Raw genomic sequence first — 57,671 nt, forward strand, 5'->3', positions numbered from 1 at the left:
ATCGACCCCGGCGGTGGCCCAGGAGGCGATGCGGGCCAGCGGCGCGACGCCGCGGCGGGCGGCCTCGGCCGCGGTCATCAGCACCAGGGCGGCGGCGCCGTCGTTGAGGCCCGAGGCGTTGCCGGCGGTCACCGTGCCGTCCTTGGCGAAGGCCGGCCGCAGCCTGGCCAGGGTTTCCACCGTGGTGCCGGGCTTGGGGTACTCGTCGGTGTCGACCACCGTGTCGCCCTTGCGGCCCTTGATGGTGACCGGGACGATCTCGTCGGCGAAGCGGCCCGCCTTCTGCGCCGCCTCGGCCTTCTGCTGGGAGGCCGCGGCGAAGGCGTCCTGCTCGTCGCGGGTCAGGCCCCACCGGCGCGCCACGTTCTCAGCGGTGACGCCCATGTGGTAGCCGTGGAAGGCCTCCCACAGACCGTCCGTGATCATGGTGTCGAGCATCTCCGCGGCGCCCATCTTGACGCCGCCGCGCAGGTGCAGGGCGTGGGGCGAGCGGCTCATGCTCTCCTGGCCGCCGACCACCATCACCGTGGCGTCGCCGGCGGCGATCGCCTGGGCGCCCAGCGCCACGGCGCGCAGGCCCGAGCCGCAGACCTGGTTGATGCCGAAGGCCGTGGCGGTCACCGGCACACCGGCCGCCACCGCCGCCTGGCGGGCCGGGTTCTGGCCCTGGCCGGCGCCCAGCACCTGGCCCAGGATGACCTCGCTCACCTCGGCCGCCTCGGTGGCGGCGCGCTCCAGCGCCGCGCGGATCACCGTGGCGCCGAGCTCGTGGGCCGCCAGCCCCGACAGGCTGCCGTTGAACGCTCCGATCGGCGTGCGGGCCGCCGATGCGATGACGATGTCGGACATGCTCGATCTCCTGTTCAGGCCGCCGTCTCGCGGGCCGGGCCGACGCCCGTCGCCACGGCGGCGACCTCGCCCGGTTCGCGCAGATGGATGCGGTTGACCACGTTGAAGGCGAGGATCTGGTTGCGGCTCACATGCGCGAACTGTTCGGCGGCGTGGGCGGCGATGGCCGAGGCGGTCGCCCCGGCGCGTTCGGCCGCGGCGGCGGACACCGCGACGGTCATCTCGAAGGTGACCGGAACGGTCACCCGGACGAGGGTGGATTCTTCGGGGACGGACATGGCGGATCTCCCGCTGCGGAAGGCGGCCGGGGCACCGGGCCCCGGCCGCGGGGGGGCTTGCTCAAGGCGCGACGGGCATGGCGGGGACGCCGGCGGCGGGGATGATCAGCGCCGCCTCGGTCGCCTGCACCACCTGCTCCACGGTGACGCCGGGCGCCGTCTCCTTCAGCACCAGCCCGGCGGCGGTGGGTTCGATCACCGCCAGCTCGGTCACCACCAGATCGACCCGGCGCACCGAGGTCAGGGGCAGCGAGCACCGCCGGACGATCTTCGGCGCACCCTTGGCGGTGTGGGTCATGGCGACGATCACGCGGCGGGCGCCGGAGACCAGGTCCATGGCACCGCCCATGCCGGGAACCATCTTGCCCGGCACCATCCAGTTGGCGAGCTGCCCGGCCTCGTCGACCTGGAGCCCGCCGAGCACGGTCACGTCGAGGTGGCCGCCGCGGATGAAGCCGAAGGACTGGGCGCTGTCGAACGCCGCCGCCCCGGGGACGGCGCCGATCGGGCTGCCCCCGGCGTCGGTCAGGTCGTGCCAGGCGAAGCCTTCCTCCGGCAGCGCCGACATGCCGATGATGCCGTTCTCCGACTGGAAGAACACGTCGATGCCCGGCGGCAGATGGCGTGCCACCAGCGTCGGCAGGCCGATGCCCAGGTTCGCCAGGTCACCGTCCCTCAGCTCCAGCGCAACGCGCTTGGCGATCAGTGTCTTGTCATCCATGGGAACCATCCTTGCCGACGAGGTGGTCGACCAGCACACCCGGCACGCCGACGGCGTCGGGCGGGATGACGCCGACGGGCACGATGTCCTCGGCCTCGGCGATCACCAGGCCGGCGGCCATGGCCATCAACGGGTTGAAGTTGCGCGATGTCAGCGCGAACTCCAGGTTGCCCCGGTAGTCCGCGCGCTTGGCGTTGATCAGGGCGATGTCGGCCTTGAGCGGCGTCTCCAGAAGGAACGTGCCGCCGTCGACCTCCAAGGTCCGCTTGCCCTCGGCCACCACGGTGCCGACGCCGGTGGGGGTCAGCACCCCGCCCAGGCCGAAACCGGCGGCGCGGATGCGTTCGGCCAGCGTGCCCTGGGGCACCAGCTCGACGTCCAGCGTGCCGGCGATCATCCGGCGCTGGGTCTCCGGGTTCGTGCCGATGTGGCTGGCGACGACCCGGCGCACCAGGCCGGCGTCCACCAGCTTGCCGATGCCGACGCCGGGGCGGGCGGTGTCGTTGGCGATGATGGTGAGGTCGCGCTTGCCCTGGCGGACCAGTTCGTCGATGAGGCGGGGCGGCGTGCCGGCCCCCATGAACCCACCGACCATCAGGACCGCGCCGTCGGGAATCGCCGCGACGGCATCGCTCAGGGTGATGACTTTCTTCATGGTCGATCCTTGCTGCGGGGCGCGGTGCGGGGGCCGGGCGTCGTCACCGCGCCCGGCCCCCGGCGCGCTCAAGCCGCGCGGTCGGGGATGTCGCGATCGGGCATGTCGCGATCGGGCATGTCGAGGTCGAGCAGGGCCGACGCCAGGCTCTTGCCGTGGGCGTCGAGGGCCAGCGACCGGGTGACTCCGCCGCCCAGGGCCTGCTGCATGACGAAGTTGAGGGCACCGAGGCCGGGCAGCGTGTAGCGCACCACCGCGCCGTGGACGATGCCGGCACCGGCGAACAGCGCCTTGACTCGCTCGGCGGTGAGGTGCCGCTCCAGCAGGGGATAGTCGGCCTCGTCGTGGGCGATGACCGAGATGTTGGAGATGTCGCCCTTGTCGCCGGTCCGCGAGTGGGCAATGTCGCGCAGTTTCATGGCTCAGGCCTCCACATAGTCGACGGCCGGCGTCACCTGGGCGCGCGGCAGCAGGGCCGACAGCATGGCCACGATCTCGCGGGCGGACTTGGTGGCGCCGCCGCCGCTGGCCGGGCCGTTGGTGTACAGGGTCTCCACCTCGTTGCCGATGCGCACCGCCTCCGCCAGGGTGTCGGTGCGGCCGGCCACGCGGACGCGGACCTCGTAGGGCTCGTGGCTCCCGGCGGTGCCCAGCCGGTCGCCGTGGAGCGAGTCGACGCCGATGAGGTCGCAGCGCAGCTCGGTGGTGGCGACGCCGGTCGACCGCAGCCGCTCGCGCACGATGTCCAGGGCGAGGCGTCCGCGGGCGACGGCGCCGGGGCCGGCGTAGGAGATCTGGCCCTCGCCGACGTAGCTGTCGATGCAGCCGACCGACACCTTCAAGGTGTCCGGCCGCGCCCGGCCGGTGCCGCCGCTGACCCGCACCCGGTCGGGGCCGATCGCCTCGAAGCGCACCTGGGAGAAGTCGGCGACCACGTCCGGCGTGAAATAGCGGGCGGGATCGTGGATCTCGTACAGCAACTGCTCCTTGCAGGTCGCCGTGGTGACCCGCCCGCCGGACCCCTCGACCTTGGTGATCACGGCGCTGCCGTCCTCCTCGACCTCGGCCAGGGGGAAGCCCAGGCGGGCCAGCCCGGCGACGTCCTTGACGCCGGGATCGGCGAAATAGCCCCCGGTCACCTGGCCCGCGCATTCCAGCAGGTGCCCGACGACCGTCCCCTTGCCGAGCCGGTCCCAGTCGTCCATGGCCCAGCCGAATTCGTGGATCTGGGGCGCCAGGAACAGCGACGGGTCGGCGACGCGGCCGGTGACGACGACATCGGCACCGTCGCGCAACGCCTCGACGATGGGCAGGGCGCCGAGATAGGCGTTGGCCGACACCAGCGTGCCGGCCATGTCGGCCGCCGGCACGCCGGTCTCCTCGATGCGGTGCGGGCCGGCGGTCAGGGTGGCGAGCACATCGTCCCCCGTCACCGCGGCGATCCGCAGCCGTCCCAGCCCGAGGCCGTTGGCCACCTCCTTGATCTTCGCGGCGGCGGCCAGCGGGTTCGCCGCCCCCATGTTGGTGATGATCTTGATGCCCTTGGCCCGGCACACCGGCAGCACGGCCTGCATGCGGGCGACCAGGAGCGGGTCGTAGCCCTGGCTCGGGTCCCTGCGCTTCGCGCCCTGGGCGATCGCGATCGTGCGCTCGGCCAGGCATTCGAAGACGAGGTACTGGATGTTGCCCTTCTCGGCCAGCTCGACCGCCGGCTCGATGCGGTCGCCGGAGTAGCCGGCGCCCGATCCGATGCGAATGGTTTTCATGGTAGTCTCCACGCCATGGGGCGCAACCGCGGTTACAGTGAGAAGACACCGAACACGACGCAGGCGATCGTCATGACGATCGACGTGGCCCACAGGAACAGGAAGGTGAACTTCTGGTGCTCGGCCAGGTCGATGCCGCACAGGCCGACCAGCAGGAAGGTGGCGGGGGTGAGCGGGCTGACCGGGAACCCCGTGGTCATCTGGCCGAGGATGGCGGCCTGGCCCATCTCGATCGGCGCCACGCCCATGGCGTTGCCCGCCTCCGCCAGCACGGGCAGGATGCCGAAGTAGAAGGAGTCCGGGTCGAACAGCATGCTCATGGGCATCGCCAGGACGCCCAGCACCACCGGCATGTGGCCGGCGTACTCGGTCGGCAGATGGGCGGCCACATAGGCGGCCATCTCCGACAGCATCTTGGTCTCCTTCATGACGCCGGTGAACACGCCGGCCGCCAGCAGGATCGACGCCATCATCAACGCCGCCTTGGCATGGGCGTCGATGCGGTCGCGCTGCATCTTCATGTCGGGGTAGTTGATGAGCAGGGCGACGATGGTCCCGATCATGAAGCACAGCACCGGGGCCGCGACCTGGGCGATCATGGCGCCCAGCACCACCAGGACCAGGGCCACGTTGACCAGGAACAGGTGGGGGCGCGCCAGGGCCTGCTCCGCCTCGGTGAGCGCCGGGCGGGTGTACTCCAGCGACGCCGCGCCGCCGGACGCTCCCAGGTCCAGCCGTTTCTCCTCGCGGTGCCCGAGGTACCAGGCGCACGCCAGCACGAAGACGATGCCGACGATCTGCGCCGGCATCACCGGCAGATAGAGATCGCCGATCGGCACCTGCAGGGCGGTGGCGGCGCGCAAGGTCGGCCCGCCCCACGGCAGCATGTTCGCCGTGCCCGCCGCCATCGCCACCACGCAGGCGAGGATGCGCTTGTCCATCTTCAGCCGCTCGAACAGCGGCAGCATCGCCGGCACGGTCACCAGGAAGGTCACCGCCCCCGACCCGTCGAGATGGACGATCGCCGCCAGCACGGCGGCGCCGAGCGCGATGCGGGACGGCCGGACGCCCACCACCTTGAGGATGCCGTTGATGATCGGGTCCAGCGTGCCGGCGTCCTTGACGATGCCGAAGAACAGGATCGCGAAGACGAACATGCCGACGACCGGCGCGATCGCCTTGACGCCGTTCACCGCGAACTTCCCGGTGTCGGCGACGGGGAAGCCGGCGAGCAGCGCGGCGACCAGGGGAACGAGAATCAGCGCCGCCATCGGCGACAGCTTCTTGCTGAGAATGCCCGCCAGGACGACGACGATCGTCAGCAGGCCGAACAACGCAATCATTGGCGCCTCCAAGCTTCTTTCTTTCGGCCGGTGGCCGTCCAGCGCCCAGCGCGACCGGCCCGCAGCCGTCACTTGCGGCGGCACCGACACGCGCGGCGATGGACGGAAGCCTCGGACGGACGCCCGCCGGCCCAAGGGCGCTACGGAATGGCGGATGCACGGAGCATTCGTACGCCGTTCTGTTTGGCCCTTTCCTATTGACATAGTGCTTCCGAGCGCCGAAATAACGGAAATGAATTTATCTGATCACTGCAATCAGGTTCCGTTATGATTCAGGAGCTGCGGCATGCCCGCGCGTTCCTCGCGGTGGCCCGCACCGGGAACTTCACCCGGGCGGCCGGCGATTTGAACATTTCTCAGCCGGCCCTCACCGTTCAGATCCGGCAACTTGAAGAGATGTTTGGTGTCCGGTTGTTCGATCGCAACAAACGCCAGGTGAGTCTGACCAGCGCCGGCCACGATGTGTTTCCAAACCTGCAGCGAATTGTCGAGGAATTCGATTCCGTTGTCGCCTCCGTCAACGAAATCACCAGTTTGAAACGAGGCAGCGTGAGGGTCGCGGCCTTGCCGTCGGTGGCCGCCAACCTGCTGCCCCGCGCCATCCAGAGTTTCGCGCGCCAGCATCCCGGCATCGTCGTCACCGTGTCCGATGTGGTTGCCGAGACGATCGAGGATCTCGTCAAATCGGGTATCGTCGATTTCGGCATCGGCCCGCGACTGAGGATGGACAAAGACATACAGACGTCGGATTTCATCCGCGACTCGATGCATGTCTTCTTTCCGATCCATCACCCGCTGAAGAACACGGCGACGACGACGCTGGCCGACATCGTCCGTTATCCGCTGATCCTGACGGCGCGGAACAGCAGCGTCCGAACTCTGGTGGAGCGGGCCCTGGAGCGCGAAGGACTCGCGATCAACCTCGCCTGTGAAGCCAACTACATGTCGACGGCCATGGGCATGGTGCGGGCGGGTGTCGGCCTGTCGATCTTGCCGGAATCCGCCATCGACGCCGCGGCTTCGGGAGGGATTGCTCACAGGGTGATCAAAACCGCAGGGCTGACCCGGAAAATCCATGTCATGCAGAAGACCGGCCGGTCGCTGTCTCCCGCAGCCGCGGTTTTTCTTGACCTTCTCCAAAGCACCGCGCGACGGACCGCGGCCGCCGGCGACGCGCTCGACGGGGACTCAGCCGTCGAGGGGAGCGCCGGAGCGGCGCGATAGCACCGCGAGCCCGGCGCCGGCCGCGCCGCTGCCCGCCCCTGCTGCGTCGGTTCGCCGCAGCGCCGTCACCCCCGGCTCCCCAGCCCGAGCAGCATGCCGACCAGGCCGGCGTCGCTGATGGCCATCGCCGCCTGGCCGGGTGTCATCCACTGGCGTTGCCGCTGCGCCCGCTCGGGCCAGTCGTCGGCCTCCTCGGTCACCAGCAACAGGAAGACGGTCACCGCGCAGGGCACCGCCTTGCGTGGCGACAGGCGTTTTTCGTAGTGGTAGGTGCCGAGCGGGCGTTTCTTCACCTTGCCCCGCACGCCGGCCTCCTCGAAGGCCTCCTGGCCCGCCAGGTCGCGGGGCGGCACGCCCTTCTCGGCCCAGCCCTTGGGCACGATCCAGCGCCGGGTCTCGCGGGAGGTCACCAGCAGAACCTCCGGCCGTCCCGCCATGAAGCGGACCGGAATGGCGGCGTATTGGGTGCGGGGCGCGCGCTTGGTCATGCCCCCCCTAAACCGCCGGCGGAAGGGCGGCCACGGCGCGCCTGTACGGCGCGAGGAGCGGAACCGGACGCAACTTGGTGACTCTCCGGACAATCGATCGTTGCTGTCGGGATATCATAAAACCGTAACATTGTCTTCCGGCAATTGCCGCCCACCTCTGCGGCACGTCCGTCCGCATGCCCTAGGCCCGCAACGCCGCCGGCCAGGAGGCCGCGGTGCCGCGCTGACCGCACCGCGTCACAGGCGGCCGATGAAGGTTTCGACCCGGGCCAGCTCGCGGCCGGCGCGGACCACCAGGTCCTCCACCCCGTCGAGGCGGTTGTCGATCACCGCCATCTCGATGGCGTCGCCCACCGCCGCCAGGTCGCGCGCGCCGACCGTGCGCGAGGACCCTGCCAGCTTGTGCGCGGCCTGGCGCACCTCGTCCCAGACGCGGCCCTCCATCGCCGTCAGCAACCGCTCCTGGGTGGCCTTGTTGGAGGACAGGAACTCCCGCAGCAGCTCGCGGACGAAGTGGGTGTCGTTGTCGAACAGGCTGGCCAGCGCCTGGGGGTCGAGCGGCTCCTCCGCCGCGGCGCCCGCGCCGACCGGGGTGGCGCCCTCGGCGACGGCCCGGACCGCGGCGCGGCCGGCCTGCTCGGCGCCGGCCGGATGGGGCAGGAAGCGCTCGAGGATGCGCCGGAGGTGGCCGATCTCGACCGGCTTGGACACGCTGTCGTCCATGCCCGCGGCCAGGCATTTCTGCGCCTCGCCCTCCATGGCGTTGGCGGTGATGGCGACGATGGGCAGGCGGCGGCCCGTCCCGTCCTCGGCCTCGCGGATCGCCCGGGTCAGCTCGAACCCGTCCAGTTCCGGCATCTGGCAGTCGGTCAGCAGCAGCGCGTAGCGGCCGCTGCGCCAGCGCTCCAGCGCCTCGCGCCCGTCGCCGGCCAGCTCCGCGGCGTAGCCGAGCAGCGCCAGCTGGCGCTGGATCACCTGCCGGTTGGTCGGGTGGTCCTCGGCGACCAGGACCAGCCGGCCGGCGGCCAGCGCCGCCGCCACCGTCGGCGCCCGGCCGGGAACCGCCGCGGTGCCCGCCGCCGCGTCATCCTCGGGATCCCCGGCGCGCCGGCCCGCGGCGACCAGGACGCCGCGCACGAGATGGCCGCGGCGCACCGGCCGCGGCACCAGCGCCGGGCCGCCGGGCACCCCGGTGCGCACCTGCCGGGTCAGCTCGACCCAGCCACCCACCGCCAGCGCCGGGTCGCCGTGCAGCGACGCCGGCACCGATTCCTCGGCGATCACCGCCACGTCGACCGGGCCGTCCCGCAACGCCGCGCGCGCCGCCGCCGCGTCCGCCGCCTCCCGCACCGACGCCCCTTCGGCCGCGAGGTAGCGGGCGAGGTAGCGGCGCTCGTCCCCCTCGCCGTCCACCAGCAGCAGGGAGAGGCCGGCCAGCGGCGGCGGCGGCGCCTCGCCCTCGGGCGGCGCCACCTCGGCGGTGAAGGTGAACCAGAAGGTCGCGCCCTTGCCGGGCTCGCTCTCGACGCCGATCTCGCCGCCCATCAGTTCGGCGATGCGGCGGCAGATGGACAGGCCCAGCCCGGTGCCGCCGAAGCGCCGGGTGGTCGACGCCTCGGCCTGGGTGAAGGGGCGGAACAGGCGGGCCTGGACGTCGCGGGCGATGCCGATGCCGGTGTCGATCACCGTGATGCCCACGGTGGCCTGGCCATCGCGCAGGGCGATCAGCTCGGCGCGCAGCTTGACCGACCCGGTGTCGGTGAACTTCACGGCGTTGCCGGCGATGTTGAACAGCACCTGGCGCAGGCGCACCGGGTCGCCCAGCACCGCGTCGGGCAGTTCGGGGTCGACGTAGGCGATGACCGCCAGGTCCTTCTTGCGCGCCCCCGGGGCCAGGGTGTCCGCCACCCCCTCGACCACCGCCGACAGCGAGACCGGCACCCGTTCCAGGTCCAGACGCCCGGCCTCGATCTTGGAGAAGTCGAGGATGTCGTTGATGATGGTCAGCAGCGACCCCGCGCTGTCGCGCACCACCGCCACCAGCTCGTGCTGCTCGGGCGTGAGCGGGGTGTACTCCAGCAGCTCCAGCATGCCCTGCACGCCGTTCATGGGCGTCCGGATCTCGTGGCTCATGGTGGCGAGGAACAGCGACTTGGCCTGGTTGGCCGCCTCCGCCTCGGCGCGCGCCGCCTCGGCCGCCTCGGTGGCGGCGACCAGGGCGCGGGTGCGTTCCTGCACCTGGCTCTCCAGGCTGCGGTTGAACTCGCTCAACTCCTCGTAGAGGTGGACGTTGTCGAGCCCGACCGCGACCTTCGAGCCGAACACCTCCAGAAGGCGGCGCTCGTCCTCGGTCAGGGGCCGGGGGTGGCGCAGGTACAAGGCGGTGCCGAGGTGGCGCGCGGTGGAGCGGAAGACCAGCACGGAGCGGTCGCGCTCGTAGTGGTGGCGCGCCGCATCGAGGGCCGCGGCGATCGCCCCGGCCGCGCCCTCGCCCAGCGCCGCGGCGGGCCGGCCGGCCAGGGCCGCCAGGGGGCCGTGCCCGCCCAGCAGCACGGCGTCGCCACCGCCGGCGGCGCGGCTGGCCAGGGCGGCGCCGGTGCAGCCCGGCACCACCTCGTCGATCCGCCGCATGGCGCCGTCGACGAAGTCGGCGACCGTGCGCTTGTCCTGGAGCGCCGAGGACGCGTTGAGGATGCGCTCCAGCCCCAGCCGGTGCTGCTCGATGGCGGAGATGTCCTGGTAGCCGCGCAACGCCGCGACCACCGAGGTGAACAGCTTCTGCGCCGTCAGTTCGGTCTTCGACTTGTAGTCGTTGATGTCGTAGTTGAGGATGACGTCGCGTTCCGGCGCCTGGCCGGGCTGGCCGGTGCGCAGGATGATGCGGACCCGGCGGTTGTTCATGCCGTTGCGGATGTGGCGCACCAGCCGCAGCCCGGCGTCGTCGGACTCCATCACCACGTCGAGCAGAACGACGGCGATGCCCGGCGTCGCGTCGAGTATGGCGCACGCCTCGCCCGCGGTGGCGGCGGACAGGAACTGGGCGGGACGGCCTTCGAAGGTGAAGCCGCGCAGCACCATCTTGGTGGTGGCGTGGATGGCCGGGTCGTCGTCGACGATGAGGATCAGCCACGGCTCCGCCGGCTCCACCGGCACGCCCGCCGCCGCCGGATCGCTCTCCGTGCCCGGCTCCTCGTCGGCGAACAGAAACTCGTCGCTCATCCGGTCCTCCGCCGGCGGTCCGGCCTCGCCACGGCCAGTGTCGCCGTCGCTTGCGATCCGGGCTGCGGCCGTCAGCCCGACCGCCGGACGATAACATAAGTTCACCGCCTGAACAGCACCGCGCCATCCGCCGGCGGGGCCGCCCGCCGCCCCGCGGGGCGCGGAAGGCTGGGCAAGACCGGCATCGGTGTGGCGCCGCGGGATGTGGTGGAGGTACTCACCTTCCCCGCCTACCGGGGGCCGCGACCCGCGGCTATCTGTCCGACGGCCGGCCCGCGACGGGCGGCGCACAGCCTGGGACGAAGCGCATGAACATCGCCATCGTGTCCGACTACGGCGACGTGGACGGGGCGTCGACGAAGATCGCCATTCTCAGCGCCCGGGCGCTGGCCGACCGCGGACACGATGTCGCCTACATCCACGCGGTCGGCGTCACCAGCCCGCTGCTCGACCACCCGCGCATCCGCGTCCACGCCATGGGCCTGCGCGACGTGTGGAGCGACCGCAACCCGCTGCGCGCGGCGGCGAGCGGGGTGTGGAACGCCGGCGCGGCCGGGCGCCTGGCGGCGCTGCTGGCGACGCTGCCGCCGCGCACGGTGGTGCACCTGCACCATTACACCCGCTGCCTCAGCCCGGCGGTGCTGAAGGTGGCCGGGCGCAGCGGCCTGCCCTGGGCGTTCACCCTGCACGACTACTTCATCGCCTGCCCCAACGGGCTCTACTACGACCATGGCACCGCCACCGCCTGCACCCGCACGCCGCTGTCCCTGGCCTGCGCCACCGCCGTGTGCGACCACCAGGGGACGGCCCGCAAGCTGGTCCGCGTCGCCCGCCAGGCCGCCACCCGCCACGCCCTCGCCGCCCGCCTCCGGCCGATGACCCTGATCTGCCCGTCGGCGTTCTCCCGCGACGCCGTGCGGCCCATGCTGCCGGCCGACACCCGCACCGCCGTGGTGCCCAACCCCGTCGACATCGAGCGCGCCGCGCCGGCGCCGGTCGCCTCCAACCGGCGGTTCCTGTTCATGGGGCTGCTGGCGCGCGAGAAGGGCGTCGGCGTGCTGGCCGCGGCGGCCCGCGAGGCCGGCGTCGAGCTGGCCTTCGTCGGCGCCGGCCCGTACGCGTCGGAGCTGCGCCGCATCAACCCGGACGCCGCCTTCCTGCCCTGGCCGAAGACCCGGGCCGAGGTGCTGGCGCACATGGACCGTGCCCGCGCCATCGCCTTCCCCTCCCTGTGGTACGAGCCGTTCGGGCTGTCGGCGATGGAGGCGCTGGCCCGCGGCATCCCGCTGGTGACGACGCGGACCACGGCGCTGGCCGACGTCATCGACGACGGCGTCGACGGCTTCCTGACCCGGGCCGGCGACGCCGGTTCGCTGGCGGCGGCGCTGGCCGCGCTGCGCGACGACGCGGTGGCGGAGCGGGTCGGCGCGGCCGCCTGGCAGCGATACTGGCGCGACCCCTCGACCCCGGCGCGCCACGCCGACCGCCTGCTGGGCGTCTACCGGACCATGCTGGCCGCCCCCGAACCCGGGATGGAAACCGCCCCCGCCTTCGACGACGACACCGAAGCCGACACCGCAGCGATCTGACGGGCGGCCCGCCGACGGGCGGCCCACCAACGGACGGCCCACCAACGGACGGCCCACCAACAGACGGCCCACCAACAGACGGCCCACCAACAGACGGCCAGCGGCGAGAGGCCCCGAGTCAGGCGCCCGCCTCGCCCTCCTCGTCGGCGTGGCAGAAGCGGCGCAGGGCGTCCAGATCGTCCACCGACACGGTGGCGCCATGGGTCTCGACGCCGATCGCCCGCAGCTTGGCCAGCGCCCGCGAGAAGGTTTCCGGCTGCATGCCCAGGCGGCGGGCGATCAGCGCCTTGTCGAAGGGCAGCGGAAACACCGCCGATCCCGACCCGTCCGGGCAGAAGCGCAGCAGGAAGCCGCCGACCCGCTGCGGCGTCGGCTGCACCTGGAGCTGCTCGATCTGCGTCACCAGGTGGCGCAGGCGCAGGGAGAGCGAACCCAGCATGGCGAAGGCAATCTGGTCGTCCTCGCGCAGGCAGCGGGCGAACGCCTCCGCCGTCAGGGTCATCACCCGGGACTCGGCCACCGCCTCGGCGCACACGGGGAAGCGGCCGCTGGCGAACATGGCGGCTTCGGCGAAGGTTTCCCCCGCCGCCACCACGTTGACCACCGCCTCCGCCCCGTCGCGGGTCAGCCGGTAGAGCTTCACCCAGCCCTGCAGCAGCACATAGAAGCGGTCGGCCGGCTCGTCCTGGACGAACAGCGTGGTGCCGCGCGCCACCGCCCGCACCTGGGCCGAGCCCACCAGCAAGGCCAGGGCGCGGTCGGGCAGGCGCTGGAACAGCGGGCTGGTGCGTACGGTCTCGGCGTCCTGCGGCCGCAGGCCGGGTATCTCGGCTGCCATGTCCCCTCCCCCGATGCGGGCCTGTCCGCCGGTCTGGCCGCCGATCCAACACCGGCCGGGCGCGAGGGGTCAAGCGCGGCGGATCACGCGCCGGCGGGCAGGGCCGCGGGCTTGCGCACCAGGCGGGCGAGCATGACGGCGTTGAGCGCCATGCCGACCACGTCGGAGATCATGCCGGGGAGGGACCCGACCAGAAGGTTGTGGCCGAACCAGCAGGGCAGCGCCACCACCATGATGATCCGGAAGCGGAAGACGTCGGTCTGGTACCGGCTGAGCGACACCAGGGCGAGGCCGACCGCGGCGAAGGCCGAGGGAAGCCCCTGCCAGGTCGCCGCCAGCCCGCCGGCGATCACCGGCAACACCGCCAGGTAGACCACCCGGAACCCGGGCCGGGTGCCCAGAGGAATCGCCGCCCCGACCTGGGCCGCCGACAGGCCGTTCATCAGGGCCCCGGTGGCGGCGCCGAGCAGGGCCAGGTGGACCATGAAGAACAGGTTGGTGGCGAGCTGCGCCAGCAGCATGCCGGTGCGCGTGCGGAACGCCGGCCAGGCCATTCCGAAGAGGGTGCCGAGCAGCCCGATGCCCTGGGCCAGTGGTGCGGCGAGAAGAGCGTCGATCATGGCTCATCGGATGGGAGGCGGGCGACGCGCCACCATAGCCGGCCCCGCGCCACCGGCAAGGGCGTTTTCGCGCCGCCGCATCGCTCCCCCCTCATCCTCCTCACGCGGTCGTCACCCCCTTCAGGCGGTGGTCGAGCACCCCGATCACCCCGTCGGCCACCGTCAGGTGCGGCATGTGACCGCCGCCCGGCAGCAGTTCCAGGGTCGCATGGGGCCACAGCCCGTGCAGCCGCCGCGCCGCCGCCGCCGGCACCAGGGGGTTGTCCGTCCCGTGGACCAGCACCGCCGGCACCGCCATGGCGTCGATCCAGCCGCGCAGGTCGGCCTGAAACAGGGTCGCCGCCTGGGCCGCGGCGACCTCCGGACGCATCGCGGCAAGGCTGGCCGCCACCTCGCCGACGGCCGGGCTGTCGGCCGGCTCCCCCACCACCAGCACCGCGTACTCGCGGATCCAGCGGGCGAAGTTGACGGACATCAGGCCGAGCGCGCTGCGCACCGCCATCGGGTCGATGCCCGAGCGGTTGGCACGGCGGCGCACCAGGCAGGCGCCGGCGGACAGCAGCACCAGCCGCTCGAACCGCTCCGGCGCCTTCAGCGCGGCCAGCATCCCGGCCATCGCGCCGAGGTCGTGGCCGACATACACGCACCGCTCCACCCCCGCGGCGTCGAGCACGGCCAGCAGGTCGTCGGCGAATCCGTCGGGCGTGGCGTAGCGCACCGGGTCGTACCCGGCACCCGCCGCGGCGCCGGCGCCGGCCATGTCGAAGGCCAGCGTGCGGAAGCGCCGGTCGGCCCAGGTGCGCACCCGGCGCCACACCCGCTGGTCACTGCCGAAGCCATGGCCGAACACCAGCACCGGCCCCGTGTGCCCGCCGGGCGTCACCCCGTGGCGGTGCAGCACGGCGCGCCGCCGGGCCTCCTCCGCATCGTCTCCGGCTCCACCCATGCCCCTCGCTCCCCTTCGTCACGGCCTCGCCCTGCGGCAGGCCGATTGAAAAGGAGCAACATCACGCCTCGCCCGCCGTTCCTGTGGTGCGCGGGATAGGGGCAAGGGATTCCGGACAGCCGCGGACCGCTAGCCCGGTACGGCCGGATTACCGTGCACGCGAAGGATTTGTGACGGCCCTACCCGTACGCGCGCGCTGCCGGTCAGCCCGCACCCGGCAGCGTGGCGACCTTGGCCGCCATGATGAAGTCGTTCTCGTGCAGGCCGCCGATCTTGTGCGTCCAGAACTTGACCGTGCAGTAGCCCCATCCGTGCACGATCTCGGCGTGGTGCCCCTCCGCCTCGCACAGGTCGCCGACCCGCACGGCAAAGGCCTGGGCGGCCCGGAAGTCACCGAACCTGAACGTGCGCACGACATGGTCGGGTCCGTCGCCGATGCTCCAGCCCGGCACCCGCGTCAGGTAGCGTTCGGCGGCGGCGCGCTCCATCGGCGGTATGCCGCCGCGGCAGGGCTCGCAGGTGCCCGCCGCCAGATCGTCCATCGCGCCCGCCCCATCCTGATCACCGCCCATGCCCCCGTCCCTCCCCGCAATCGTTGGCTTGGCAGAAAGCCTAGGCCCCCCGCCCCGTCCGGCAAGCCCCGCCGCGCCCGCCACCCCCGTTTGCCACCCCTCCCTTTGCGCCCCGTCCTTTGCGCCGCCCCGGGGCGGCGGCCCGGGGCGGCGGCCCCGGGTGCGGCTGTTGAGTGCCGTCGCCACCTTGGCTATACCGGCGGTCGCCCCTGCCACCAGCGGACACCCGCGACATGATCGACTGGCCCATCGTCGAATACCAGCACCCGGCCGCGCCGCCCGCCGGCCGCCGCCTCGCCATCGTCGGCGAGGCGCCGGGCAACGAGGAGGTGCGCCAGGGCATGCCCTTCGCCGGGCGCAGCGGCACGCTGCTCAACCAGGCCCTGCTGGCCGCCGGGATCTCCCGCGACCGCTGCCTGGTCGCCAACGTCTTCCGCCACCAGCCGCCCGGCAACAAGGTCGGCCATTTCTTCGCCTCGCGCGGGCGGGCGCGCCGGGAGGGGTTCGGGATCGACGAGCGCTGGGGGCCGTTCGGCGCCTCGGACTGGGTGATCGACCGCTTCGTCCCCGACCTCGAGATCCTCCGCCGCACGCTCCAGGCGTACGCCCCGTCCGTGCTGGTGGCGCTGGGGCGCACGCCGCTGTGGGCGCTGACCGGCGAGAACGGCATCACCCGGCTGCGCGGCCAGGTGCTGCCCTGCCGGCTGGTGCCGGGCGCCGAGGTGGTGGCGACCTACCATCCCAGCTTCATCCTGCGCGGTCAGGCGCGGGAGCTGCCGACGGTGATCGCCGACCTCACGGCCGCGGCGGCCCGGCTCGACCGCTAGGGCGGCGGGCCGGCCACGACGGCGCGGCGGGGTCAGTGCGACAGCGCCTCGGCGAGGCCCAGGAAGGCCGGCAGCGGGTGGGTGATGACGTAGGTGGGGATGGGGGCGAGGAAGGCGTTCATGCGCCCCTTGGCGACGAACCGCTCGCGAAAGCGCGAGCGCGCGAAGAGCGGGCCGAGACGGGGCACGATGCCGCCGGCGATGTACACGCCGCCCCGCGCCCCCAGGGTCAGCGCCAGGTTGCCGGCGACCCCGCCCAGCATGGCGCAGAACATCTCCATCGCCTCCCGGGCGTGGTGGTCGTGGGCGGCGTCCCCGGGGGCGGCCAGCGCCGCCGCCGTCACCTCGGCCGGCGTGCGCACCGGCGGGTCGCGGCCGTCGACCCGGCAGAGCGCCTCGCAGAGGTTGACCAGGCCGGGCCCGGACAGCACGCGTTCCGCCGAGACGTGGTCGAAGCGCTGGCGCAGCGCCGCCAGCGCCGCCGCCTCGCGGTCGTCGCCCGCGGCCATGGTGACATGGCCGCCCTCCCCCGACAGGGCGGTCCAGACGCCGCCCGGCCCCGGCACCAGCCCGGACACGCCAAGACCGCTGCCAGGCCCCAGCACGCCGATCACGGCGTCGCGCTGCGGGCTCCCGCCGCCCACCTGCTGGCGGTCGGCCGCGCCGAGGCGGCGGGCCGACAGGGCCACCGCGGTGAAGTCGTTGATCACCTCCAGCCGCTCCAGCGCCAGCGCCTCCCGGGTGGCCGCGACGGAGAACGACCAGGGCAGGTTGGTCATCGCGATGCGGTCGCCGGTGACCGGCCCGGCGACGCAGAAGGCGGCGAAGCGCGGCCGCCGCGCGCCGGTGGTCCCCAGGGCCGCCAGGTACGCCTCGGCCGCCGCCGCCGGCGAGGGGTGGTCGGCACAGCGCAGCACGCGGGAATCGTGCACCGTGTTGCCGTCCATCAGACCGAACCGGGCGTTCGTGCCGCCGATGTCGGCGACCAGGGACAGCCCCGTGCCGGCCGCGTCGCTCATGGATAGGGCGCCCGTGTCAGCGCGTCGACGTAGGTCTCGCGCCAGCGCGTGATGTCGTTGCGCCGCAGCGTCTGCATCATCGCCGCGTGGCGCTCGCGCCGCTCCTCCAGGGGCATGGTCAGGGCGCGCTGCAGCTCGTCGGCGACGCCCTCGCTGTCGAACGGGTTGACCAGCAGGGCCTCCTTCATCTCGCGCGCCGCCCCGGCGAACTGGGAGAGCACCAGCACCCCGGGATCGTCGGGATTCTGGCAGGCCACATACTCCTTGGCCACCAGATTCATGCCGTCGCGCAGCGGCGTCACCAGACCGACATGGGCCTGGCGGTAGAAGCCGGCGAGGACGCGCGGCCCGAAGCTCTTGTTGAGGTAGCGGATCGGCATCCAGTCGAACTCGGCGTACTGGCCGTTGATGCGGCCCGACAGCTCCGACAGCTCGCGGCGGATGGCGATGTACTCGGGCACGTCCTCGCGGCTCGGCGGCGCGATCTGCAGGAAGGAGACGCGGTTGCGGTGCTCGGGATAGGTCTCGAGCAGCTGCTGGAACGCCTCGAAGCGGTGGGGCAGGCCCTTGGAGTAGTCGAGGCGATCGACGCCGATGATCAGCCGGCGCCCCACCAGGCTCTCGCGCAGCCGCTCGGAATGGCGGGTGCGGGCATTGGTCTCCGCCAGGGAGACCAGGTGGGCGGTGTCGATGGAGATGGGAAAGGCGCGGGCCAGCACGGTGCGGCCGAAGGCGCGGATCAGGCAGCCCTCCTCGGGGCCGCGGTCCTCCACCTCGCCATGGGCCTCGAAGCGGATGTAGTTGACGAAGCAGCGCAGGTCGACCTCGGTGTGGAATCCCACCAGGTCGTAGGCGCAGAGCTCGCGCACCAGCTCGCGGTGGTTGGGCAGAACGCTGAAGACCTCCGGCGCCGGGAAGGGCGTGTGCAGGAAGAATCCGATGCGCTGCCGCAGGCCCTTCTGCCGGAGCCGCTCGCCGAAGGGGATGAGATGGTAGTCGTGCACCCAGACCATGTCGTCGGGCTGCAGCAGCGGCGCCAGGCGGTCGGCGAACAGGCTGTTCACCCGCTTGTACGCGTCGCGGGTGTTGCGGTTCACCGAGAACAGGCCGATGCGGTAGTGGAACAGCGGCCACAAGGTCTGGTTGGCGAACCCGTTGTAGTACTCTTCGAAATCCTTGCGCCCGAGGTCGACGGTGGCGTAGGTGAGGCGCCCCACGTCGGTGCGCCGCGGCTCCCCCTGGGAGTCCCCCTCGACCACGGTTCCGCTCCACCCGAACCAGATCCCCCCCGTCTTCTTCAGGGCGGCCAACACGGCCACGGCCAAGCCCCCGGCCGCCTGTTTGCCCTCGTCGATGGGCGCGACACGGTTGGACACGACGACCAGTCTGCTCACAGCGCGATCTCCCCCGATTCCGGCGGGCCGCGAGGCCGCGACCACGGCGGGGTCGGCAGCGCAGCGCGGCCGGCACTATGCACAAACGGCGAACTTCAGGTCCGGTTCCCTATCATCCGGGTCCGGTGATGGCAACCCTTGTTGATGCCGAAATGTCACAACTCGCCAGAGCCATGCCGACTCGCCAAGGACGGATTCGGTCGAAAGGCCACCCCCGTTCGGACTATATCTTCCACAATACCACAGCGGATTGGTCAGGATCGTTCGTTGTGCAGCGCAGCGCACGGTTATGACACCTGGAAGCATTCCACATGACCGCCACTGGCCAACCCCTTGCGATTCCATCCCTTCTCATTTTCCCCTTGATCCCGGGTCCGGGCATCTTCATATTGTGCATTGCGACATCGGTCGCGTCCGCGATGCGGGCGGTGTCGTAACGCACTTCTTGGGCGTTTCCTCCCTAGACTCGGGCCGGAGCTTATGCTCCGGCCTTTTTTTTCGGTCGGGACGGCAAGGGCGCGCCGCGCCGGTGGCCGGGGCCCCCGGGGATCGCGCGCCGGGGATGCAGAGCGGGTCGGCGGCGTGCGGTCAGCGGCTGCGCAGGGTCGCGGCGTCGAGGCGGCCCAGCGCGGCCACCAGTTCGCCCATGTGCAGGGCCAGCACGGACAGGAAGGGCATGCGCTCCAGCGCCGCCTCGTCCATGTAGAGGTCGCGGTTGATCTCGATCTGCAGGGCGTGGACGCCGCGCCGCGGCCGGCCGTAGTGGCGGGTGGTGAAGCCGCCCGCGTAAGGGGTGTTGCGGGCGACGCTGTAGCCCTTGGCGCGCAGCAGCCGCTCCGCCGTGTCGGTGACGGCGCCGGCGCAGGCGCTGCCGAAGCAGTCGCCCAGCACCATGTCGATCCGCCGTCCCTCGCGTTCGGTCTCGCTGCCGGCGGTCGAGCCCGCCGACGGCATGGAGTGGCAGTCCAGCAGCACGCAGCAGCCGAACCGCTCCACGGTGGCGTCGACCAGGCGGCGCAGCGCCTCGTGGTAGGGGGTGTAGAAGCGCTGCACCCGCTCCACCGCGTCGGCGAAGCTCAGCTTGTCGCGGTAGATCTCCTCGCCGTTGGCGACGATCCGGGCGATGGTGCCGAGGCCGGCGGCGACCCGCGGCGAGCGGGTGTTGACGTAGCGCGGCAGGCTGTCGGCGAACATGGCCGGGTCGAGCTCGTAGGCCTCGCGGTTGGCGTCCAGGAAGGCGCGCGGGAAGAGGGCGCGGAGCAGCGGCGCGCCGAGCTCGGGCGCCGCGGCGAAGATCTCGTCGACGAAGGCGTCTTCGGACTTGCGCAGGGTGCGGTCGTCGAGCCGTGCCGCCGCCAGGAACGCGGCGGAGTAGTCGCGCCCGCTGTGCGGCGAGGCGACCACCAGCGGCAGGGTGTGCTCGGCCGGCTCCCTGAGATCGAAGGCCCGGTCCAAACCGGCGGGGGCGTCGAAATGCGCGTCCATGCTTCAGTGATGTAGTCCACCCGGCGCGCCCTGTCACGCGGCACCGTCACACGGGCTCCGGATGGGTCCGGACAACGGGACGGCGCGGCGCCCGGGAAAAAAATCGGAGCGGGGTGAAAACAGTGGGTTGCGTGGGTCCCCGGTTGGTGCTACATCCCACGCCCACGCCGGACGGGCCGCCACCAAGGCCTCGACGGACGGGCGCGTAGCTCAGCGGGAGAGCACTACGTTGACATCGTAGGGGTCACAGGTTCAATCCCTGTCGCGCCCACCATGAAGGCCAGCAAGTTCAAGAACTTGCTGGCCTTCGCCCGTTCTGGGGCAGGCACGTGGTGCCGGCATGATACGCACATGATGCGCAGCGCCCCCGAGCCCATCATCGCCTCACCCTCCGCTCACGCCGCGGCGCGGGGTCCAGGGAGCGACGGCCGGCGCGTGAGTTGCTGTTCCACACACTCAGCAAGCTGTACGCCCAGACCTCGGTTCTGATCACCACCAACCTGAGCGCTGCCGGATGGCCGCCGGTATTCGGCGGCGCCGCCAAGATGACCCCCGCCCTGCCCGACCGGCTCACCCATCACTGCGACATCCTGGAAACCGGCAACAAGAGCTGGCGGTTCAGGAATCGCACCTGAGCGTTGCCCAGGGGAGCCCACCGGCCCCTCCCGTGGACTCCCTGGACAACGGTTTCTGCAACCGGAAACGTGGCTGGAAATTGCACGCCGATGCCGGTTGGACATTGGAAGCCGATTGACACACCTGATTCCGGGACGGACTCCCGCCCGGCCAACCGGCTGAACTGGAACGGCCAATAACACAGTGGTAGGATCATCTATGGTGTGCTAATTCCGGTGCAATCAGCGGATGAATGCCCCGCTTGAGGCGAGATGACGAGCAGAACGTCTATATTACATTTTGATGAATGAGCCGACACTCGTGCGGCACGGTCGGTGAGCCGTCGCGTGTACTGTTCGGCAGGAGCCGTGTCGATGATTCCGTTTCCCGACCGGGGCTCTCGTCTGAAGGAATTCAGCAGGCCCAGGGCGAGCGTCACATGATCCGTGGTTCCGGACCCGAGGGTGCGGGCCTGCTGGCCGTCGTGCGGCCCGGCAACGGCCCCGTCGCGCCGGTTGCCGAAGATGGACTGCTCCATCACGACCAGTATGTGACGTTCGTCGCGGCGGAGCAGGCGCTCGCGCAGGCCGAAGAGGAGGCCGCGGCCATCCGGAGCCGGGCGGTCGACGCGTACGAAGCGGAGAAGCGGCGCGGCTACGAGGACGGCGCGGCGGAGGGGCGTGCCGCCCTGTTCGCGATGATGACGCGCTACCAGGACAGCCTGCGCGCGGCGGTGAACGATCAGGTGGACGCGCTGATCGCGCTGGTCTCCGCCACCGTGGAACGGGCGGTCGGCGCGCTTCCGGCGTCCGACTTCGTCGCCGATCTGGTGGAGCGCACGGTGCGGGACTTCAACGATTCCCATCGCATCGACATCCACGGCTGCGCCGAGACGATCCGCGACCTCTCCCAGCGGCTGGCCGCCCTGGACGGCGGGCAATGGGAGGCGGCGCGCCTGCGCCTGCACAGCGACCCCACCATGGACGCCGACGCCTTCCGGGTGGTGACGGCCGAGCTGTCGATCTCCTATTCGCGCGCCCGCATGCTCGACCTGATCGCCGACGCCCTGCGGGCACCGGGCGGGACCGCCCCGCCGGCCGCGCCGGGCGCACCCCCCGGCCCCCCCGACTGACACGCCGTCCCGGGCGCCGACACCGTTGCGCCCCGTCGCCTTGCCTTTGCGAACCGCTGATCTGGAATTCACCGATGCTCCCGCGCGCCGTCCGACCCGCCGCAGCCGCCCAGCGGCACGACGCCGCCGCCCCGCCGAGCCGCCGCCGCCGGGCGGGGGAGGCGGCCGCGCGGTGGGCGTTGACGACGGCGGTGCTGCTCGCCGCCGCCGCCGGGGGCTGCGCCCCGACGTCACCGCTGAAGGATTCGGTCAGCGATGGGTTCGGCGGGCTGCTGGGCATCGGCGCCGCATCCTCCGCGGCGCCCTCGCTGGTGCCGGCGATCGCGCCGACGGCACCGGACGCCCCGCCCGGGGGGCGCGGCGCCGCGCCCCCGGGGGGATCGTTCGCGCTGATCACGCAGGGGCAGGCCATGGAGACGAGCTATTCGCAGATCGGCGATCGCATCGTTCCCTCCGGCGCCCGATTCATCGACACCGAGGTCAACGAGTTCCTGCGCGTGGTGTTCGAGGAGATCCTCTTCGCGCCGTTCGTCGCGGTGGGGCGGCTGGAGGGCCGCGTCGACCTGCAGCTTGCCGAGGGTCTGCCGCTCAGCACCTGGATCAACGCTGTCGACGCCCAGCTTCAGAAGATCGGCGCGGCGCTGCGCTTCGAGCGCGGGGTGTACGCGGCGGTGAAGGAGGGGGAGACCCTGTTCGAATCCTCCGTCAACCTCGGCTTCCTTCCGCTGACCTACGCCGATCCCCAGGACATCGCGCGGATCCTGCGCGAGGTGTTCCCCGACATCAAGGCGATCCCCGCGGAAAGCGCCAACGCCATCGTCGTGCTGGAGTTCGAGCGCCTGGCCCTGTTCCTGGAGATCTCCGAGTTCGCGCGCACCCTCGATCGCGGCGCGCTGCAGGGCAAGACGCTGTTCATCCACCGCCTCGCCCAGGCCAACGCGGCGGAGGTGGTGCGCGAGCTGACCGAGATCACCCGTCTCAACGACGACACCCGAAGCGATTTCCGCTCCGCCCGCTTCGTGCCCATCGACCGGCTGAACGCCGTGCTCGGCGTGGTCACCCCCGGCACCGATCTTGGAGATCTGCGCGGCCTGCTGGACACACTCGACAGCGTCGACAACCCCCGCCTGGCCCAGGGGGTGCGGATGGTGGCCTTGCGCAACTCCCGCGTCGCCGATGTGCTGCCCTATCTGCAGACCCTCGTCGGCGCCGGCACCACCCGGTCGAACGCCGCGGCGGGAGCGCCCCAGCCCCCGGTCGCCGCGGCGGGAACCACGGCGCGCCGCACCGGTCCGTTCCCCCGCCGCCCGGCGGACGCCGGCGGGGATGCCCTGGCCGCCCCAATGGCCACCCCAAGGGCCGCCCAGATGGCCGACGCGGTGGCGGACGGCGGCCCGGCCGACGGCGGCATGGCGGCGCTGGCGCTCCCGGCGCCGGCGACGGCCGACGCGCGGTCCTCCACCAACGTCGACAACGGCCCGGGCGTACGCATCAGCGCCGATCCGTCCCGCAACGTCATTCTGATGTCCGGGGAACCCGAACTGCTCGACTCGCTGGAGACGCTGATCCGGGACATGGACAGCAGCGAGGTCAAGCAGGTGTTCATCGAGACCGCACTGGTCGACGTGACGCTCCGCGAGCAGCTGGAATACGGTTTGTCGGGAATCCTGTCGGTGGGCAGCGCCCAGGTCATCCCGTTCAGCCAGGGGGCGACGACCGCGGCCAGCCTCCCCGGCCTCAACATCCTGTTCGACAACGAAACCATCTCCGGCGTGCTGCGCCTGCTGAGCTCGGTATCCGACGTCCGGGTGATCTCCGCCCCGCGCCTCGCCATGATCAACAACAGCCAGGCCGTCCTCAACGTCGGCGACGAGGTTCCGGTGCTGACGACCCAGGTCACCGACGCGGCCAGCGCCGACACCATCGTGAACAGCGTCGAGTTCCGGGAGACCGGGGTCATCCTCCGCCTCGCCCCGACGATCCTGTCCGACGAGGCCGTGCTGCTCGACATCTCGCAGGAGCTGACGGAGGCCCGCGGCACCTCGCCGGAAGCGGTCCAGCTGACGCCTCTGTTCACCCGCCGGTCGCTGCAGACCTCGCTGCGGCTCCATTCCGGTGACGTGATCATGTTGGGCGGGCTGATGGAGCGCAGCTCGGCCGTCGCCAAGGACCGCGTGCCGATCCCGCTGATCGGCGACATCTTCGGCGCCACCACCGATTCCACGCGCCTGCGCGAACTCCTGCTGCTGGTCCGCCCGGTGGTGGTCAAGGACCGGCTGCAGATGGCCCGGATCACCGCCGAGGTACGGGCGCGCCTGAACGCGATCTGGGGCAACGACAGCCTCACCAGGAACCCGCTGCACGACGGCCTCGGCAACGCGCTCCGCAGCGGCGTCGACAGCCTGTTCGGCCCGGCCACCCCACCGCAGCCGCCACCGCCCAAGCCGATTCCATCGGCTGCGCCGGTTCCGTCCGCCGCGCCGGCCGCGCCGGCGCCGTCGCGTGCGCCCCTGAGCACGCCCCTGAGGAGGCCCCGGACGGCGGCCGCCAGCGAACCGCGGCGCTTGCCGTCGCCGCGCCGCCGCCATTCGACCGTCGACGAACCGGCGCAGAGCCGCCACCAGCGGTCACGCCGCCGACACGGTTGCGCGGTGCGGCAGCCCCCCATCACCACCGGACGAGGATGACCCGCGCCATGTCGAATCCCATCCTGTTCCGAGACCTGGTGCGGGCGATCGCCGCCGGCTGCCATATGGCGCTCGACTTCGACGACGACAGCGAATACATCGAGTTCACCACCGATGTGGGGCTGCCCGTCTACCTGATGCAGACCGCCGACTCCACGGCCATCACCGTCGCCATCCCGCTGGAGACCGTCCCGGCGGACATCGCCCGGGAGATCGGCCTGGGCGCGCTCATGCTCAATTTCTTCGACACGCTCTCGGACCACGGCAAGATCGGCTTCCTGCCGGATTCCCCGTCCTTCGTCTACATCGCGAAATGGCACGCCTTTTACGGCGTCGACCAGGCGCGGGCATGCGACTGGCTGGGCGCCTGCCTCGACGAGGCGGAGCGGTGCCGGGCGGCGATCATCGAGTTGCATCAGGTTTGTCATCGAACGACTTCCCCCGATGAGCTATAAGGTCGGGGATCGGATGCCATCGCGCCGCTGGCGTGCCCTGTCGGGCGCCCGGGGCGCCCGCCCGCCGGTCACGCCGGTCCGCGGGGCTCGCCATGGGGCGGGCGCCGGGTCACGCGACACCCTCATGAATCCGAGCACCCAGGAGGCACGATGACGGGCATGGTTCAAGGTGTTTCGCCCCCCACGACCGGAGCGTTGGTCCTGGATGCGCACGACCCCGACAAGCGCGCACGCGAGGCCGAGCAGGCGGTCGCCGGGCTGATGGCGCGGCTGAGCGACGTTCTCGCCGGGATGCAGCAGGACACCCGCTTGGCCTTCGAGGAGGCTCAGACCTTCGAGTCGTTCGTGTCGGCCCTGGTCGACACCTTCGACAAGGAGTATTTCAGGAACGTGAACGATCCCCGCGACGACAAGATGACCGACTACGCCGGCCATCTCAAGGAGGCGCTGCGGGGCGGCGAGCTCAACCGGATCCTCGAACAGATGGTGGCCAACACTCCGAACGCCCGGTCGCTGTTCGACAAGCTGATGGACAACCCGAACGCGTTCTCCGCCACCGACGGAATGGCGCTCATCAACACGCTGATCGGCACCGACCTGGAGGCGAGCAGCAACCGCGAGACCGCGCTGTCCGGCTTCCACATGGTGTTCGACGAGGTCCGAGAAAAGCTGAACGATCTGCGGTTCGAGATGCGCAAGTCCATCGCCGAGACGCAGGCGCCACTGCGCCTGCTCGAGGACATCGTCCGCAGTTCGGCGCCTCGGTAATCGGGGCGCGGCAATCGGGGCGCGGGAGGCGGCACGTGGAGGACGGCGTGCGGACCATCGACGACGATGGCCGGTCCGTGTCGGCGGGCGTCGCCGACGCCGCGGCGTCCCTGCGCGTGGCCGCCGCCGATCGTCTGGCGGCGCGTCTGGCGCAATGCCGGCAGGCGGTGGCGGCGATCCCCGAGCGGCGGGTGAGCGGGCGCGTCAAACGCCTGCTCGGCACCGTCATCACCGCGACGGCGCCCGGCGCCCACATCGGTGAGCTGTGCCGGCTGTCCGACCCACGGACCGGCGCCCGGCTGTCGGCGGTCGTCATCGGCCTCAACGGAGGCGAGGCCATCCTGACGCCGCTCGGCGAACTGAAGGGCCTGTCCGACCAGGCCGAGGTGGTGCCGACCGGGCAAACCCAGTCCGTCGGGGTCGGGCCGCGGCTGCTGGGGCGGGTGCTGGACGGCCACGGCACCCCTGTCGACGAGGCGGACCGGGGGCCGCTGGTGGTGGAAGGCCACCACCCGGTGATGGCGGACCCGCCGAGCCCGCTGTCGCGCCGGCCGATCCGCACGCCCCTGGCCGTGGGGGTGCGGGCCATCGACGGGCTGCTGACCTGCGGCGAGGGGCAGCGGATCGGCATCTTCGCCGCGGCCGGCGGCGGCAAGACCTCGTTGCTGTCGATGCTCGTGCGCAACAGCGAGGCGGAGGTCTGCGTCGTCGCCCTGATCGGCGAGCGCGGCCGCGAGGTGGGCGAGTTCCTGGAGCACAGTCTGGGCGAGGCGGGGCGCCGGCGCTCGGTGGTGGTGGTGTCCACCTCGGACCGGCCGGCGATGGAGCGGGTGAACGCCGCCTACGTCGCCACGGCGGTCGCCGAGTACTTCCGCGACCAGGGCAAGCGGGTGCTGCTGGTGATGGACTCGGTGACCCGGTTCGGCCGCGCCCTGCGCGAGATCGGCCTGGCCGCCGGCGAGCCGCCGACCCGGCGCGGCTTTCCCCCCTCGGTCTTCGCCACGCTGCCGCGGCTGATGGAACGCGCCGGCAACTCCGACCGCGGATCCATCACCGCGTTCTACACCGTCCTCGTCGAAGGCGACGACATGGACGAGCCGATCGCCGACGAGACCCGCTCCATCCTCGACGGCCACATCGTGCTGTCGAAGAAGCTGGGGCGGGCCAACCACTACCCGGCCATCGACGTGCTGGCCAGCGTCAGCCGCGTCATGCCGAACATCGTCGACGAGCGCCACGTCGCGGCGGCCGGCCGCTTCCGCCGGCTGTTGGCGAAGTACGACGAGGTGGAACTGCTGCTGCGCGTCGGCGAATACCAGAGCGGGTCGGACGCCGAGGCGGACATCGCCATCGAGAAGCGCGAGGCGATGCTGGCCTTCCTGCGCCAGGGCATGGGCGAGCCGGCGGCGGCGGCGGCCACCCTGCGCGCCCTCTTCGCCTGCGCCTGAGAGGGCCCGCGGTGTCGACCCGGATGTTCGCCACCCTGACCGGCCTCTACGCCACGCGCGAGCGCAAGGCGGAGGAGCGCATGTTGGCTGCCCGCCGCACCATGCTCGACCGACGCGCCCGCCTGGAACAGGCGCTGGACTCCTACAAGCGGTTCCAGGAGGTCGTCCGCCAGCAGGAGAACCTCCTCTATCAGGACCTGATGGAGAAGGTCGCCCAGAAGGGCGATTTCGAGACGGTCAAGGAGCGCGTCCACCTGTTGAAGCTGCAGCTCAAGGAGTATCTGGACGCGGCGATGGAGCTGGACCGCGCCCACCAGGAGGCGCGCGCCGCCTTCGTGGAGGCGCAGCGCCACCACCAGCACGTCTCCCGCAAGCACATGAAGCTCGGCGAGATCGTCTCGGAACTGAGCCTGACCGACCGCCGCGGCGCCCTGGCACGGGAAGCGCGCGAGTTGGAGGAGTTCACGCCGCGCGGCCCCGACGCACCCGAAAAGCCCGCCTGAGCGCCCCGGCGCCGCGGCGCTACGCCTCCAGCAGCTTGGCGAGCAGGAGGCGCAGGTCCGGCCGCCGCGCCGCGTCCCAGACGGTGGCCCGGCCGACCTGGTCCTTGGGAAAGCGCAGCATCAGGCGGCGCCGCACGTCGGGTTCGGCCGCCTCGGCCAGGGCGCTCGCGACCACGCCGACGCCGATGGTTCCCAGCGCATGGCGCAGCGTCGACGCGGTGTCGAAGCCCGGCACCCGGACGCCGTCGCCGCGCCACAGCAACCCGGCGCGGCGCGACACGAACAGCAGGTCGTCGCCCAGCACCTCCTGAAGGCAGTGCCGGCGATCGCGGTCGATGGCCTGCTGCAGCAGGCGCTGCGTCACGCACAGGGTGGCCAGCCACGCCACCCGGCGAAGCGCCTCCCGCTCGAGCAGCGCCAGCCGGCGCACCAGCGGATCGGACAGCGTCCCCATGCCGGTGCCGAGGGAGTAGTGGGCGATGAGCGCCGCGTTCGCCCGGCCGCGGATCCGGGGGTGACGCAGCGCCGCGGCATCGCCCCACCCCACATCAGCCAGCCAAGACTCGTCCGTCTGGTCGAGCGGGCACAGCCAGAACGTCAGGTCCTCCACCTCGACGGCCATCGCCACCCTCAATCGGCCGCCTGACGGGCCAGCCGGCGCCGCAGCATGGTCACGTAGACGAGAAGGGCCAGGGTCGCGGCCAGCCCGCCTCCGCCGGCGACGACGGCCGCGGGGTGGGAGGCCCACATCGCCGCCACGTCCAGCGGCCGGGCCGCCGCCGTGGGATCGGCCGCCATGTCCAGGCGGGGAACCATCAGGTTGGCGTCGGTGGGGAACAGCACGACGCTGACGCTGTCGTAGGCGACGCCCTCGACGCTGTTCGCCACCAGCTGCTTGATCAGCGGCACGTAGGAGGTGAAATCGTACTGGCTCTGGTACTTGATGAACACCGCCGCGGACGCCGGCGGGGTCTGGCCCTTGTTGGCCCGCTTGTCCTCGGGAACGGCGATGTGGACGCGCACCGCCACGGCGCCGTCGAGCTGCGACAGGGTGCCGTTGAGCTCCTCCGACTTGGCGTAGATGTAGCGCATGCGTTCGGCCCCGGCCGAGGCGATCAGGCCTTCCGACTGGAAGATATCCATGAGGTTGACGGACTTCGACCGCGGCAGGCCGCGGGCGAGCAGCACGGAAATCGCGTGTTCGACCTGGCCCTGCTCGACCTGGATCGTCGTCTTCCCCTCGCGATCCACCGTCTTGTCGGCGTCGATGCCGGCGCCCAGCAGCAGGGCCAGCATCTCGTTGCCCTCGCGCTGGCTGATGCCCGAATACAGCTCCACCTTGCACCCGGCGAGCGCCAGCGCGCCGCACAAGACGAGGATCAGGCCGCAGCACCGGCTGTGGCGGCGAAGGACGGTCGCAAAAGCTCGCTGCACGGTGTGGCGCCTCTTCACGGTCGGCCCGACGGCCCGACGACAGCGGGATCGACGGTGTGGCTTCCGCTGATCACAAAATCATACGTGGTGCCCTGTGCGGCCGTTTTGGCGTGTTTGCGCCGCCGGAGTCCAGATGAATGGGACGCCGTAACAGGAACTTCATCCGCACGCACCGCAGCCGGCCGCGACCGGGCGCTGGCCGTCACGCCCGCGCCCCAGGCATGGCGCCGCCCAGGCCGCCGGCCGCCGCGCCGATCGCTTCGGCCGCCGCGAACAGCCCACGCCCCTCGTCGCCCAGCAACCCGTTGGCTGCCGCCTCCAGGGCCTCGCCAAGCTGGCGGAGCGTCGCCCCGTCGCCCTTCAGCGGGCCCGCCGCATCCTTGAGAAGGCGGCCCACGCTGAGCATGGTTTCCAGTCGGGTCCGCAAGTCGGATGCGATGTCCTGGGCGGAGGGAACGACCGTGGCCGCGGTCGCGGCGATCGCGTCCCACCATGGGCCTGACGTCGTGCGCTGCTCGGGCGTCAGCGCCATCAGGGCGCCGTGCACCTGGCGCGCGCCGTCACGGAGATCGCGGCCTTTCGCCTGGATCTCGCGAATCGGGGCAACCGCGAACCGGGCGATGTCTGCCAGGTCCAGGCCCAGCCGGGTGGCCAGGAACGCCTCCTGGGTCGCCGCATCGTCAAGGGCGAGAGCCTCTCGACGCAAACCCTCCGGAAGCGAATCAACGATCGCCGCGACGAGACCGGCCCGCCCCATCGGATCAAGGGCAAGGCGGCGGCCCAGCGCTTCCGCCGTCTTCAGGTGCTGACGGGCGTCAGGCGCTTCGCGCAGCAGCGTGTCGCTGCCGACCGTCACCGCACCCGCCGCTTCATAGAGGCCCAGGGCGGCGCCGATGCGCTCCTGGTGCACGACCGAGTCGCCCCGCGCCACGCCATCGATGAACAGCCGCCCCCCCTCGTCCCAGTCATCCTCGTTCAGGCCGACGAACGACGCCGTGGATTGGAACTGCACGTACGGATCGGCGCCCGCCACGATGGCGCGAAGGGTGGTGTCGTGGACGGTCCCCTGGGGGCGGTCGACCAGCGCGATCGTCCAGTCCGATGGGTCGGTCGCCGATCGCGTGATCCGCTGAACGGCCGCGAGCTGCAGCCGGCCTTCCACCCCGCGTGTCATCGACAGGGGTCCCGTGCCGAGCAACGCCTCCAGGCGGGACCCCAGCGCCTCGATCTGCTGGGGGGTGACCGGCAGGCCCGGCGGCGGCAGCCGGATCACCTCCGTCGATGGCGGGCCGGACGGCGGCTGCGGCTGCCTGGCCTGCGGCCCGTTCACGGCCGGTGGACGCGGCTGGGTCGACGACGGCGCCATCGACTGGAATTGCGTGTACGGATCGGCAGCGGCCACGATCGCGCCGAGGGTGGTTTCGTGGACCGTGTTCTGTGGGCGATCGACGAACGTGATCGTCCAATCCGACGGGTCGGTCGCGGATCGCGCAACCCGCTGCACGACCGCGAACCGCAATTGGCCCTCCACCTGGCGCGTCATGGAGAGCGGCCCCTGCCCGAACAGCGCCTCCAGGCGGGTGCCAAGCGCCTCCATCTCCTGGGGCGTGCCCGACGCTCCCGAGGGGGGGAGCCCAACCGACGCCGACACCAAGGCCGCTGGCGGCGAGCCGGACGGCGGCGACGGCTGCCAGGGCGGCACACCGGACAGCGCCGCCCGCAGATCGGCCGGCGCGGCCCGGCTGAACGTCTCCACGTTCTGGCGGAGCGGCGCCCCGTCGGGCCCCGACAGCCCGGAGGCGGCGGCCTCCAGCGCCTCGCCGAGCGCGCGCAGGTCCCCCCCTTCCTCGTCCACCAGCTCCGCCGCGGCGCGCAGGACGCCGGCCGCCATCCGCAGCCTGTCCAGGTCGCTGCGCAGCGCATTGCCGAGGCTGGCCGGATGCGGATGCCGGCCGTCGCGCAGGGCGTGCAGGCCTTGTTGGACGGCCAGGAGTGGCGCCTGGGCGAGGCCGCCGAGGTCGCCCAGGGACAGCCCGAGGTGGCGAGCCAGGTGCTGGTCGAGTTCCGCGCCCGCCGTCACCGGGGTCGGCGCGCGCAGGCCGGGCGGCAGCGACTGGACGATCGCCTGGAGAACCCTGCCCCGCCGGGCCGGGTCGGCGGACAAGGCGGCCGACACGCTGCGGCCCAGCGCGACCGCCCGCTGCAGGGGGTCGCGCGTGGTCGTGGGAAGATCGGCGGTGACGGCGGCGACCGGGCGCCAGAGGGCGCGCGCCGCCGTCTGCGCGGCGGCGACGTTCGTGGTGACCAGCCCCGGCAAGGGGGAGGGCTCGGTGGTGAACACCTCCGGCTCGGAGCCGAGAAGGACGGAGCTGCGCTGGGGAGCACCCTCGCGGCGCTCCGCCGCAACGATTTGCACCCGTTCCGCATGCGGCAGGTTGCGTGCGCCATCCACCAACCCACCCAGGGTGAAGGTCTGCTCGAACGTGCCGTCCACCCCGCCCATGGGGTCGAAGACCGTCACCCGCCAGGCCCGCGGGTCGCCATCCGTCGTGTCGATCCCCGTCAACGCCATGACGTGCGTGCCGGTGGCGCCCCGCGACAGGGTCACAGGCGCGGTCGCGATCCGTTCCCGGAGATGCTCGCCGAAGAGCCGCACCTCGTCCGCATCGGTCGTCTTGGCGTCCGCCACCGGAGGCATCACCGCCTGGGTGCTCATGCCGAAGGCCCGGAAGACGATGTCGGGCTCCTGGTCGGTGCCGCCCAGCGGCCCCTGCCCGGCCGCCTGCAAGGCGATGTCGAACGCCCGCGCGAGCACCTCGATCACCGGCGCGCTGTCGCTGTACAGCGGCGCGCCGTCCTTGCGTGCGGCGATCGCCTGCACGTCCACCTCCAGGCCGAAGCCGGGCATGGACACCCGGACGCGGTCGCCGTCGAAAGTGACTCGCTCGCGCAGGGTCGCCATCCCCTGGGGCGATGCGAGCATGGCCCGCAGGCTGGCCATCAGGAAACAGCTGTGGGGCATCCCGGTCTCGCCGAGGCGCTGCGTGATGGACAGCCGATCGACGGCGTCGGCGGCGTCCAGCACGCCCTTGTCGTGGGTGGTCAGGGGATGCCCGTCGAGCGGCGTACGCTCGACCAGTTGCCACGCCACGCCATCCTTGGTTTCGCCGGGCGCCAGCAGCCGGGCGTCGACCACGTGCGCGATCGGCCACGTTTCCGCACCCGGGCGCAGCTTGAAGTCAAATGCCGCGGCGGGACGCAGCGGGTCGACGACGGCCGACGGGTCGATGACGGCCGGCGGCTCGAACGCGCGGACCACCGCCGCAGCGTCGACGTCGCCGGTGGTGCCGGTGACCTGGGCGAGCAGGTTGACCGCGCGCAGGGCGAGGTCCAGTTCCGCCACCTCGCCCGACGCCGCCGACCGGCCCGGCAGGATCTTCTGCACCGCGACCTCGATCCCCGCCCCGGGAAACCGGAAGGTGGCGGTGTGTGCGCCGGGTTCGCCGAAGTCGATGCACGCCGCGAGGCGCGCCCGCCCCTCCGGGGTCTCGGACAGCGTCAGAAGCGCCTCGGCCACCACGGCCCGGCGCCCCGCCCCGGCCGCCGCCGCCGCCGTCAGCGCCGCTTTTGCGGGGTCGCTGTCCGGCGTCTCCTCCAGGGTCAAGGGCCAGGGCTGCCCCGGTGCGCAGGCGTGGAACACGTCGCCGCCGCTTTGCGGGACGGCGGATTCGACGACGCGGCGCAGACCCGACGCCCCGGCTGCGGTCTCCTCATACGGTCCGGACGGCCGGGTGACGCCGGTCCACCCGGCCGAGCCGTGCTCCAGACCGACGAGCCGGTAGCGCCCCCATTCACGGACCAGTTCGCCCCGCACCAGCTCCGCTTCCGGCGGGGCCGGCGGGGGTTGGACCTTGTCGTGCACGACCAGCCTGCCCGAGCGGAACTCCACGGTTCCAAGCCAGCCGTCATCGGGCCCCTTGATGTTGAGCGTGACCGTCACGCCGAGCCTTTCCGATGCCGTGCTCAACAGCTGCGCTAGCGTGATCGCGCCGTCGTCGTATTGCTGGCGCAGGTCGGCCACGAACGCGGCGTCGTCCCCCGCCACCTCCATCAGAGCGTCGCACACCTCCCGGGCGGGAAAGCGGTCGCCCATGGCAGCGCACAGATCGTCGACCGGCGCCGTGGTGGCGGACGTCTTGCCATCGCCGCAGTAGCGACCGTCGCGGTCCAGCCCGACCTGCCGCGCGCCGAGCTCGAGCCGGTCCCGGATGGTTTGCGGGTCGAGGCCGTCGTCCGTCAGCCGCTTGACCGCATTCGCCTCCGACATGCCGATGTGCAGCCCGTGTTCGTCGATGTACACGTACACGGCGTCCTTCGGATGGAAGCCGGAGTGTCCCAGGTACGACTCGAGCGTCATCTGTTCGAAGGTTTCGCTGTTCTGCGCGGCGACGCTCACCGAAACGACGCCTTCCTTGTCCGACTTCGCCTTTTCAAACCCGGTGAAGAAGATCGTGTCGGCGATGCCGTATTTCTCACCGGGCTTCCACGTCTTGGTCCGAAGATCCTCCATAGTGATGCTGCCGATGTCGTCCGACACGAGGCGGACGATGGAATTCGCCTTTTCGTTCGTCTTCAGATTGAAGAGGGCGGAAAGATTGCCGTTGCCGGGGAACCATCGGATTCCCGTCTTGTGAAGGGCTTCCAGGTACGGTCCCCTGGCCTTGAACGACGACTCCGGCGCCGGCGCCGGCGCCGGCGCCTTGGTTGCGGCGACCGGGGACGGCAGGTCAAGGGTCTTGCGGATGCTCGCCCGCGCCACGCCGTCGTCGTTGCGCGTGTCGTTGCCCTTTCGGAAGGTCTTGACGAGGCGCGCCAGCCCCCCCTCGGCGGCCGGCGCGAAGCGCGCCGTCGCGCCGGGGCCGCCGGTGCGTCCGGCCGGCCGCGCACCGTCGGACCGGCTGGTGAAAGGACTCCTCAGGATACCAAACACCATGGACCGCTCGTCCCCTGCCCAACGCGCCGATTGCCGAGGCGGCACCACCGTGGCGCCGCCGATCACCCTTGCCCGCCCCCCTTGGCCCTCCGTCGCGGCCGAAAGGCCGTCAGGGCTTGATCCAGACCTCGACCCGGCGGTTCTTGTAGCGGCCGAATTCGTTGTCGTTGCACGCCACCGGAGCCTCCTCGCCGAAGCCGTGCACACCGGCCACCGGGACGTTCAGCAGGGACTTGAGCTGCTGCGACACAGTCTCGGCGCGCTCCGTCGACAGGGCACGGTTGGTCTCGTACGCCCCCTCGCTCTCGGTCATCCCGATCAGGTGGAGCTTGCCGTAGGCGTTCTGCGGCAGGCGCAGGTACTGGGCCAGACGGTAGAGGTCCTGAAAGCCCCGCCCGTCCAACTCCGTCCGCCCTGGCAGGAAACGGAACGTCACCGACAGCCGCAACGCATCCTGGATGAAGCGCCCGTACTCGCGCAGCGCGTCGGCGTTCTGTTCCGGGTTGACCTGCCGCGGGAGTGTCGGCACGCCGGCCATGGGCATGCCCATCATCGGCATACCCATCATCGGCATGCCCATCATCGGCATGCCGGGCGCGCCGGCGTACGGCATGCCGCTTCCCGCCATCGGCCCCATGGGTGCGCCGTACCCGTACGGAGCCCCGGGCGCCCCGAAGCCCGGCGGCCCGAACGGTGGCTGCCCCGGCATGCCCGGGGCGAACGGCTGTCCGCCTGGGGCTCCTTCCGGCATGCCGGGCGCGCCCGGGAGAAAGCCCGGCGCGCCATAGACCGGCGGCACACCCCCGCCATAGCCCGGCGCGACTCCGCCGAAACCGAAGCCGGCGACCGGCGGCGCGGTCGGCGGTTCGGCCGACCCGCCCGGCCCGCCGGCTGTCGCGCCCTGGGCGTCGAGCGCGAACAGGTTGCTGAACTGCACATAGCGGTCCTGCGCCCCCTGCGGCACCACGAGCAGGCTGACGAAGCCGTTCCGCTCGACCACCTGCTGGCCGACGTAGGACTGGACGAAGTCGAGGAACGCCCGGACGAACGGCTTGTCGCTCTGCGGCGGCGCGTAGAGGTACAGGCGCCGGGTCAGCGGGTACTCCTCCGTCTTCACCGCGAACTGGGTGGGCGCCAGCAGCACGCCGCACTCGTTGATCGGAACCGCCCGGGCCTTTTGGATATAGGACAGGGAGACGAAGCCGATGCCGTTGGGGTCGGCCGCGACGGCGTCCGACAGCGCCTCGTTCGATTCGAAGCGGCGCGCATAGCCGCACAAGGGGCGATAGCCCAGCACCTGGTTCTGGAACGTCTCGAAGGTCCCGGACTTGTGATCCCGGGTGTAGAGATTGATGCGCCCGAACGGCCCGCCGAACTGCGACCAATCCTGGTACTCGCAGCTGAAGATCCCGGCGATCTGCTGCAGGCTCAGCCCGAAGATCGGGTTGTTGGGGTGGACGATGATGGCCAGCCCGTCCAGCGAGATGACGTGCTGGCTGGCGTACGACCCCATGTCGCCAACCGGCCACAGCATCTGGACCTCATCGGGGCGGATCGGCCGCGACGACATGGCGATGTCGGCCTTGCCGTCGGCCAGGGCGCGGAAGCCCGTGCTGGAACCGTGCGCCTGGAGCTCGACCGCCCGCGGCATGCCCGCCCGGACGTTGCCGAGATGGATCATGCGCTGGTTCTCGCCGGTGCTCTCCGTCTCGACCTGCACCGCGCCGGGCGTCGCCTGCCCGCGGTGATACCAGGCGAACGCCTCTATGAGCGCCGGCATCAGCGTGTCACCGATCGTGTTGCTGCCGTGGATTCGCAGCATCTGGGCGTCCTCCGGCATCGCCCGGGTCGGTTCGGGAAGGGCGAACCCGCCAGTCGTGGCGGCAGCCGAGCCGTCCGCATCCGTCGCACCGGCAGGACCCGGAAGCGCCGCCCAAAGCAGCGCGAACACCATCACCCAAACACGCATCGTCCCACTCTCCACCTTATCAAGTCTTTCCAAGCCAGCGAGAGCAACACCGGCGCCGACATTCATAAAACTGCAATATTTATCGCCCACGCCCTTTCGGAACATCCTCGTTGCCGAGGCAATGCACTCAGTAGGACTGGACGGCCGCTCCGTTTGTATACGATATTGTGGCGCATGGATATCCGAATTTCCGGCGCAAGGCCGCTGGTCCCTTGCGCGGTCCCAGAGGAGGAGTGTGTTTGATGACGGGTTCTCGCGGTTGGCTGACGGGGTGCGTGCTGGGCATCGCGGTTGCGTTGCCCATGGCCGTCCAGGCCCAGACCGGCGCCACGGCGCCGTCGGTCGAGGAGCTGAGCGCGCTGAACGGCCGGCTGCAGCGCGACCTCAAGGATGCCTACACCCGCGTCCAGCAAACCCTGGTCGAGCTGGACGACCTGAAGAAGGCGCATGCGGAAACGGTGGGCGAGAACCAGCGCCTGAAGCGCGACCTCGCCGACGCGTACAACCGCGCGCAGGAGGCGTTCACGCAGCTCGGCACCCTGAAGGGGGCGCACACCGAGGCGATGACCCAGAACGACCGCATGAAGCGCGACCTCGCCGACGCCTACGCCCGCGCGCAGCAGGCGTTCACCGAACTGGGGGCGGTCAGGACCGAGAACGCCGCGCTCAGGACCCGGACCGCCCCGGGCGCCGCAGAGGCCGCCGCCCCATCCCATGCGCCGGCCCTGCCGCTGGTGCTGGCGCGGATGCTCGTCGATCCGCCGGGCGGCGACGACGCCGGCGACGCCGCGGCGCTCTACCGGGACGCCTGGACCCATTACCGGGCGGGCACCCCCGGCGCGGCGCGGCAGGCCTTCGACGGCTTCAGCCGGGCCGCACGGGCCGGCGACCCGCGGGCCTTCGCGGCGCTGGGCGTCGCCTTCGCGGCCGGGCATGGGGTCGAGAAGAACCTCGAGGTGGCACGGTTCTTCTGGCAGGTCGGCGCGGTGCACCGCGACACCACGGCGATGCTCAACCTCGGCCAGCTCCTTGCCGGCGACCTCCTCGGTGCCCCCGACCGCGCCGCGGCGTGCCGCTGGATCGACCTTGCGCGCCGCCTCGACGACCCCCGCGCCGCGACGGCGGCGGGGGAGATCGGCTGCGCCTCCTAGGCCGGCCACCGGCAGGTCCGGGCGGTCGGGCAGCCCCGATCGGGCCCGGTTCCGCCGGGCGGTCATGCGACGCTGGCGCCACGGGGCCGGCTGGCGTCGGACACGACGCTGCCCGCCCCACCCGCGTCCCGCCGCCCGTCCAGATAGGCGCCGAGCGTGAACGGCTCCTCGCCGTCCACCGCCTCGCCGCCAAGGCGCTGGGCGGCCTCGCCGGTGAGCGGCAGCTCCCGGACCCGTTCCAGCCCCTGGTCCAGAAGCACGATCAGGGTGTCGTAGTGTTCCACGCCGTCCCCGTCATGGGTCTCGACCAGGTCCACCAGGTCGTCGAGCTTGAGGAACAGGCCAAGGACATCGTTGCGATGCTGCGGCGCGACGGCGGCCAGCAGGTCGTCCCGCGCGTCCACGATGGCGTGGTGGTCGCCGACGAGTTCGCCGTACACGTCATTGGTGCTGACCCCCGGGTCGCGATGCATCCCGGCGACCCGCAGCCGCGCGCCGTCCACCACCGTACCGACCTCGTCAACGGACCTGGGCGGATGACCGAACCGAGTTTCGGCATTCGCCATGATCTCCGTGGCGATCCGCTCGGCCTGCGCGCCGGGGAGGCCGGGGCGGACCCCGTAGCCGCGCAGCTCCAGCTCCACCATCCGTTCCACCGTCCGCGCCACAAGGTCCCGCAGGTCACCCACGGTCTCGGGCTCACGCCCGTGGGCGATCTGGAACTCCTCGATCATGCCGGCGGCCAGGGTGTCGATCTGCGCCGCGGTCAACGGCGGCACGCGCACCGCGCCCGGGTTCATCAGGGCGATCGTCCCGGTCAGCACCGCCAGCGCGGCCGGCGGGCCCTCCTGCCCGTCGAACGCCACGCGGTCCAGCCGGGTCGCCGCGGCCAGACCCTGGGTCTGGTCCAGGACGGCCCGGGCGGCGTCGCGGGAATCGCGCCCGACGTCGCCCGGCGTGGCTTCCCCGAACAGTTCCACCAGAGACGCCATGTCGGACTGCAGCGACACCGGCCGCGGCGGCACCTGCGGGACGGGCCGTTCGACCGACTCGTTCACAGAGCCCGGAAAGTCCGCGGTCATGGCCCGCACGGCCGCTTCCAGAACGGTGTTGACCCGCACCGTCGCGCCGAACCGGGAACCCAGGCGATCGAGCATGGCCGGCGTGATCCCCGCGGCGCCCTGCGGTCCGACCGCGGTTCGCAGGGCGGCGATGTTCACCTTCGGAATGCGGACGGCCGGCGTCATCTCGGGTGTCAGGTCCGTGTCGCGTCCGGACCTGGCGGTGGCGAGAACATGCCGCATCGCCTTGGCCAGCGCCGCGAACTCCGCCGGGTTCATGGCCGCCTTGAAATGGCCCTCGTGCATGAGGAAGGCGTCGGCCTTGTCCCGCATGCTCACCGGCGCGCCGTTGCGCAAGGGGGCGCGCTCGAGAACGGCCAGGCCCCGCTCCGGTGGCACAGGCCCCACGGCGGGGTGGAGCGTGGCGGTGCGGCCGACGGGATTGGCCGTAGCCATGGCCGGCGGCGTGGCCGACAGGGCGCGATGCGCGCTCTGCAGCACGGCGAGCGGCGAGATCGTCGCAGCGCGCCCCCCGGGCTGGGCGAGCTGGAGCAGGGAAAGGTCGGCGTGCGTGATCCCGTCCCGCCCCTCGGGCCCAATCGCCTGGCGAAGCCTGTCGACGTCGACGGTGCGGGCGTCGCCCCCGGCGGGAACGGCCGTCCCGGTGTTCGCCATCGCCTGCACCGCGGCGGCGAACGCGTCGAAGGCCACGGGGTCCATGCTCCTGGCCAGGTGGTCCTTGATGGTGTCGAAGGTGCCGGCGAGCTCCGCCGCCGTCGCCGGCATGCGCGGTTCCGCCGCCTCGGCGGCGCGCGCCGCCTCGAAGAACTCGACCACGTCCCGGACGTCCCCGGCCCGGGGCACGCCGTCCATGCTGGACCCAAGGCGGGTGTCGAAGGCGGTGTCGACGATCTGGGCCGGGGTGCGGCCGAGCCCCAGCGTCTCCGTCGCGTAGGCGGCCTTCAGCACGCTGCGGACATCCTCGACCGTCAGCGAACGCTGGCGCGGGCTGCCCGTGACGGCCCATTGCATGGTGCGCAGAAGCTTCTGCGCGCCGGTCGCCTTCTTCGTGCCGTCCGGCTTGAGGGCGCTCAGCGGCGTTCTGTCGGTGATCGTGCCCTTCTGGTACCCCGCGGCGAGGTTCCTCAGGATGGTCGACGGCGGCACGGTGACGGCCATGGCATTTGCCCTCTTCGACTGTGATCGGGCGCAGGCCCGGCTGTGAAACGGATCAAAGGGTCTGGAACGGGATTTCGGCCGGCGCTCAGACTTCGATCATGTGGTCCTCGTCCCGGCCGCCGCGGGCCCGGGGTGGCCGCCCGTCGACCGCATCCTGGTCCGCCGGCGACAGGCCGTCGGACTCGAGCTGGCGCAGGATGCGGTCGCCCTTGCCATCCTTCGCGGCGGCGGCCTCCTGCCGTTTCTTGCGCGATTCCCGGAGGTCCTCGAGCAGCGAGGTCATCATCTCCATGTTCTTCTTGGTCTGCTCACCGCCGTCCCGGGTCTCCATGGTCTGCTGCAGCTTGGAGTAGACGGCGAAGCCGGCCTTGCTCTGGGTCAGCTTCACCACCTTGTTCTTGTCGCCGAACTTCAGGATGCCCACCGCGGCAAGCAGGGAATCGTCGTTTTTGGCGCTCACCCGCCGCATGTCCTGCAGCCATTGCTGGCGTTCGGCCATCTCCCGTCCCACACCCAACAGATCCACCATGGGTCAAGCCTCCCGTTGCGATCGTTTCACCACCCTGTCCCCCGGCCAGCCGTCACGGGGCCGCCCATCACTGGGCCGCCGCCGGCCCGAACGTGGGCTGGTCGCCGACCGCCAGCTCCGGCGCCTGGTCGAAGTCGGTGATGTTGATGCGGCCGAGGGTCTGCACGTTGGCGTCGTCCGACAGCTCCTGGAACGAGATGACGCTCAGTTCGTAGAGGTCCTGCTCGATGGCGCGCCGGATGTAGCGGCGGACGTCCATGGAGCACAGGAGCACCGGCGGATGCTCCATATGCTTGATGTCGCCGACCGCCTTGCGCACGGCGTCGACGAACTTGCGCACCTTGTTCGGTGGCATGGCGAGATAGCTGCCGCTGGAGGTCTGGCGGATCGAATCGCGGATGACCTGCTCGGTGTCCGGCGACAGGATGTAGGCGGGCAGGACGTTCTGCTTGTTGCGGTACTGGGTGCAGATCTGGCGGCCCAGGGCGATCCGGATGTACTCGACGAGAAGGATGGTGTCCTTCTCCTTCTTGGCCCACTCGCACACCGTCTCCAGGATGAGTCGCATGTTGCGGATCGACACCCCTTCGACCACCAGGCGCTTCAGCAGCTCCGCGACCTTTTGCAAGGACACGTTGCGCAGGCTCTCGCGCACCAGCTCGTCGTAGTTCTGCTCCATGCGGTCCATCAGGCGCTTGGTCTCCTGGATGCCGAGGAAGGTCTCGGCATGGCGCTTGACCACGCTGGAGATGTGGTAGGTGACGATCTCGATCGGTTCGAAATAGGCGAAGCCGTTGTCGTCCAGGCGCTTCTTCTGGCTGCGGTCGGCCCAGATCGTGGGCAGGCGCGGCAGGAACGCGCGGTCCTGCTCGTAGCGGATGCCGGCCATCTCCAGGTCGTCGACCGGCTCGCGCACGAACAGCTTGCCGGGATGGAGATAGCCCTGCACCACCGGGGCCTCGTTGATGTGGATGACGTAGTGCTCGGCCGCCATGCCGGAGACATAGCGCAGATAGACGGGCGGAAAGGGAACGCCGAGGTCGAGGTAGAGCGCCCGGCGCAACTGCACCAGGGCGTCGTCCAGCTCCTGCGCGTTCAGGATGTCGCGCAGGAGCGGCGACACATCGAGCATCAGCGGCTTGACGAAGGTGATTTCCTCCTCGTCGATCGCCTGGGACTGCGTCTGGGCCTGGCGGCCCGACACCTTGCGCTTGCCGGACGCCCCCTCGTTCTCCTCGGCCTTGGCCAGCGCGCTGGATTCGACCAGACCGGGAATGTCGTGGGCCTTGCGGGTGCGCGACCGCCGGCGCAGCATCACCAGCCCAAGCACCCCGATGGACGTCGCCAGGACCAGGAAGATGACCGTGGGGAAGCCGGGGATGGCGGCGAACCCGCAGAGAATGGCGGCGGCGACCAGCAGGGCGCGGGGCTCGTTGAGCAGCTGGTTGCCGATGTCCTCGCCAAGGTTGAGCCGCGAGGCGTCGTCCGACACCCGGGTGACCATGATGCCGGAGGTGATGGAGATCAGCAGCGCCGGGATCTGCGACACCAGCCCGTCGCCGATCGTCAGGATCGAGTAGACCTCCAGCGCCTGGTAGGTCTCCATGCCGTGCTGCATGGTGCCGACGGCGATGCCGCCGACGATGTTGACGAAGATGATCAGCAGGCCGGCGATGGCGTCGCCCTTGACGAACTTCATGGCGCCGTCCATGGCGCCGTAGAGCTGGCTTTCCCGCTCCACGTCACCGCGCCGCTTGCGCGCGTCCACCATGTCGATGGTGCCGGCGCGCATGTCGCCGTCGATGCTCATCTGCTTGCCGGGCATGGCGTCCAGGGTGAAGCGCGCCGCCACCTCCGCGACGCGCTCGGCGCCCTTGGTGATGACGACGAACTGCACGATGGTGATGATCAGGAAGATCACGACGCCGACGATGAGATTGCCGCCGACCACGAACTGGCCGAAGGTTTCGACGATCTGGCCGGCGTCGGCCTGCAGCAGGATGAGCCGGGTGGTGGTGATGGACAGCGACAGGCGGAACAGGGTGCTGATCAGCAAGAGCGCCGGGAAGGCCGTAAAGCCCAGCGGCGACGGCAGGTAGATCACCACCATCAGAAGGATCGCCGCGATCATCATGTTGACGGCGATCAGGGTGTCGACGATGATCGTCGGCATCGGCAGGATCATCATGAAGATGATCGCGATCAGCAGCGCGGCGAGGACGACGTCGTCGCGGCGGGTGATCTGCTTGACGAGGCGGTTCAGGTCCATGCGACGGCCCCCTCGGCGGCCTCGATGCGCTGGGCGAAGTAGTCGATGACGCGGCGCTCTTCGGGCCCGGGATCGCCGGCCGCGAGGTCGCGGACAAGGCGCCGCGCGACCTCCAGCTTGCGGATCTCCACGGCGGCGATCAGGAACATCTTGCGCAGGCGCAGGTCCATCACCCGCGTCTCGTCGAGAAAGCTGAGCAGGGCGAAACTCTCCACAGGGCGTTGGTTGCGCAGGTAGTGCTCGGCGAGGAAGCCCAGCACGCGGACGGTCCGTTCGTCGGGTGGCGCGCCGTCGGGCGCCGCCGGCGGATCGAGTGGCAGGAGGTCGGTCGCCGCCATGTCACACCGGGATCAGCGCGGTGCGCAGGACGAACAGGATCGCGTCGTTCTCCAGGTGACCGGCCACGACCTTCATGGCGGCGGTGCCCTTGCGCCGGCGCAGGTCGTCGTGCCCGTTGCGCTCCAGCCACCCCTTCACGGCGGCGCCGGCGGCCTCGATCGCCTCCCGCCCCGCCGCCCCGTCGAGGTCCGGCTGCGACTCCGCCGGACCGAGGAAGGAATCGATCAGCCCCTGGCGGTTGGTCCGGCCGACCAGGCGCACCAGCGGCGACGCCACCGTCACCACCGGCCGGTTCGCGGCCCCCGGCGCCGTCACCGGGCCGGCGCCGAAGCGGACCGAGATCCCGGCGAGGCCGCGGTTCAGGTCGCCGGCCGTGAAGGGTGTGGGAAACATCGCGCTGAAGCTGACCATCTACTCTCGTCCGTCCTCTGGCAAAGCGGTCCGGTCAGCCGACGCCGTCGGCAAACCGTGCGTACTCGTCCTCGTCGTCGTCGAAGTCCATTTCGAGCTGTTCGCGCTCGAACGCCTCCTCCATGGCCTCGTCGAACATATCGATGACGTGGTCCTTGGGGTTCATGCCGCGGGTGTCGTAGCCGCGGCGCTCGGCCTCCTGCTCGAAGATCTTGTCGGGCATCAGCAGGGCGATCGAGCGCAGACTCTGCAGGAAGGCGCATTGCACGAACACCGGCCGCGGCGCGCACCCCTTGGCGAAGGTCGTGATCGAGGAGGCCAGCTCCGACAGCGGGTTCTCCGCCAGCTTCAACGTGAACTTCATGATGCTGGTGATGGTGGCGCGCTCGGTCAGGCACCCGGCGTGGCGCTGGCGCAGACGCCCCACCATGCCCTCGCCGTTGCGCATCACCGTGTTCAGGGTCGCCAGCTCGTAGAGGTCGTCGCGCACCACCTTCAAGCGCTCCTGGTCGGCGGCGGCCGCGGTGCTGGCGAGCTCCTCGGCCGAGGCGTCGAGAAGGAAGGTGATGGCGGCACCGAAGCGGCCCACCCCGAAGCGGTCGACGATGCTGGAGAAGGTCTTCAGCACCCCGCTGTGCTGCAGCACCTCGCGGCGGTACATGCTGCGCGCCTGGATCGCCGAGCCAAGCCGGTTGGCGAAGAACTGGTAGGTCGAATTGGCGATCACCAAGCCGATGCGCAGCTCCGCCTGGTACTTGACCAGCATCGTCTCGATGGTCGCGCGGATCTGCTCCAGCGCCGGATCGCTGTCGAGCAGGCGCTTCTTCAGCGTCTCCTCGATGAAGAGGAGGGCGGCGTAGAGCACCGGCGGGTCCGGCTCGCCGTCGCCGCCCAGCAGGGTCGGCAGCAGCGCCGGCAGGCGCCGCAGCAGGAAGGACAGCACGTCGTTGGAGGTCGCCGCCGACCCGATGTCGTGGAGGTGATCGGCCAGTTCTCCCGCCAGAACACCCAGCGCCGCCTTGGCCTGGACGTTGCTCGTGTCGGGCAGGAGGTCGTAATAGGCCTCCCCCTTGCCCGACCGCGGGTCCTGGCCGGCGCGGAAGTCGTGGACGACGGCGGCCTCGGCTTCGATCTCGTCGCGGGTGCGGCCATGGGCGCGGCGGCCCATCGCCGCCTCCTCCTGGGCGTCGCGCGCGTCCGCCACGTCGTCGTCGAGCGGCACGGCGCTCCCACGACCGGACGCCCCGGCCTCGTCGCGGCGGTCGGTGCGGCGCATCCGCGTCTGCGACACCAGCACGCTGACCTCTTCGGCCAGATCCGAGGCGGGCTGGTGGGCGGCGTGCCGGGTGCCGGGGGCGGCGCGCTCCCGGGGCTCCGGTGCGACGACGGGGGGATGATGGACGATCGGCCCGACGGCCACGGACGCCTCCTGTTCTCAGCGGCCGGGGGGCGGTCGCGCCGGCCACCCCCCTCCCGGCCCCTTGCGCTCAGCCGCGGATGGCGTGGGCGATCTGGAACTCGTTGGACGCCTGGGCGCCGAGGAAATCGGTCTGCCGGCCGAACACATCCCTGGCCTTGTCCGCCTCCTGGCCGAGGACCGACATCAGCTGTTCGATGTAGCGGGTGGTGTCGGAATGGATCTGCTGCTGGCGGTCGAGATCGTATTGGGCGAGCTGCTTGATCTCCTCGCCGAAGACCGAGAGTCCCTGGACCGTTTCCTGGCCGGTGCGGGAGAGCTGCATCATCAAGGAGATCTTGTATCCGACCCGCTGCGAGGACGCGCGCATCATCGACGCGTACATCGCCGCGTCGGCGGGATCGAGCATCTTGATGTTCTTGAAATCGGTGTGATCCATCTCGCCGGGCTCGCCGTCGGCGATCTTTCGCATCTTGGCCATGGAGGCGTCGTGGTTTTCGATCTCCTCCTTGGTCGGCAGGCGGTTGGTGTCCTTGTCGCCCGCCGGCTTCGCCGTCTCGGTCCTGGAGTCCTTGGCCGTCACCTCGGCGGCCGTAACCGGCTTGGTCTCCGGGGCGTCGGCCTCCTTGGGCTGGACTTCGGGCTTGGGCTGGACTTCGGGCTGGGCCTGGGCCTCGGGCTTGGCCTGGGCCTCGGGCTTGGCCTGGGCCTCGGGCTTGGCCTGGGCGGCGCTCTTTGCCTTGTTGGGGCCCGGCGACGGCGCGACGTCGGTGTCGACGGCCTGCTTCGGCGGCGCCGGCGGCTTGGAGGCGGTGGCGGTGGGCGCCGGCCTGGAAATCTGCATGTCCACCTTGCTGCCGCCCAGCGCGCCGGAGGGCGCGGCTGCGGTTCCCGGCGTCTTGGCGATCTGCACGTCCACTTTGGCGCCGTTGGCGAGACCACCGCTGGAGTTGAAGCCCGGGCTGTTCCGGTATTCCCAGTTCACCGAAGCGATCTTGTTGTCGACGTTGCGCTTCTTGAGGGCGAGCCCGCCATAGGACATCCCCGCCGCGGCAACGCCGACCCCGGCGCCCACCACCTGCATGGCGAGGGCCACGCGCATGCCCTTCTTGATCTCGCTCCTGGTTTGGCTCATCTCCTCCAAGAGCTCGCCCATCGCCTCGTGGATCTTCTGGAGCTGCGCGAAGGACTGGTTGCCCAGCTCGAAGGAGACCTGGAGCTCGTAGAGCGCGGTCATCATGCCGACCATGTGGGACAGCGCGTTGATCTCGGCGTCCGACAGGGTGCCGCCCGACGCGAGCACGCTCTGGACGTACTGGACGTCCTGCAGCAGGCGATCGGCATTGGTCGTCACATCCGGCGTCGCGACGCCCTGCCCGCCGCCGGTCCCGACCGTCCGCGCAATGTCGTTCGGCACGACGCCGCCGCCAAGCTGATTCACACCCATGTCGCTACCCTCCGCCCATATGTCCGCTCAAGACGACCGGGGCGCGCGTTCCGCCCCCCCGCCGCCCACCTCAGATCATCTTCGTGCCGATGTTGAACGCGCCCTGCACCTGGTTGAACTGCGCGTCGAGCAGCGCCGTCGCCGACTGCTCCATGCCGCGCCGGTTGGCGCCGCTGACCGAGCGCAGCCGGTTCACGTAGGACAGCTCGTCCTTGAGCGGCTCCATCTTCATTTCCGTGTCGAGCAAATCGACCTGCGCCTGCCCGGCTTTGTAGTCGAGCGTGCCCTGGATCATCGCGTGGGAGAAATTGGTGGCGACCGACACGCCGTCCATGATGGTCATCCACGCGTCGAGGTCGATGCCGCCGCCCTGGTTCAGCTTGTTCGCGGCGTCTTTTCCTTCCTTCGCCCTGCCCAGCGCCTTGTTGAACAGGTCACGGGGCGACTGGTCCAGGAACTCCTTGGCCTTCGTCGCCATGGACTTGGCTTTCTCCACCTCGGCCGTCGCCGTCGAGGCGTCGACGGCGGCCTCCGCGCCGTCGCGCGACACCTGCTGACCGGCTTTGGCCGAGGCCTTCGCGGCGTCGTCGGTGACCCGGGTGGAGGCCTTGATCGCGGCTTCGGCGGCGTCGTCCCCGGCCTGCTTGGCGACCTGGACCGTCACCTTGGCGGTGGCCTCCTGCGCGACCTGCTTGCCGACCGTCGCGGCGGCCTGGGTTCCCGCCTGCGACGCCCCGCGGCCGCCGCCATAGACGAAGGATTTCAGCGCCGCCACACCCTTGGACCCACGGCTCGCCGCGACGGTCCCGAGATTGCACGCACTGCTGACGGACATGACCGCGCAGCCGATCTCGATCGCCATCAGGGCGTAGCCGAGACGCTCCATGCCCTTGCTGTCCATGCCGTCCCAGCCAAAGGACGTGGCGATCTGCAGGCTGGCGTTCGCCGTCGTGGCGAGGGCGCCGATGATCGCCGGGCCGGCGATCCACAGCGACGCGCCCCCGGTGGCCACCGCCGTGGCGACGGCCAGGACGACGCCCAGCACCGCGGTGGCGATGCCGATCCGGCGCGACCTCTCGGCCTTGCGCTCCGCCTCGTTCAGGTCGTGGATGGCGTCGTCGATCTCCCGCTGGATCTCGTTGACCTTGTCCTTGATCTTGGCCGCGATGGCCGCGAGGTCGATGCCGGTCGCGGTCTCGTCGAGCGCACCGCTCAGCGCCAGCGACCGGATCTCCGCCGACAGCGACAGGAAGATCTTGGCCAGCACCTCCTCGTCGAGGGTGCCGTCGTCCTTGAACAGCCCGCCGAAGTCGAGCCCTTCCGCCAGCTTGATGATCTCCTCGGCCAGCGCCTCGTTGGGCACGACGCCGCCGTCCTCGCCCACCACCACCAGCGCCCCGGTGGCGGTCGTGCCGGCGGTCGCCGCGCCGCTTCCGGTCGTCCGCTCCTGCGGCACAAGGACCGGCGCCGACGGCGTGCTCCCCACGGAATTCGTTTGCATGTCCGTTCCCCTCGCTTGGCCGCTGCCGCTGCCGCGGCGCCTCAGTCCGCCGCCCGCACCGCGGCGGCACCGACCGCCCCGGCGCCGGCGCCGCCCATCCGCTCCACCAGCGCCGCCCGCGCCGCCTCGATCTCGGCGATCTCCGGGTCGTCCGAGTGGCGGTCGATGAGGTCGCCGAGGATGCCGACGAGTTCGCGGGCGTTGTCGGGGTCCTGCGCTTCCAGGAAGCACTCGATCGCCTGCACCACCGGCCAGAGGTCGCCATCGCCGACGACATGGGCGATGCAGTAGGCGTCGGCGGCGCTGCGGTGCATCTCCAGCCGGCGCATGCACAGGGCCAGGGAGAGCCAATGCCGCGTGTTGTGGTAGTCGACCATGACCAGGACGCGCAGCAGCTTCAGCGCCTCGCCGAGCCGCCCGGCCTTGAGGTGCTCGCGCGCGATGCGGAACGTGCCCTCGATCTGCTGCGGCCCGATGTTGAGCACCGGCGCCAGGGGCTTCCCGGTGACCAGCGCCGCCACCAGCTCCAGCCCCTTGTTGGGCGGCCCGCCCAGGACCGCCTCCGCCTGGCGCGCCGCCTCGTCGACGATGTCACCGATCTGGTCGCTCAGGTCGCGCAGCGTCCGTTTGGCGTCTTCCATGCCGTCGGCCGGCGGCGCGATCAGCGTTGTGTCCATGATCAGGGTCCTTCGTTCGACGGGTGGGAAGCGGAGGGGTCCTCGGACCGCTGCCGCCGGTAGAGGAGGAGGATTCCCTGGGCCGTGCGCACCGCGTCGCGGTAGGCGGTGAGGCGGCGGAACAGCGGGGGCGCCACGCCCTCGTCGAGCCGCCGCTCCGCGGCCTGCGCCTCCGCCTCGAAGGACAGGAAGACGCCGTCGCCGCGGGCGGAGTCCGATGACGTCATGCCGTGCATCCCCTCGCTTGCTGATGTGCCCGCCATCTAGTCCAACACCACGGACGCCAGGCGGGCGCCCTGCTTGACCACCACCTCGTCGATGCGGATGTCGACGATGTGGATGCCGTCGGCCAGCAGGTCGCCGACCCCGAAGCGGTTGCCGTGCCGATCGAGGACCGCCGGGCGCGGTCCCATCAGGATGACCGTGATGCCGAGGTCGTGGGCGGTCGGCTTGAAATCGGTGCTGGGCTCGTAGAGCCGCACCCGGTTGTCGACGGCGATCGTCGTGGCGATGCCGGCGATCAGGCGGTCGAGCACGGCGAGACCGGACGCGCCGGTCACCCCGCTCACCACGACCGCGGTCGACGAATGGGCGACGGCGACACCCTCGACCCCCGCCTCGTGGAGCGCGACGGCGAGCCGCCGGGCGACCGGCTCCGGGCTTTCGACCGCGACGTCCAGGTTCTGCACGCCGGGCAACTCGAGCCTGACCTGCTGCAGGAAGCGCTCGGCCTGCTGCTGCGTCGGCACGGTGCCGTGCACGCGGATGCGCCCGCTGGTCTCGTCCACCGCGACGGCGAGGTTCGCGTGCTCCGTCTGGCCGATCAGCATCTCCAGCGACTTCACCTGCCCGCCCCGGTTCTGCACCCGCATGGCGACGGGAAAGCGCAGCATCGACAGCCCCGACAGCAGACGGACATAGGTGTTTCCCGACATCACGAAGCCGGTGAGGGCCAGGCCTCCTGCCGCTTCCTGGCTGACCGAGACCTGGCCGTCGGGAACCACCCGGCTGACCAGCGCCTCCAGCTCCAGGCGGCGCTGGCGATCGACCGCCGCCGCCGGCGTGGCGTCGACCGGCGCCTGGGCCGCCGGGCCGGATGCTTCGGTCGCCGCCCGGAGGGTGGCGACGACGACCGCGTAGGCGCCTCCCTTGGCGACCCAGTCGACGGCGGGGAACACGAACACCAAGGCCAGCAGGGTGGTCGCCACGCGGGTGAATCGGCGCTCCTCGACGACCCGCCACACCCGGGTGCTCCGTCCCGTCGCGGCCGCAGCCCCGCCCGCCGCGGTATCGGCCGCGGTCGCCGACGGCACCGCCGCGTCCCCGGTGTCGACCGGCCCGCCGTCGGCGTCCCCGTCGCGGCGGGCGAACAGGGCGGCGACGATGTCCGACACGTCGCGGTCGAACCAGGCGTCCGGCGAGCGGGTCACGACGCACACCGCCGACCCGAGACGGAACGGCGTGTCGAAGGCGACGGCCACCGTTCCCTGGCGTGCCCCACGCTCGGTGACCACCGGCGCCTCGGCTGCGATCAGGACCTGGTCACCGGCCGCCCGCAGGGTGGCGTGGTGCCCGGCGATGGCGGCGCCGTCGAGGACGATGTCGTTGTCGAGCGCGCGCCCCAGGGTGACGTCGCGGTCCTTGATGGGGAGAGCCGCGCCCTGGTTCGCGCCGAAGAGCACGCAGAACTCCGCGCTCCCAGCATCGTTCGGCTTCACCATAACCCAACCCCGATTGACAATGTCTTCGCATCGCCCGCGGCGGGGTGCGCCGCGAGCGCGGTGTCAGCGACGTGCCGCATCCCCGGCAACCGGCTCACCAGGCGCGCATCACCGTGTCGATGTCGTCCAGGCGGTCCGTGACCATGTTCGTCAACAAGGAGAGGTTGTTCGAATACGTCTGGGAGGCGATCTTCAGGTCCAGCGTCTCCAGCGTCGACATGTTGGACTTCGCCTGCTGCGTCGCCTCCAGGCGCGAGATTGCCGACTCCACCGTGGTGGTGTCGCTCACGTCGACGTCGATCCGCTCGAAGATCGCCTCCACGGAGTATTTCTGCTCGAACTTGGCCTCGAACAGGGATTGCAGCGACACCGCCCCGAGGATCTCGGACTCGGTGGCGCCCTCGATCTCCGTGACGCCGACCTGCTGGAGGATGCGGTTGCCGATGTCGGAGGCCGCGGCCGTCGGGGTGAGCATCTCGACGTTGAAGGCGTTGACGATGGAGGTCCGCAGGCGGGCCACCGTGGTGCCGCTGTTGATCGCCGTGTCGCCCAGGATGTTGGAGAGGCCGGAGGCGAGGGTCGCCATCTTCGCCTGGAAGGTGGGATCCGCCTTGATGGCCGCGGCATCGGCGCTCGCGGCGCCCACCCAGCCGGTGTCGGCGAAGGTCTCGCCGCCGTACGCGAAGACGCTGTCGAAGATGGCGTCGAGGGCCGCCGGCATGGTGGTGGTGGCGCCTCCCGCCAGGGCCTGCGCGATCAGGTCCTCAAGCGACAACGATTCGTTCGACACGACGGAGCTGTCGTTGAGCGCCACCAGCGCCGCCTTGAGCTCGTCCAGCTCCACCGCGTCCCAATGGTCGGCGTCGGCCGTGACCGTCGACGCGAGCGCGGTCGCCAGCGGATCCGACGCGCTCAGCGCGCCGCTGTTGAGCATGATCTGGAGCTCCGACTGCGCGAACTGCACGCCGGCGAGCTGGCTGTTGGTCTTCTCGACCTTCGAGCGGAGCTGCTCCAGCGTCACCTGCGCCGTGTTGAGGCCCAGCTTCAGCGTGGTGAACCACAGCGTCGCGAACGCGCCGCCGTCGGCGGCGTTCAGCGAGCTCAGGGTTTCCGCGTAGGCCAGCGACTTCGTCTGGACCTGGGAGACGGTGTTGGTCGACATATGCTTCCCCCTCGATGTCGGCGCCCACGGCGCGTCGCCACCAATGTTTCACAACCACCAGCTTCGACTGTGCCATTACGGCCGCGGCAATGCGTGCATCGCCTGCGGCATGAACGCGCGAGCGTTGCCGTCGGGCCGCGCCCATTCTGGCAGGAGGCTCGACAGGCGCGTCCCGATCGGTTTCTCCGATCCATTCGAGGGACCTATAGCATCGAATCGTATGAGGTGGAATGAAAATAAACACGCGCCATGGACTCTGATTCCCATGTGACGGTGATGTTTCGGACCGCCCAGCCGATTCGGATGCCACGAGATGCAGAGTCCTCGATACCAAGATCCGGTTTCAGGATTCAATGAGACCATGCGAGAAAAGTTGACATTTTTATGAAGCGTCCATAATGCCATGATACGGCGACGGATTCGTTTTCCTGTGGCACAGTGTTCACGCTTGGACTTGATTCGTTCTCTATGGTGAAGCATCTCATCACCGTTCACGATCTCCATCGTCGGTCATTAGTGACGTCCGATACGTGAAAACCGCGGCTCTTCGCCACCCAGATACGCCGCCTGTCGGGCCGACTTGATTGCAGTTATGTTTCGTTTTTGTGAAACTGCTTCATCTCTGGCATCACCACCACCGATTGCCGGTGGACAGACCGTCCCCACTTCGTTATCACGCAAATCGTTTCCATGCCGCACCGCACCGAAGCGTGCCGGAACGATCCGATGCGCCTGCCCAGTCCAGGCGCACGGTCGGCGTGCCGGACGCGAACGCGGAGAACCGCCGGCGGCGGCCAGGGGACGGACGGCGCGGCCCGCGGCCGCGGCGCACCAGCGCTCTCAGCCACGAAGGGGGATGGGATGAAGGTCTGGCATGGCGGTGCCGTGGATGGGGCACCCGACGGCGGGGATGCCGGTCGCACGACACAAGATCTGCGGCAGGCGGGCGCGGCGTTCGAGGCCGCGGTCTTCGGCGCGGACGGCGGCGAGGACGCCGCGGCGGCGGCGGGCCGCATGCCCGGCGATCTCACCCGGACGTTCGGGTTGGCCGCCCTGCTTCGTGAAGCCTTCAACCGCGAATGGGGTAAGGAAGATGGTCACGGGTCTTGAAGGTGTCGTGCCGCTCGACGGCCTGACACGCGTCGATCCCCAGGGGCCGGCCGCTGGCGCGCCCGACCTCAAGGAGGTCGGCGCGGATTTCGAACAGCAGGTGTTCGGCGAGCGCCAGGCGGCGGACGCCGGGGTGTCGGCCGAGGCCAACGGCTCCGGCGCACCGCCGGGCAGCAGCATCGGCGAGCGTCTGGTCGATACCATGCAGGGCCTGAACAACGAGCTGGAATCGACGATGGACGAGGTGATGCGCCTGATCAGCAAACGGCCGAACCAGGCGGAGCTGCTGCAACTCCAGCTCAAGACCGTGCAGCTGTTCATCACTCATGAGTTGAGCAGCAAGATGGTCTCCAAGGCGACCGATTCCATCGACCAGCTGGTTCACAGCCAGTGAGCCGTCCGGGGCGCCGCCGGCCGAACCGGCGGATCTGACCGTCCGCAGCCCTTCTGAGGTGGTGAATGTCCATCGTCATCGCGCCGTCGGCAGGGGGCGCGGCCGCCAGCCCTGGCGCCGGCGCCGGCGGCGACCGCACCCACGTCGACATGAGCGGCCCGGTGCCGCTGCCCAAGGCGCTGAAGTCGTTTCCGCCCTTCGCCGAACTGCGGCAGGCGGTCCGGACCCTGGCGCCGTCGAGCGGCGACACCGCGGCCCACCCCGTCCTCCTGCCCGGCGCGACCATCGCCAGCGTCGCCCTGGCGGCCGTGATGGCCGCCGGAGCGGGCGCCTCCAGTGCCGGCGAAGCCGGAGGAGGCGCCACGGGGCTCGGTGCCGGTGGGCTCGCGAGCGGTGACCCCGCAGGCGGCGGCGTCGCAGGCAGCGGCATCGCGGGAGGTGGTCCCACGGGTGGTGGCATCGCGGGCGGTGGTCCGACCGGTGGTGGCATCGCGGGTGGTGGCATCGCGGGTGGTGGACCCACGGGCGGTGCGCCGGCCATCCCGCCATCGTTCCCAGTGGCCGGCGGTCTCCCTCCCGGTGACCCGCCGCCATCCGGCACCGCAAACACGCCATCTCCCCCCGACACCGAGTCGGACCCGGGGGAGTCGGACCCGGGGGAGGCGGAGCCGGCGGCCACGATCCCCCCGAGCGGCGGCAGCGGCGGCGATCCCGCACCGATGCCCGGGGAGCCGGCCACCGTGGCACCCGGCACACCCCTTCCGGGGTTGCCCCCCCGTCCCACCCCGATGCCGGGAGACCCGATCCCCGGCTTGCCGGCGGCGGCGGCGTCGACGCCGGTGGCCGGCGCGCTGGAGCCGCTGCGCTGGGCGCTGGAGGTGGCGGCGGCAGCCATCGGCATCGGTCGCGTCCTGCCGGACGCCGCCGCGCCGGCCAGCGCATCGGACCCGGCCGCCGGCGCCGACACCTGGGCGGGGTCCCCGCCAGGACGCGCGCCCTGGATCGACGGCGTCCCCGTGTCGCCCGCCACGACCGCCGCCCCACCCAGCGCCACCGGCGTCGCCACCGCCATCGGCTCGGCCACGCTCGACACGCTGGCCAGGGCGGTGGCCACGGAGTCGGCGTTCCAGTCGCTGCTCCACGACGGTCTGTCCGTCCTGGCGGGGGACGACGGGCTGCGGTCGGCGGCGGCGGCCCTGCAGCACCGGCTGCTCACCCGCCCCGACCTGACTCTGGACGGGCTGGTGCAGGCGGGTCTGCTGCGCGATGGAGCGGGGGCGGCCCCCGCCCCTCCGGGCGCCACTCCGGGCGCCACTCCGGGCGCCACTCCGGGCGATGACACCGCCCCGGCGCCGCGCCTGGACGCGTTCCTGCAGCGCCTGGAGGGGGCGGTGCGCGCCCTGCTGGCCGGCGGGGCGGGTGCCGAGGCGACCGGCATCGCGGTGGCCCGGGTCTACCTTCAGTTCGCCGCCCCCCTGCTCGAACGCGCCGCGGCGGCGGAGCCCGCGGCCGCCAACACCGCCGCCAACACCACCGCCGACACTGCCGGCACCACCGCCGTCAACATCGCCGGGGCCGACGCCGGAGCCCAGCCGCCCGACATCGCGGCCGTGCTGCGCGCCCTGTCCGCCCGCGGACTGTTGCCCCAGGCCATGGACCCCGGCGGCCAGTCGGCGCTGGCGGCGCAGGTGTCGGCCGATGTCGCCCGGCTGCTCGCCCCCCACCTCCAGGGGCTGGAGGCGATGCGGCGCACCCGTGGCTTCCTCACCGCCATCCGCACCACCGCCACCCCGGCGCAGCGGCGCAGCCCGCTCGGCGTCCTGGTGGAGGGCGGGCGGCGCGCCGCCGCCGACATGGCGGGCGACGACCGCGACGCCCTGCTGCGCGCCCTGGCGCTGCTGGCCGAGGACGAGGACGGCCTGTTCGAGGGCCTGCGCCGCGCCGGCGACGAGGACGCCGCCGACCGCCCGCTGGCCGCGGTCCTGTCCGACCTGGTCTCCGGCGACGCCGAGCGGCGGGTGACGGCCGCCCTGGCGGCGCTCACGGCCGACGAGGTCGCCCGCCTCACCGAGGAGGCGCGCGTCGCGGCGCGCCGCCTCGCCGGCGCGCTCCAGCACGAGCTGGCCGCCGCCGACCGACTCGCCGGCCAGCTCGACGCCCTGCGCGACGGCCGCTACTCCCTGCCCCGCTGATCCGGAGTCCCCACCATGGCCATCACGAGCGGGACCGGCGGCACGAGCGCCAGCAGCACCGCGCTGCTGAACATCCAGGCGCTGCTGGACAAGATGAGCACCTACCAGGGGGTCGACGTCTCGATCCCCGAGCTCGACCGCATGGCGGTGGAGCGCGACGTGGTGACGGTGACCAGCGCCGGCGTGGCCTTCATCGGCGAGACCATGAAGAGCTATCTCGACCGTGCGCAGGGTCTGTCGGTGCTGGAAGGGCTGATCCAGCCCATGCTCGACGACGGGCTGATCACCGAGGACACCATCACCGGCACGGTGATCGAGAAGGTGGCCTACAGCCTGTTCATGGACAACTTCGAGCAGGACGACCGCTACGCGTCGGCCACCCACGGCGCGCTGGCCAACGGGCTGCTCGGGACCTGGAACGGCGTCACCTACTACCTCACCGATTCCGGCTCCCCGGAAACTCTGGAGGCCCGGCAGGAGGCCGGCGACGGCGTCTGGGCCCATCAAGGCGAGGCTGCCAGCAGCGTCATCGACCTTGCCGCGCTGAACACCGGCACGTTGACCGACGAGCTGGAGACACTGAAGGCGGCAAACCCGGCGGTCGAAATCACCATCGCCGATCCCGGCACGGCGTCGCTGGACGCCTGGATCGCCGAGCTGGAAGCCGCGATCGCCGCCACGGCGCCGGCGCTCGACGGGGCGGACGAGCAGACCGAATTCGACGCGGAGGCTTACGACTTCGCCATCTCGTTCATCACGGCGATGCAGCAGTCGCAAGCCTATCCGGCGTCCTTCGACGACATGGACCTCATCGGAAACCAGGCCAGGCAGTTCCGAGAGGACGTCGACCTGCCGTCGGAGATTTGGGACCAGGCGGCGGCCGACGGGACAATGGACCTCTCGCATTACAATACTTTTGGGTATGTTTACTACAAACAGAACGTCGATCTTCCCGACGATTATGAAAACATGGAGTACACGATCTATCTGCCGATTGTCACGACCTACAACCCCACGGGCGCCACCTCGGTCGGGTTCTATGCGCAGGCTGGTGCCAACTATGGCACGAGGGGTTATGGTCCGTATCTTCAGAACTACGTCGGCGAAGGGGGACAGGACGCGCTCGGCGACACCCCCGGCGACCTCCTCAACGAAGGCAGCACCACGCTGACGCTGTGGGAATCGCTCTACCACTCCCTCGACGACGACTACAAGACCCACCTCATGGAGACCTATTCCCTGCAGGACCCCGCCACCGTGGCCGATGCCGCGGTGCCCGGTGCCTACCAGGTCACCAACTACACGTCGTTCAGGTCGCCGCGGCCGATGTACCCGCCGGAGTTGGCGGCGATGGCCGCCATCGTCAACGCCGCCCTCGGAGAAATGTATCCGCGGTTCGACACCAGCACAACGTCGTTGCTCAGCGGGGCCGGCGGCACGGTGACCGTGTGGAGCGGCGTTTGGTTCGACATGGACAGCGTCGGCTCCCTGAGCACGTCGGCGGCGGCGGCGCTTCTCGGCCCGCCGCCGCTGTCGGAGGAGAGCCTGGAAACCTTCCAGGACCTCTCCGACCAGCTCGCGATCCTGAAGGCGATCAAGGCGGCCTGTCCCGAGGCGGGCTCCATGACCCTGTCGGAGGTCGATGCCTTCTTCACCGATCGCATCGACGGCACCCCGTATGTCCAGGACTACGGCAGCGGCACGCCCGCATCGGCCGCCCCCTACCTCGACGAGTTCGCCTTCCGGTACGTGCGGAACGACGATTTCGGCGGGGCGCTGAGCCGCGCCCTGAACGACCTCGGCTCCATGAAGGATCTGAAGGCCTCCAGCTTCCTCAACATCTCCAAGACCACCCGCGAGAATCTCGGCAACATGACCCAGTCGGTGATGCTCGACGTCAAGGCCGCCCAGGCCAACCTGGAGAACGCCATCGAGATGATGGACAGCGTCTTCGAGGACCTGAAGAACGCAATGCGCGACCTCTTCGCCAAATGGTGAGCGTGACGGCTGCAGAGGCGAGAAACGGGATAACATCATGGCCATAACGAGCGGCACCGGCGGCACGAGCGCCAGCAGCACCGCGCTGCTGAACATCCAGGCGCTGCTGGACAAGATGAGCACCTACCAGGGGGTCGACGTCTCGATCCCCGAGCTCGACCGCATGGCGGTGGAGCGCGACGTGGTGACGGTGACCAGCGCCGGCGTGGCCTTCATCGGCGAGACCATGAAGAGCTACCTGGACCGCGCCCAGGCCCTGTCCATGCTGGAAGGGGTGATCCAGCCCATGCTCGACGACGGCCTGATCGCCGAGGAGAGCATCACCAGCGACATCTTCACCCAGATCGTGTTCGGGCTGTTCCTGGAGACCTTCCAACAGGACGAGGCGTATGACGAGGCGACCTATGGCGACATCGCCAACGGGCTGATCGGCACCTGGCATGGCAAGACGATCCACCTCACCGATTCCGGCACCCTGGCGACCGCGGTGGAACGCCGGGACGGCGACGACGGCGTGTGGGGCAAGGACACCGGGGCCGACACCGTGGTGATCGATCTCGCCGTCACCGACGTCGCGGCGCTCAACGAGGGGCTCGACCTGCTGGAGGCGGCCCTGCCGGCGATGGACACGGGCATCGACGGCGACGGCAGCACGGCGACGCTGGACGCGTGGATCGCCGCTCTGGAAACCGCGCAGACGAAAGCGGCGACCAAGGTCGCGGCGACGGAATCCCTGAAGAACTACCAGGTGGACTCGACCATCGCGTTCGCCGAGCAGTTCATGTCTGCCATGAAGAACGTCAGGGTCTACGAGGCGAATTACGGCGACATCCGCATGTCCGCCGGCGCCGACGCCAAATACACGATCCCCGCTGACGGCTGGGACCAGCTCGCCGACCAAGGCACGGTGGCCTTGACACTCACCAATTTCGGCAACATGTCCTATTACGATTCGTTTTCAACAGGGCTTTTTGAAATTTTTGGCTACACTCTCTACATGCCTCTGCTGACGAATTACAATCCAACCGGGCAAAAATCGCTCGGTTTCTACGCGCAGGCAGACGTGGGTGGAGGCTTTCTTGATGCCGAGAAACAGTACCACAACTACATCGGCCAGACGGCTCAATCGGCACTGGACGTCACCGCCGGCAGCCCAATCAACCAGGGCTCGTCGACGCTCACCATGGTGGAGTCCTTGTACTACTCGATCGCCGCCGATCCCGCCTTCGAGACCTATCTGCTGCAGAAGTACAATCTTCCCGATCCCGGCACCGTA

47 protein-coding genes, 1 tRNA gene and 1 pseudogene (1 of these 49 running past the window's edge) are annotated in these 57,671 nt (G+C 70.8%); 17 read left to right on the plus strand and 32 right to left on the minus strand.

What is annotated here, in order from left to right:
* The 7 genes from AC6H2I_RS18485 to AC6H2I_RS18515 all read right to left on the minus strand — a co-directional run.
* A partial coding sequence (locus AC6H2I_RS18485) for an acetyl-CoA C-acyltransferase (RefSeq protein WP_497502159.1) occupies positions 1–849 on the minus strand: 849 nt, incomplete at its 3' end.
* Between the two features lie 14 nt (positions 850–863).
* Positions 864–1,127 (minus strand): hypothetical protein, encoded by a 264-nt coding sequence (locus AC6H2I_RS18490; RefSeq protein ID WP_497502160.1) that lies wholly within the window; start codon positions 1,125–1,127, stop codon positions 864–866.
* A 61-nt stretch (positions 1,128–1,188) separates the two neighbouring features.
* Complete coding sequence (locus AC6H2I_RS18495; protein WP_497502161.1) at positions 1,189–1,848, minus strand: 3-oxoacid CoA-transferase subunit B; 660 nt, start codon at positions 1,846–1,848, stop codon at positions 1,189–1,191.
* Positions 1,841–2,503: a CoA transferase subunit A gene (locus tag AC6H2I_RS18500; RefSeq protein ID WP_497502162.1), complete on the minus strand. Its 663-nt coding sequence runs from the start codon at positions 2,501–2,503 to the stop codon at positions 1,841–1,843. Before AC6H2I_RS18500 ends, AC6H2I_RS18495 begins: the two co-directional genes overlap by 8 nt.
* Positions 2,504–2,571: 68 nt before the next feature.
* Positions 2,572–2,922 (minus strand): AtuA-related protein, encoded by a 351-nt coding sequence (locus tag AC6H2I_RS18505; RefSeq protein WP_497502163.1) that lies wholly within the window; start codon positions 2,920–2,922, stop codon positions 2,572–2,574.
* Positions 2,923–2,925: 3 nt separating this feature from the next.
* A complete protein-coding gene (locus AC6H2I_RS18510; protein ID WP_497502164.1) occupies positions 2,926–4,269 on the minus strand; it encodes an acyclic terpene utilization AtuA family protein in 1,344 nt (447 codons plus the stop codon).
* A 32-nt stretch (positions 4,270–4,301) separates the two neighbouring features.
* The gene (locus tag AC6H2I_RS18515) at positions 4,302–5,612 is read right to left on the minus strand and encodes a CitMHS family transporter (protein WP_497502165.1); all 1,311 of its coding nucleotides are present in this window, start codon (positions 5,610–5,612) and stop codon (positions 4,302–4,304) included.
* A 267-nt stretch (positions 5,613–5,879) separates the two neighbouring features.
* On the opposite strand from AC6H2I_RS18515, the gene AC6H2I_RS18520 reads away from it, so the two are divergent.
* Positions 5,880–6,836 carry a LysR family transcriptional regulator gene (locus AC6H2I_RS18520; protein WP_497502166.1) on the plus strand — a complete coding sequence of 319 codons (957 nt, stop codon included), beginning with the start codon at positions 5,880–5,882 and terminating at the stop codon, positions 6,834–6,836.
* A 65-nt stretch (positions 6,837–6,901) separates the two neighbouring features.
* Here AC6H2I_RS18520 and AC6H2I_RS18525 read toward each other — a convergent pair whose 3' ends face one another.
* Positions 6,902–7,324 (minus strand): NUDIX hydrolase, encoded by a 423-nt coding sequence (locus AC6H2I_RS18525; RefSeq protein ID WP_497502167.1) that lies wholly within the window; start codon positions 7,322–7,324, stop codon positions 6,902–6,904.
* A gap of 237 nt (positions 7,325–7,561) precedes the next feature.
* Complete coding sequence (locus tag AC6H2I_RS18530) at positions 7,562–10,543, minus strand: response regulator (protein WP_497502168.1); 2,982 nt, start codon at positions 10,541–10,543, stop codon at positions 7,562–7,564.
* A gap of 308 nt (positions 10,544–10,851) precedes the next feature.
* Here AC6H2I_RS18530 and AC6H2I_RS18535 point away from each other — a divergent pair, with 308 nt between their 5' ends.
* Entirely contained in the window at positions 10,852–12,132 is a 1,281-nt protein-coding gene (locus tag AC6H2I_RS18535; RefSeq protein ID WP_497502169.1) for a glycosyltransferase, read from the plus strand.
* Between the two features lie 118 nt (positions 12,133–12,250).
* On the opposite strand, the gene AC6H2I_RS18540 is transcribed toward AC6H2I_RS18535, so the two are convergent.
* The 4 genes from AC6H2I_RS18540 to AC6H2I_RS18555 all read right to left on the minus strand — a co-directional run bounded on the left by AC6H2I_RS18540 (position 12,251) and on the right by AC6H2I_RS18555 (position 15,108).
* Positions 12,251–12,970, minus strand: a complete 720-nt coding sequence (locus AC6H2I_RS18540; protein WP_497502170.1) for a Crp/Fnr family transcriptional regulator — start codon at positions 12,968–12,970, stop codon at positions 12,251–12,253.
* Positions 12,971–13,053: 83 nt separating this feature from the next.
* A complete protein-coding gene (locus AC6H2I_RS18545; RefSeq protein ID WP_497502171.1) occupies positions 13,054–13,590 on the minus strand; it encodes a YgjV family protein in 537 nt (178 codons plus the stop codon).
* Positions 13,591–13,690: 100 nt separating this feature from the next.
* Complete coding sequence (locus AC6H2I_RS18550; RefSeq protein WP_497502172.1) at positions 13,691–14,536, minus strand: alpha/beta fold hydrolase; 846 nt, start codon at positions 14,534–14,536, stop codon at positions 13,691–13,693.
* Between the two features lie 203 nt (positions 14,537–14,739).
* Complete coding sequence (locus tag AC6H2I_RS18555) at positions 14,740–15,108, minus strand: 4a-hydroxytetrahydrobiopterin dehydratase (protein ID WP_497502173.1); 369 nt, start codon at positions 15,106–15,108, stop codon at positions 14,740–14,742.
* 233 nt (positions 15,109–15,341) lie between these two features.
* Between AC6H2I_RS18555 and AC6H2I_RS18560 the strand changes: the two genes are divergently transcribed.
* Entirely contained in the window at positions 15,342–15,935 is a 594-nt protein-coding gene (locus tag AC6H2I_RS18560) for a uracil-DNA glycosylase (RefSeq protein ID WP_497502174.1), read from the plus strand.
* A 32-nt stretch (positions 15,936–15,967) separates the two neighbouring features.
* On the opposite strand, the gene AC6H2I_RS18565 is transcribed toward AC6H2I_RS18560, so the two are convergent.
* The 3 genes from AC6H2I_RS18565 to AC6H2I_RS18575 form a co-directional block, all read right to left on the minus strand.
* The gene (locus AC6H2I_RS18565; protein WP_497502175.1) at positions 15,968–16,954 is read right to left on the minus strand and encodes a glucokinase; all 987 of its coding nucleotides are present in this window, start codon (positions 16,952–16,954) and stop codon (positions 15,968–15,970) included.
* A complete protein-coding gene (otsA, locus tag AC6H2I_RS18570; protein ID WP_497502176.1) occupies positions 16,951–18,348 on the minus strand; it encodes an alpha,alpha-trehalose-phosphate synthase (UDP-forming) in 1,398 nt (465 codons plus the stop codon). The genes AC6H2I_RS18565 and otsA overlap by 4 nt, the downstream gene beginning before the upstream one ends.
* A gap of 588 nt (positions 18,349–18,936) precedes the next feature.
* Complete coding sequence (locus AC6H2I_RS18575) at positions 18,937–19,833, minus strand: N-formylglutamate amidohydrolase (RefSeq protein ID WP_497502177.1); 897 nt, start codon at positions 19,831–19,833, stop codon at positions 18,937–18,939.
* Positions 19,834–20,032: 199 nt separating this feature from the next.
* On the opposite strand from AC6H2I_RS18575, the gene AC6H2I_RS18580 reads away from it, so the two are divergent.
* The 8 genes and pseudogenes from AC6H2I_RS18580 to sctO all read left to right on the plus strand — a co-directional run bounded on the left by AC6H2I_RS18580 (position 20,033) and on the right by sctO (position 27,441).
* Positions 20,033–20,107: transfer RNA gene (locus tag AC6H2I_RS18580), tRNA-Val, on the plus strand.
* Between the two features lie 163 nt (positions 20,108–20,270).
* Positions 20,271–20,468: pseudogene (locus AC6H2I_RS18585) on the plus strand (ATP-binding protein); the annotation flags it as partial.
* Between the two features lie 419 nt (positions 20,469–20,887).
* A complete protein-coding gene (locus AC6H2I_RS18590; protein ID WP_497502178.1) occupies positions 20,888–21,580 on the plus strand; it encodes a FliH/SctL family protein in 693 nt (230 codons plus the stop codon).
* A gap of 74 nt (positions 21,581–21,654) precedes the next feature.
* On the plus strand, positions 21,655–24,267 hold the full coding sequence (locus AC6H2I_RS18595) for a secretin GspD/PilQ domain-containing protein (RefSeq protein WP_497502179.1): 2,613 nt from the start codon (positions 21,655–21,657) through the stop codon (positions 24,265–24,267).
* Between the two features lie 8 nt (positions 24,268–24,275).
* Positions 24,276–24,722, plus strand: a complete 447-nt coding sequence (locus AC6H2I_RS18600) for a hypothetical protein (RefSeq protein ID WP_497502180.1) — start codon at positions 24,276–24,278, stop codon at positions 24,720–24,722.
* 150 nt (positions 24,723–24,872) lie between these two features.
* Complete coding sequence (locus AC6H2I_RS18605) at positions 24,873–25,490, plus strand: hypothetical protein (protein ID WP_497502181.1); 618 nt, start codon at positions 24,873–24,875, stop codon at positions 25,488–25,490.
* 35 nt (positions 25,491–25,525) lie between these two features.
* Positions 25,526–26,938 carry a type III secretion system ATPase SctN gene (sctN, locus tag AC6H2I_RS18610; protein ID WP_497502182.1) on the plus strand — a complete coding sequence of 471 codons (1,413 nt, stop codon included), beginning with the start codon at positions 25,526–25,528 and terminating at the stop codon, positions 26,936–26,938.
* A gap of 23 nt (positions 26,939–26,961) precedes the next feature.
* The gene (sctO, locus tag AC6H2I_RS18615) at positions 26,962–27,441 is read left to right on the plus strand and encodes a type III secretion system stalk subunit SctO (RefSeq protein WP_497502183.1); all 480 of its coding nucleotides are present in this window, start codon (positions 26,962–26,964) and stop codon (positions 27,439–27,441) included.
* A gap of 19 nt (positions 27,442–27,460) precedes the next feature.
* Here sctO and AC6H2I_RS18620 read toward each other — a convergent pair whose 3' ends face one another.
* The 4 genes from AC6H2I_RS18620 to AC6H2I_RS18635 all read right to left on the minus strand — a co-directional run bounded on the left by AC6H2I_RS18620 (position 27,461) and on the right by AC6H2I_RS18635 (position 35,690).
* Complete coding sequence (locus AC6H2I_RS18620; protein ID WP_497502184.1) at positions 27,461–28,063, minus strand: hypothetical protein; 603 nt, start codon at positions 28,061–28,063, stop codon at positions 27,461–27,463.
* Positions 28,064–28,071: 8 nt separating this feature from the next.
* Positions 28,072–28,875 carry a type III secretion system inner membrane ring lipoprotein SctJ gene (sctJ, locus tag AC6H2I_RS18625; RefSeq protein ID WP_497502185.1) on the minus strand — a complete coding sequence of 268 codons (804 nt, stop codon included), beginning with the start codon at positions 28,873–28,875 and terminating at the stop codon, positions 28,072–28,074.
* Positions 28,876–29,077: 202 nt separating this feature from the next.
* Positions 29,078–33,868: a hypothetical protein gene (locus AC6H2I_RS18630; RefSeq protein WP_497502186.1), complete on the minus strand. Its 4,791-nt coding sequence runs from the start codon at positions 33,866–33,868 to the stop codon at positions 29,078–29,080.
* Between the two features lie 109 nt (positions 33,869–33,977).
* On the minus strand, positions 33,978–35,690 hold the full coding sequence (locus tag AC6H2I_RS18635) for a substrate-binding domain-containing protein (protein ID WP_497502187.1): 1,713 nt from the start codon (positions 35,688–35,690) through the stop codon (positions 33,978–33,980).
* A 389-nt stretch (positions 35,691–36,079) separates the two neighbouring features.
* Between AC6H2I_RS18635 and AC6H2I_RS18640 the strand changes: the two genes are divergently transcribed.
* Positions 36,080–36,988, plus strand: a complete 909-nt coding sequence (locus tag AC6H2I_RS18640) for a tetratricopeptide repeat protein (protein WP_497502188.1) — start codon at positions 36,080–36,082, stop codon at positions 36,986–36,988.
* 62 nt (positions 36,989–37,050) lie between these two features.
* Here the strand turns inward: AC6H2I_RS18640 and AC6H2I_RS18645 are convergent, their stop codons facing one another.
* From AC6H2I_RS18645 to AC6H2I_RS18700, 12 genes are all read right to left on the minus strand, one after another.
* Complete coding sequence (locus AC6H2I_RS18645; RefSeq protein WP_497502189.1) at positions 37,051–39,228, minus strand: hypothetical protein; 2,178 nt, start codon at positions 39,226–39,228, stop codon at positions 37,051–37,053.
* A gap of 85 nt (positions 39,229–39,313) precedes the next feature.
* Entirely contained in the window at positions 39,314–39,757 is a 444-nt protein-coding gene (locus AC6H2I_RS18650; RefSeq protein WP_497502190.1) for an H-NS family histone-like protein, read from the minus strand.
* A gap of 67 nt (positions 39,758–39,824) precedes the next feature.
* On the minus strand, positions 39,825–42,026 hold the full coding sequence (gene sctV, locus AC6H2I_RS18655) for a type III secretion system export apparatus subunit SctV (protein WP_497502191.1): 2,202 nt from the start codon (positions 42,024–42,026) through the stop codon (positions 39,825–39,827).
* The gene (locus AC6H2I_RS18660) at positions 42,017–42,364 is read right to left on the minus strand and encodes a hypothetical protein (RefSeq protein WP_497502192.1); all 348 of its coding nucleotides are present in this window, start codon (positions 42,362–42,364) and stop codon (positions 42,017–42,019) included. The genes sctV and AC6H2I_RS18660 overlap by 10 nt, the downstream gene beginning before the upstream one ends.
* Before the next feature lies 1 nt (position 42,365).
* On the minus strand, positions 42,366–42,776 hold the full coding sequence (locus AC6H2I_RS18665; RefSeq protein ID WP_497502193.1) for a hypothetical protein: 411 nt from the start codon (positions 42,774–42,776) through the stop codon (positions 42,366–42,368).
* A gap of 34 nt (positions 42,777–42,810) precedes the next feature.
* Positions 42,811–44,196, minus strand: coding sequence for a hypothetical protein (locus AC6H2I_RS18670; protein ID WP_497502194.1), 1,386 nt, complete (start codon positions 44,194–44,196; stop codon positions 42,811–42,813).
* A gap of 67 nt (positions 44,197–44,263) precedes the next feature.
* Positions 44,264–45,640 carry a hypothetical protein gene (locus AC6H2I_RS18675; RefSeq protein ID WP_497502195.1) on the minus strand — a complete coding sequence of 459 codons (1,377 nt, stop codon included), beginning with the start codon at positions 45,638–45,640 and terminating at the stop codon, positions 44,264–44,266.
* A gap of 70 nt (positions 45,641–45,710) precedes the next feature.
* Positions 45,711–47,141: a hypothetical protein gene (locus AC6H2I_RS18680; protein WP_497502196.1), complete on the minus strand. Its 1,431-nt coding sequence runs from the start codon at positions 47,139–47,141 to the stop codon at positions 45,711–45,713.
* Between the two features lie 41 nt (positions 47,142–47,182).
* Positions 47,183–47,818 carry a hypothetical protein gene (locus tag AC6H2I_RS18685; RefSeq protein WP_497502197.1) on the minus strand — a complete coding sequence of 212 codons (636 nt, stop codon included), beginning with the start codon at positions 47,816–47,818 and terminating at the stop codon, positions 47,183–47,185.
* A gap of 2 nt (positions 47,819–47,820) precedes the next feature.
* A complete protein-coding gene (locus tag AC6H2I_RS18690) occupies positions 47,821–48,045 on the minus strand; it encodes a hypothetical protein (protein WP_497502198.1) in 225 nt (74 codons plus the stop codon).
* A gap of 36 nt (positions 48,046–48,081) precedes the next feature.
* The gene (locus AC6H2I_RS18695) at positions 48,082–49,500 is read right to left on the minus strand and encodes an FHA domain-containing protein (RefSeq protein WP_497502199.1); all 1,419 of its coding nucleotides are present in this window, start codon (positions 49,498–49,500) and stop codon (positions 48,082–48,084) included.
* 133 nt (positions 49,501–49,633) lie between these two features.
* Complete coding sequence (locus AC6H2I_RS18700; protein WP_497502200.1) at positions 49,634–50,701, minus strand: hypothetical protein; 1,068 nt, start codon at positions 50,699–50,701, stop codon at positions 49,634–49,636.
* A gap of 861 nt (positions 50,702–51,562) precedes the next feature.
* Here AC6H2I_RS18700 and AC6H2I_RS18705 point away from each other — a divergent pair.
* From AC6H2I_RS18705 to AC6H2I_RS18725, 5 genes are all read left to right on the plus strand, one after another.
* Positions 51,563–51,811, plus strand: a complete 249-nt coding sequence (locus tag AC6H2I_RS18705) for a hypothetical protein (RefSeq protein ID WP_497502201.1) — start codon at positions 51,563–51,565, stop codon at positions 51,809–51,811.
* Positions 51,795–52,205 (plus strand): EscF/YscF/HrpA family type III secretion system needle major subunit, encoded by a 411-nt coding sequence (locus AC6H2I_RS18710; protein WP_497502202.1) that lies wholly within the window; start codon positions 51,795–51,797, stop codon positions 52,203–52,205. The genes AC6H2I_RS18705 and AC6H2I_RS18710 overlap by 17 nt, the downstream gene beginning before the upstream one ends.
* Positions 52,206–52,993: 788 nt before the next feature.
* Complete coding sequence (locus AC6H2I_RS18715) at positions 52,994–54,397, plus strand: hypothetical protein (RefSeq protein WP_497502203.1); 1,404 nt, start codon at positions 52,994–52,996, stop codon at positions 54,395–54,397.
* Positions 54,398–54,412: 15 nt separating this feature from the next.
* Complete coding sequence (locus tag AC6H2I_RS18720; protein ID WP_497502204.1) at positions 54,413–56,395, plus strand: hypothetical protein; 1,983 nt, start codon at positions 54,413–54,415, stop codon at positions 56,393–56,395.
* 37 nt (positions 56,396–56,432) lie between these two features.
* Positions 56,433–57,671, plus strand: the 5' portion of a protein-coding gene (locus AC6H2I_RS18725) for a hypothetical protein (protein ID WP_497502205.1). 777 nt of this gene lie beyond the right edge of the window; 1,239 of the gene's 2,016 nt are visible here — the first part of the coding sequence; it begins with the start codon at positions 56,433–56,435; the stop codon falls past the right edge of the window.

It is taken from the genome of Azospirillum sp. NS33, from assembly GCF_059703765.1.

Coding starts and splice junctions, on each gene's coding strand:
- AC6H2I_RS18710 (WP_497502202.1), top strand. CDS start 51,795: ATGGTCACGGGTCTTGAAGGTGTCGTGCCGCTCGACGGCCTGACACGC.
- AC6H2I_RS18690 (WP_497502198.1), bottom strand. CDS start 48,045: ATGACGTCATCGGACTCCGCCCGCGGCGACGGCGTCTTCCTGTCCTTC.
- AC6H2I_RS18720 (WP_497502204.1), top strand. CDS start 54,413: ATGGCCATCACGAGCGGGACCGGCGGCACGAGCGCCAGCAGCACCGCG.
- AC6H2I_RS18665 (WP_497502193.1), bottom strand. CDS start 42,776: ATGGTCAGCTTCAGCGCGATGTTTCCCACACCCTTCACGGCCGGCGAC.
- AC6H2I_RS18600 (WP_497502180.1), top strand. CDS start 24,276: ATGTCGAATCCCATCCTGTTCCGAGACCTGGTGCGGGCGATCGCCGCC.
- AC6H2I_RS18505 (WP_497502163.1), bottom strand. CDS start 2,922: ATGAAACTGCGCGACATTGCCCACTCGCGGACCGGCGACAAGGGCGAC.
- AC6H2I_RS18540 (WP_497502170.1), bottom strand. CDS start 12,970: ATGGCAGCCGAGATACCCGGCCTGCGGCCGCAGGACGCCGAGACCGTA.
- AC6H2I_RS18545 (WP_497502171.1), bottom strand. CDS start 13,590: ATGATCGACGCTCTTCTCGCCGCACCACTGGCCCAGGGCATCGGGCTG.
- AC6H2I_RS18645 (WP_497502189.1), bottom strand. CDS start 39,228: ATGGCCGTCACCGTGCCGCCGTCGACCATCCTGAGGAACCTCGCCGCG.
- AC6H2I_RS18700 (WP_497502200.1), bottom strand. CDS start 50,701: ATGTCGACCAACACCGTCTCCCAGGTCCAGACGAAGTCGCTGGCCTAC.
- AC6H2I_RS18685 (WP_497502197.1), bottom strand. CDS start 47,818: ATGGACACAACGCTGATCGCGCCGCCGGCCGACGGCATGGAAGACGCC.
- sctO (WP_497502183.1), top strand. CDS start 26,962: ATGTTCGCCACCCTGACCGGCCTCTACGCCACGCGCGAGCGCAAGGCG.
- AC6H2I_RS18560 (WP_497502174.1), top strand. CDS start 15,342: ATGATCGACTGGCCCATCGTCGAATACCAGCACCCGGCCGCGCCGCCC.
- AC6H2I_RS18715 (WP_497502203.1), top strand. CDS start 52,994: ATGCCGGGAGACCCGATCCCCGGCTTGCCGGCGGCGGCGGCGTCGACG.
- AC6H2I_RS18640 (WP_497502188.1), top strand. CDS start 36,080: ATGACGGGTTCTCGCGGTTGGCTGACGGGGTGCGTGCTGGGCATCGCG.
- AC6H2I_RS18650 (WP_497502190.1), bottom strand. CDS start 39,757: ATGGTGGATCTGTTGGGTGTGGGACGGGAGATGGCCGAACGCCAGCAA.
- AC6H2I_RS18495 (WP_497502161.1), bottom strand. CDS start 1,848: ATGGATGACAAGACACTGATCGCCAAGCGCGTTGCGCTGGAGCTGAGG.
- AC6H2I_RS18620 (WP_497502184.1), bottom strand. CDS start 28,063: ATGGCCGTCGAGGTGGAGGACCTGACGTTCTGGCTGTGCCCGCTCGAC.
- AC6H2I_RS18555 (WP_497502173.1), bottom strand. CDS start 15,108: ATGGGCGGTGATCAGGATGGGGCGGGCGCGATGGACGATCTGGCGGCG.
- AC6H2I_RS18535 (WP_497502169.1), top strand. CDS start 10,852: ATGAACATCGCCATCGTGTCCGACTACGGCGACGTGGACGGGGCGTCG.
- AC6H2I_RS18525 (WP_497502167.1), bottom strand. CDS start 7,324: ATGACCAAGCGCGCGCCCCGCACCCAATACGCCGCCATTCCGGTCCGC.
- AC6H2I_RS18565 (WP_497502175.1), bottom strand. CDS start 16,954: ATGAGCGACGCGGCCGGCACGGGGCTGTCCCTGGTCGCCGACATCGGC.
- AC6H2I_RS18705 (WP_497502201.1), top strand. CDS start 51,563: ATGAAGGTCTGGCATGGCGGTGCCGTGGATGGGGCACCCGACGGCGGG.
- AC6H2I_RS18500 (WP_497502162.1), bottom strand. CDS start 2,503: ATGAAGAAAGTCATCACCCTGAGCGATGCCGTCGCGGCGATTCCCGAC.
- AC6H2I_RS18595 (WP_497502179.1), top strand. CDS start 21,655: ATGCTCCCGCGCGCCGTCCGACCCGCCGCAGCCGCCCAGCGGCACGAC.
- AC6H2I_RS18660 (WP_497502192.1), bottom strand. CDS start 42,364: ATGGCGGCGACCGACCTCCTGCCACTCGATCCGCCGGCGGCGCCCGAC.
- AC6H2I_RS18605 (WP_497502181.1), top strand. CDS start 24,873: ATGACGGGCATGGTTCAAGGTGTTTCGCCCCCCACGACCGGAGCGTTG.
- AC6H2I_RS18675 (WP_497502195.1), bottom strand. CDS start 45,640: ATGGGTGTGAATCAGCTTGGCGGCGGCGTCGTGCCGAACGACATTGCG.
- AC6H2I_RS18680 (WP_497502196.1), bottom strand. CDS start 47,141: ATGCAAACGAATTCCGTGGGGAGCACGCCGTCGGCGCCGGTCCTTGTG.
- AC6H2I_RS18530 (WP_497502168.1), bottom strand. CDS start 10,543: ATGAGCGACGAGTTTCTGTTCGCCGACGAGGAGCCGGGCACGGAGAGC.
- AC6H2I_RS18490 (WP_497502160.1), bottom strand. CDS start 1,127: ATGTCCGTCCCCGAAGAATCCACCCTCGTCCGGGTGACCGTTCCGGTC.
- AC6H2I_RS18575 (WP_497502177.1), bottom strand. CDS start 19,833: ATGGACGCGCATTTCGACGCCCCCGCCGGTTTGGACCGGGCCTTCGAT.
- AC6H2I_RS18520 (WP_497502166.1), top strand. CDS start 5,880: ATGATTCAGGAGCTGCGGCATGCCCGCGCGTTCCTCGCGGTGGCCCGC.
- AC6H2I_RS18630 (WP_497502186.1), bottom strand. CDS start 33,868: ATGGTGTTTGGTATCCTGAGGAGTCCTTTCACCAGCCGGTCCGACGGT.
- AC6H2I_RS18515 (WP_497502165.1), bottom strand. CDS start 5,612: ATGATTGCGTTGTTCGGCCTGCTGACGATCGTCGTCGTCCTGGCGGGC.
- AC6H2I_RS18550 (WP_497502172.1), bottom strand. CDS start 14,536: ATGGGTGGAGCCGGAGACGATGCGGAGGAGGCCCGGCGGCGCGCCGTG.
- sctV (WP_497502191.1), bottom strand. CDS start 42,026: ATGGACCTGAACCGCCTCGTCAAGCAGATCACCCGCCGCGACGACGTC.
- AC6H2I_RS18510 (WP_497502164.1), bottom strand. CDS start 4,269: ATGAAAACCATTCGCATCGGATCGGGCGCCGGCTACTCCGGCGACCGC.
- AC6H2I_RS18590 (WP_497502178.1), top strand. CDS start 20,888: ATGATCCGTGGTTCCGGACCCGAGGGTGCGGGCCTGCTGGCCGTCGTG.
- AC6H2I_RS18635 (WP_497502187.1), bottom strand. CDS start 35,690: ATGCTGCGAATCCACGGCAGCAACACGATCGGTGACACGCTGATGCCG.